The sequence below is a fragment of the Amycolatopsis sp. NPDC057786 genome (genome assembly GCF_042797905.1).
Lineage (GTDB): Bacteria > Actinomycetota > Actinomycetes > Mycobacteriales > Pseudonocardiaceae > Amycolatopsis.
Genome location: NZ_JBHVKW010000026.1, coordinates 1 through 54510, shown reverse-complemented (window position 1 = coordinate 54510; position 54510 = coordinate 1). Strand labels below are relative to the sequence as shown.

59 protein-coding genes and 1 pseudogene (1 of these 60 only partly in view) are annotated in these 54510 nt (G+C 69.5%); 26 read left to right on the top strand and 34 right to left on the bottom strand.

The genetic code is table 11. From position 1 onward, the window contains the following. Positions 1–475, top strand: the end of a protein-coding gene (locus ACFVM3_RS16680) for a helix-turn-helix domain-containing protein (RefSeq protein ID WP_378439562.1). It extends 758 nt beyond the left edge of the window; 475 of the gene's 1233 nt are visible here — the last part of the coding sequence; its start codon lies off the left edge, out of view; the stop codon is at positions 473–475. Here ACFVM3_RS16680 and ACFVM3_RS16675 read toward each other — a convergent pair. After that, the gene (locus ACFVM3_RS16675; protein ID WP_378439560.1) at positions 425–1276 is read right to left on the bottom strand and encodes a helix-turn-helix transcriptional regulator; all 852 of its coding nucleotides are present in this window, start codon (positions 1274–1276) and stop codon (positions 425–427) included. The two genes, ACFVM3_RS16680 and ACFVM3_RS16675, sit on opposite strands and share 51 nt — an antisense overlap. A gap of 85 nt (positions 1277–1361) precedes the next feature. On the opposite strand from ACFVM3_RS16675, the gene ACFVM3_RS16670 reads away from it, so the two are divergent. Next, positions 1362–2141 carry an SDR family NAD(P)-dependent oxidoreductase gene (locus ACFVM3_RS16670; protein WP_378439558.1) on the top strand — a complete coding sequence of 260 codons (780 nt, stop codon included), beginning with the start codon at positions 1362–1364 and terminating at the stop codon, positions 2139–2141. A 98-nt stretch (positions 2142–2239) separates the two neighbouring features. Next, the gene (locus tag ACFVM3_RS16665; protein ID WP_378439556.1) at positions 2240–3886 is read left to right on the top strand and encodes a hypothetical protein; all 1647 of its coding nucleotides are present in this window, start codon (positions 2240–2242) and stop codon (positions 3884–3886) included. 9 nt (positions 3887–3895) lie between these two features. On the opposite strand, the gene ACFVM3_RS16660 is transcribed toward ACFVM3_RS16665, so the two are convergent. Continuing rightward, positions 3896–4501, bottom strand: coding sequence for a GNAT family N-acetyltransferase (locus ACFVM3_RS16660; RefSeq protein ID WP_378439554.1), 606 nt, complete (start codon positions 4499–4501; stop codon positions 3896–3898). A 287-nt stretch (positions 4502–4788) separates the two neighbouring features. Then, a complete protein-coding gene (locus ACFVM3_RS16655; RefSeq protein ID WP_378439553.1) occupies positions 4789–5694 on the bottom strand; it encodes an NADP-dependent oxidoreductase in 906 nt (301 codons plus the stop codon). Positions 5695–5788: 94 nt separating this feature from the next. Between ACFVM3_RS16655 and ACFVM3_RS16650 the strand changes: the two genes are divergently transcribed. Continuing rightward, on the top strand, positions 5789–6751 hold the full coding sequence (locus ACFVM3_RS16650) for an AraC family transcriptional regulator (RefSeq protein WP_378439550.1): 963 nt from the start codon (positions 5789–5791) through the stop codon (positions 6749–6751). Here the strand turns inward: ACFVM3_RS16650 and ACFVM3_RS16645 are convergent. Then, a complete protein-coding gene (locus tag ACFVM3_RS16645) occupies positions 6697–7275 on the bottom strand; it encodes a TetR/AcrR family transcriptional regulator (protein WP_378439548.1) in 579 nt (192 codons plus the stop codon). The genes ACFVM3_RS16650 and ACFVM3_RS16645 overlap by 55 nt on opposite strands. A gap of 83 nt (positions 7276–7358) precedes the next feature. Here ACFVM3_RS16645 and ACFVM3_RS16640 point away from each other — a divergent pair, with 83 nt between their 5' ends. After that, positions 7359–8240, top strand: a complete 882-nt coding sequence (locus tag ACFVM3_RS16640) for an SDR family oxidoreductase (protein WP_378439546.1) — start codon at positions 7359–7361, stop codon at positions 8238–8240. On the opposite strand, the gene ACFVM3_RS16635 is transcribed toward ACFVM3_RS16640, so the two are convergent. Together ACFVM3_RS16635 and ACFVM3_RS16630 are read right to left on the bottom strand one after the other, a co-directional pair. Beyond that, positions 8237–8926 (bottom strand): methyltransferase domain-containing protein, encoded by a 690-nt coding sequence (locus ACFVM3_RS16635; RefSeq protein WP_378439545.1) that lies wholly within the window; start codon positions 8924–8926, stop codon positions 8237–8239. The two genes, ACFVM3_RS16640 and ACFVM3_RS16635, sit on opposite strands and share 4 nt — an antisense overlap. 11 nt (positions 8927–8937) lie before the next feature. Continuing rightward, the gene (locus ACFVM3_RS16630; RefSeq protein ID WP_378439543.1) at positions 8938–9504 is read right to left on the bottom strand and encodes a CGNR zinc finger domain-containing protein; all 567 of its coding nucleotides are present in this window, start codon (positions 9502–9504) and stop codon (positions 8938–8940) included. 81 nt (positions 9505–9585) lie between these two features. Here ACFVM3_RS16630 and ACFVM3_RS16625 point away from each other — a divergent pair, with 81 nt between their 5' ends. Then, on the top strand, positions 9586–10731 hold the full coding sequence (locus ACFVM3_RS16625) for an epoxide hydrolase family protein (RefSeq protein WP_378439541.1): 1146 nt from the start codon (positions 9586–9588) through the stop codon (positions 10729–10731). Here the strand turns inward: ACFVM3_RS16625 and ACFVM3_RS16620 are convergent. Genes ACFVM3_RS16620 through ACFVM3_RS16610 form a run of 3 tightly spaced genes read right to left on the bottom strand, consistent with a single transcriptional unit; the run spans position 10679 to position 12578 of the window. After that, the gene (locus ACFVM3_RS16620; RefSeq protein ID WP_378439539.1) at positions 10679–11020 is read right to left on the bottom strand and encodes a hypothetical protein; all 342 of its coding nucleotides are present in this window, start codon (positions 11018–11020) and stop codon (positions 10679–10681) included. The genes ACFVM3_RS16625 and ACFVM3_RS16620 overlap by 53 nt on opposite strands. Next, on the bottom strand, positions 11017–11760 hold the full coding sequence (locus tag ACFVM3_RS16615) for a dienelactone hydrolase family protein (protein WP_378439604.1): 744 nt from the start codon (positions 11758–11760) through the stop codon (positions 11017–11019). The genes ACFVM3_RS16620 and ACFVM3_RS16615 overlap by 4 nt, the downstream gene beginning before the upstream one ends. Positions 11761–11810: 50 nt before the next feature. Further along, complete coding sequence (locus ACFVM3_RS16610) at positions 11811–12578, bottom strand: MBL fold metallo-hydrolase (protein ID WP_378439537.1); 768 nt, start codon at positions 12576–12578, stop codon at positions 11811–11813. 97 nt (positions 12579–12675) lie between these two features. On the opposite strand from ACFVM3_RS16610, the gene ACFVM3_RS16605 reads away from it, so the two are divergent. Beyond that, positions 12676–13266: a CGNR zinc finger domain-containing protein gene (locus ACFVM3_RS16605; protein ID WP_378439535.1), complete on the top strand. Its 591-nt coding sequence runs from the start codon at positions 12676–12678 to the stop codon at positions 13264–13266. Here ACFVM3_RS16605 and ACFVM3_RS16600 read toward each other — a convergent pair. Beyond that, positions 13257–14390, bottom strand: coding sequence for an FAD-dependent oxidoreductase (locus tag ACFVM3_RS16600; protein ID WP_378439533.1), 1134 nt, complete (start codon positions 14388–14390; stop codon positions 13257–13259). The genes ACFVM3_RS16605 and ACFVM3_RS16600 overlap by 10 nt on opposite strands. Beyond that, positions 14387–15061 carry a TetR/AcrR family transcriptional regulator gene (locus tag ACFVM3_RS16595; RefSeq protein WP_378439531.1) on the bottom strand — a complete coding sequence of 225 codons (675 nt, stop codon included), beginning with the start codon at positions 15059–15061 and terminating at the stop codon, positions 14387–14389. The genes ACFVM3_RS16600 and ACFVM3_RS16595 overlap by 4 nt, the downstream gene beginning before the upstream one ends. A 185-nt stretch (positions 15062–15246) precedes the next feature. On the opposite strand from ACFVM3_RS16595, the gene rox reads away from it, so the two are divergent. Continuing rightward, positions 15247–16674 carry a rifampin monooxygenase gene (gene rox, locus ACFVM3_RS16590; RefSeq protein ID WP_378439529.1) on the top strand — a complete coding sequence of 476 codons (1428 nt, stop codon included), beginning with the start codon at positions 15247–15249 and terminating at the stop codon, positions 16672–16674. A gap of 19 nt (positions 16675–16693) precedes the next feature. Then, positions 16694–17125: a VOC family protein gene (locus tag ACFVM3_RS16585; RefSeq protein WP_378439602.1), complete on the top strand. Its 432-nt coding sequence runs from the start codon at positions 16694–16696 to the stop codon at positions 17123–17125. A gap of 26 nt (positions 17126–17151) precedes the next feature. Here ACFVM3_RS16585 and ACFVM3_RS16580 read toward each other — a convergent pair whose 3' ends face one another. Further along, on the bottom strand, positions 17152–17598 hold the full coding sequence (locus ACFVM3_RS16580; protein ID WP_378439527.1) for an Lrp/AsnC family transcriptional regulator: 447 nt from the start codon (positions 17596–17598) through the stop codon (positions 17152–17154). Positions 17599–17690: 92 nt separating this feature from the next. Here ACFVM3_RS16580 and ACFVM3_RS16575 point away from each other — a divergent pair. The 3 genes and pseudogenes from ACFVM3_RS16575 to ACFVM3_RS16565 all read left to right on the top strand — a co-directional run bounded on the left by ACFVM3_RS16575 (position 17691) and on the right by ACFVM3_RS16565 (position 20375). Beyond that, positions 17691–18559, top strand: a pseudogene (locus tag ACFVM3_RS16575) (TIGR03619 family F420-dependent LLM class oxidoreductase). Next, positions 18556–18984 carry a nucleoside deaminase gene (locus tag ACFVM3_RS16570; RefSeq protein ID WP_378439525.1) on the top strand — a complete coding sequence of 143 codons (429 nt, stop codon included), beginning with the start codon at positions 18556–18558 and terminating at the stop codon, positions 18982–18984. The pseudogene ACFVM3_RS16575 and the gene ACFVM3_RS16570 overlap by 4 nt, the downstream one beginning before the upstream one ends. A gap of 266 nt (positions 18985–19250) precedes the next feature. Beyond that, entirely contained in the window at positions 19251–20375 is a 1125-nt protein-coding gene (locus ACFVM3_RS16565; protein ID WP_378439524.1) for a tyrosine-type recombinase/integrase, read from the top strand. On the opposite strand, the gene ACFVM3_RS16560 is transcribed toward ACFVM3_RS16565, so the two are convergent. Further along, positions 20366–20554: a hypothetical protein gene (locus ACFVM3_RS16560; RefSeq protein WP_378439522.1), complete on the bottom strand. Its 189-nt coding sequence runs from the start codon at positions 20552–20554 to the stop codon at positions 20366–20368. The genes ACFVM3_RS16565 and ACFVM3_RS16560 overlap by 10 nt on opposite strands. 25 nt (positions 20555–20579) lie before the next feature. Here ACFVM3_RS16560 and ACFVM3_RS16555 point away from each other — a divergent pair, with 25 nt between their 5' ends. Beyond that, positions 20580–21092: a CGNR zinc finger domain-containing protein gene (locus ACFVM3_RS16555; RefSeq protein WP_378439521.1), complete on the top strand. Its 513-nt coding sequence runs from the start codon at positions 20580–20582 to the stop codon at positions 21090–21092. Here the strand turns inward: ACFVM3_RS16555 and ACFVM3_RS16550 are convergent. Continuing rightward, the gene (locus tag ACFVM3_RS16550) at positions 21089–22234 is read right to left on the bottom strand and encodes a hypothetical protein (RefSeq protein WP_378439519.1); all 1146 of its coding nucleotides are present in this window, start codon (positions 22232–22234) and stop codon (positions 21089–21091) included. The genes ACFVM3_RS16555 and ACFVM3_RS16550 overlap by 4 nt on opposite strands. Positions 22235–22460: 226 nt before the next feature. On the opposite strand from ACFVM3_RS16550, the gene ACFVM3_RS16545 reads away from it, so the two are divergent. Both ACFVM3_RS16545 and ACFVM3_RS16540 read left to right on the top strand, forming a co-directional pair. After that, on the top strand, positions 22461–23216 hold the full coding sequence (locus ACFVM3_RS16545; protein WP_378439517.1) for an SDR family oxidoreductase: 756 nt from the start codon (positions 22461–22463) through the stop codon (positions 23214–23216). Between the two features lie 51 nt (positions 23217–23267). Continuing rightward, entirely contained in the window at positions 23268–24143 is an 876-nt protein-coding gene (locus ACFVM3_RS16540; protein ID WP_378439515.1) for a LysR family transcriptional regulator, read from the top strand. On the opposite strand, the gene ACFVM3_RS16535 is transcribed toward ACFVM3_RS16540, so the two are convergent. Beyond that, the gene (locus ACFVM3_RS16535) at positions 24140–24598 is read right to left on the bottom strand and encodes a MarR family winged helix-turn-helix transcriptional regulator (protein ID WP_378439513.1); all 459 of its coding nucleotides are present in this window, start codon (positions 24596–24598) and stop codon (positions 24140–24142) included. The genes ACFVM3_RS16540 and ACFVM3_RS16535 overlap by 4 nt on opposite strands. A 92-nt stretch (positions 24599–24690) precedes the next feature. Between ACFVM3_RS16535 and ACFVM3_RS16530 the strand changes: the two genes are divergently transcribed. Then, the gene (locus tag ACFVM3_RS16530) at positions 24691–25800 is read left to right on the top strand and encodes an epoxide hydrolase family protein (protein WP_378439511.1); all 1110 of its coding nucleotides are present in this window, start codon (positions 24691–24693) and stop codon (positions 25798–25800) included. Between the two features lie 224 nt (positions 25801–26024). Here the strand turns inward: ACFVM3_RS16530 and ACFVM3_RS16525 are convergent, their stop codons facing one another. After that, a complete protein-coding gene (locus ACFVM3_RS16525; protein WP_378439509.1) occupies positions 26025–26750 on the bottom strand; it encodes a TetR family transcriptional regulator in 726 nt (241 codons plus the stop codon). Positions 26751–26852: 102 nt separating this feature from the next. Between ACFVM3_RS16525 and ACFVM3_RS16520 the strand changes: the two genes are divergently transcribed. Next, positions 26853–27308: a glycogen operon protein GlgX gene (locus tag ACFVM3_RS16520; RefSeq protein ID WP_378439507.1), complete on the top strand. Its 456-nt coding sequence runs from the start codon at positions 26853–26855 to the stop codon at positions 27306–27308. A 10-nt stretch (positions 27309–27318) separates the two neighbouring features. On the opposite strand, the gene ACFVM3_RS16515 is transcribed toward ACFVM3_RS16520, so the two are convergent. From ACFVM3_RS16515 to ACFVM3_RS16490, 6 genes are all read right to left on the bottom strand, one after another. Further along, the gene (locus ACFVM3_RS16515) at positions 27319–28041 is read right to left on the bottom strand and encodes a VanZ family protein (RefSeq protein WP_378439505.1); all 723 of its coding nucleotides are present in this window, start codon (positions 28039–28041) and stop codon (positions 27319–27321) included. 124 nt (positions 28042–28165) lie between these two features. Further along, entirely contained in the window at positions 28166–28771 is a 606-nt protein-coding gene (locus ACFVM3_RS16510; protein ID WP_378439503.1) for a TetR/AcrR family transcriptional regulator, read from the bottom strand. A 28-nt stretch (positions 28772–28799) separates the two neighbouring features. Further along, on the bottom strand, positions 28800–29843 hold the full coding sequence (locus ACFVM3_RS16505; RefSeq protein ID WP_378439502.1) for a hypothetical protein: 1044 nt from the start codon (positions 29841–29843) through the stop codon (positions 28800–28802). Continuing rightward, on the bottom strand, positions 29840–31318 hold the full coding sequence (locus tag ACFVM3_RS16500) for an FAD-dependent oxidoreductase (protein WP_378439500.1): 1479 nt from the start codon (positions 31316–31318) through the stop codon (positions 29840–29842). The genes ACFVM3_RS16505 and ACFVM3_RS16500 overlap by 4 nt, the downstream gene beginning before the upstream one ends. Before the next feature lie 175 nt (positions 31319–31493). Further along, a complete protein-coding gene (locus ACFVM3_RS16495) occupies positions 31494–35846 on the bottom strand; it encodes an HAD-IC family P-type ATPase (protein ID WP_378439499.1) in 4353 nt (1450 codons plus the stop codon). 105 nt (positions 35847–35951) lie between these two features. Next, on the bottom strand, positions 35952–36914 hold the full coding sequence (locus ACFVM3_RS16490) for a YncE family protein (protein WP_378439497.1): 963 nt from the start codon (positions 36912–36914) through the stop codon (positions 35952–35954). A 172-nt stretch (positions 36915–37086) separates the two neighbouring features. Between ACFVM3_RS16490 and ACFVM3_RS16485 the strand changes: the two genes are divergently transcribed. Further along, the gene (locus ACFVM3_RS16485; protein WP_378439495.1) at positions 37087–38271 is read left to right on the top strand and encodes a cytochrome P450; all 1185 of its coding nucleotides are present in this window, start codon (positions 37087–37089) and stop codon (positions 38269–38271) included. Between the two features lie 63 nt (positions 38272–38334). Further along, a complete protein-coding gene (locus ACFVM3_RS16480; protein WP_378439493.1) occupies positions 38335–39093 on the top strand; it encodes an SGNH/GDSL hydrolase family protein in 759 nt (252 codons plus the stop codon). Here ACFVM3_RS16480 and ACFVM3_RS16475 read toward each other — a convergent pair. The 5 genes from ACFVM3_RS16475 to ACFVM3_RS16455 form a co-directional block, all read right to left on the bottom strand. Next, positions 39084–39656, bottom strand: a complete 573-nt coding sequence (locus ACFVM3_RS16475; RefSeq protein ID WP_378439491.1) for a TetR/AcrR family transcriptional regulator — start codon at positions 39654–39656, stop codon at positions 39084–39086. The genes ACFVM3_RS16480 and ACFVM3_RS16475 overlap by 10 nt on opposite strands. A gap of 63 nt (positions 39657–39719) precedes the next feature. Next, a complete protein-coding gene (locus ACFVM3_RS16470) occupies positions 39720–40136 on the bottom strand; it encodes an SRPBCC domain-containing protein (RefSeq protein ID WP_378439489.1) in 417 nt (138 codons plus the stop codon). Positions 40137–40156: 20 nt separating this feature from the next. Next, a complete protein-coding gene (locus ACFVM3_RS16465; RefSeq protein WP_007034535.1) occupies positions 40157–40474 on the bottom strand; it encodes a metalloregulator ArsR/SmtB family transcription factor in 318 nt (105 codons plus the stop codon). Next, a complete protein-coding gene (locus tag ACFVM3_RS16460; protein ID WP_378439486.1) occupies positions 40474–40860 on the bottom strand; it encodes a VOC family protein in 387 nt (128 codons plus the stop codon). The genes ACFVM3_RS16465 and ACFVM3_RS16460 overlap by 1 nt, the downstream gene beginning before the upstream one ends. A 32-nt stretch (positions 40861–40892) precedes the next feature. After that, the gene (locus ACFVM3_RS16455) at positions 40893–41897 is read right to left on the bottom strand and encodes a hypothetical protein (protein ID WP_378439484.1); all 1005 of its coding nucleotides are present in this window, start codon (positions 41895–41897) and stop codon (positions 40893–40895) included. A gap of 120 nt (positions 41898–42017) precedes the next feature. Here ACFVM3_RS16455 and ACFVM3_RS16450 point away from each other — a divergent pair, with 120 nt between their 5' ends. The 3 genes from ACFVM3_RS16450 to ACFVM3_RS16440 are packed head-to-tail and all read left to right on the top strand — an operon-like array spanning position 42018 to position 44412. Beyond that, a complete protein-coding gene (locus ACFVM3_RS16450; RefSeq protein ID WP_378439482.1) occupies positions 42018–42602 on the top strand; it encodes an NADPH-dependent FMN reductase in 585 nt (194 codons plus the stop codon). Further along, a complete protein-coding gene (locus ACFVM3_RS16445) occupies positions 42599–44041 on the top strand; it encodes a DHA2 family efflux MFS transporter permease subunit (protein ID WP_378439480.1) in 1443 nt (480 codons plus the stop codon). The genes ACFVM3_RS16450 and ACFVM3_RS16445 overlap by 4 nt, the downstream gene beginning before the upstream one ends. Continuing rightward, on the top strand, positions 44038–44412 hold the full coding sequence (locus ACFVM3_RS16440; RefSeq protein ID WP_378439478.1) for a MerR family transcriptional regulator: 375 nt from the start codon (positions 44038–44040) through the stop codon (positions 44410–44412). The genes ACFVM3_RS16445 and ACFVM3_RS16440 overlap by 4 nt, the downstream gene beginning before the upstream one ends. On the opposite strand, the gene ACFVM3_RS16435 is transcribed toward ACFVM3_RS16440, so the two are convergent. From ACFVM3_RS16435 to ACFVM3_RS16405, 7 genes are all read right to left on the bottom strand, one after another. Continuing rightward, positions 44402–44884 carry a pyridoxamine 5'-phosphate oxidase family protein gene (locus ACFVM3_RS16435; protein WP_378439477.1) on the bottom strand — a complete coding sequence of 161 codons (483 nt, stop codon included), beginning with the start codon at positions 44882–44884 and terminating at the stop codon, positions 44402–44404. The genes ACFVM3_RS16440 and ACFVM3_RS16435 overlap by 11 nt on opposite strands. 119 nt (positions 44885–45003) lie before the next feature. Further along, positions 45004–46344 carry an SPFH domain-containing protein gene (locus tag ACFVM3_RS16430; RefSeq protein ID WP_378439600.1) on the bottom strand — a complete coding sequence of 447 codons (1341 nt, stop codon included), beginning with the start codon at positions 46342–46344 and terminating at the stop codon, positions 45004–45006. A gap of 58 nt (positions 46345–46402) precedes the next feature. Then, positions 46403–46834, bottom strand: a complete 432-nt coding sequence (locus ACFVM3_RS16425) for an NfeD family protein (RefSeq protein ID WP_378439475.1) — start codon at positions 46832–46834, stop codon at positions 46403–46405. 95 nt (positions 46835–46929) lie between these two features. After that, positions 46930–47745 (bottom strand): DUF3097 domain-containing protein, encoded by an 816-nt coding sequence (locus ACFVM3_RS16420; RefSeq protein ID WP_378439473.1) that lies wholly within the window; start codon positions 47743–47745, stop codon positions 46930–46932. Between the two features lie 50 nt (positions 47746–47795). Continuing rightward, on the bottom strand, positions 47796–48689 hold the full coding sequence (locus tag ACFVM3_RS16415; RefSeq protein ID WP_378439471.1) for an aminoglycoside phosphotransferase family protein: 894 nt from the start codon (positions 48687–48689) through the stop codon (positions 47796–47798). Further along, entirely contained in the window at positions 48674–49456 is a 783-nt protein-coding gene (locus ACFVM3_RS16410; protein ID WP_378439469.1) for an SCO1664 family protein, read from the bottom strand. The genes ACFVM3_RS16415 and ACFVM3_RS16410 overlap by 16 nt, the downstream gene beginning before the upstream one ends. A 4-nt stretch (positions 49457–49460) precedes the next feature. Beyond that, complete coding sequence (locus ACFVM3_RS16405; protein ID WP_378439468.1) at positions 49461–50036, bottom strand: DUF3090 domain-containing protein; 576 nt, start codon at positions 50034–50036, stop codon at positions 49461–49463. Positions 50037–50157: 121 nt separating this feature from the next. Here ACFVM3_RS16405 and ACFVM3_RS16400 point away from each other — a divergent pair, with 121 nt between their 5' ends. From ACFVM3_RS16400 to ACFVM3_RS16385, 4 genes are read left to right on the top strand one after another with little or no spacing between them, the layout of a single operon-like run. Beyond that, entirely contained in the window at positions 50158–52098 is a 1941-nt protein-coding gene (locus tag ACFVM3_RS16400) for a S9 family peptidase (RefSeq protein WP_378439466.1), read from the top strand. After that, positions 52095–52982, top strand: coding sequence for an LD-carboxypeptidase (locus ACFVM3_RS16395; RefSeq protein WP_378439464.1), 888 nt, complete (start codon positions 52095–52097; stop codon positions 52980–52982). The genes ACFVM3_RS16400 and ACFVM3_RS16395 overlap by 4 nt, the downstream gene beginning before the upstream one ends. A gap of 48 nt (positions 52983–53030) precedes the next feature. After that, the gene (locus tag ACFVM3_RS16390; RefSeq protein ID WP_378439462.1) at positions 53031–53657 is read left to right on the top strand and encodes a class I SAM-dependent methyltransferase; all 627 of its coding nucleotides are present in this window, start codon (positions 53031–53033) and stop codon (positions 53655–53657) included. A gap of 13 nt (positions 53658–53670) precedes the next feature. Next, positions 53671–54087 carry a TIGR03668 family PPOX class F420-dependent oxidoreductase gene (locus tag ACFVM3_RS16385; protein ID WP_378439460.1) on the top strand — a complete coding sequence of 139 codons (417 nt, stop codon included), beginning with the start codon at positions 53671–53673 and terminating at the stop codon, positions 54085–54087. The last annotated feature ends 423 nt before the right edge of the window (positions 54088–54510 follow it).

Below are 54510 nucleotides of genomic sequence, written 5' to 3'. Positions count from 1 at the left end.
GGTCGTGCCGCTTCGCTCGGCCGCGCTCAGCGCCCGCCGCGCGAGCGCGCTGTGGTGGCTGACCCGCACCGGCGCGCTCGGCGACAGCCCACTGGTCCACACCGTCGACCACCGCATCGACCTGCTGGTGACCGCCGATTCCGAACTCGCCGCCGAGTTCGCGAAAGACGTCCTCGCGCCGCTGGCCGGTCTGCCCGAACCGGCGAGGCGACGGCTCACCACGACCCTCGCGGCGTGGCTCGCCCGGCCGGACCAGCCGCAGGCGATCGGCGTCGAACTGCACGTCCACGTCCAGACCGTCCGGTACCGGATCCGGCAGTTGCGGACGCTCTTCGGCGGCACGATCGACGATCCGGCCGGGCGTTTCGCGCTGGCGATCGCGCTGAGAATCGATCCGCTGGTATCGAGGGAACCTACAAAACGCTCAGAGCGGGGCGTCCATCCGCTGCGTCCCGACGACGGACAGCAGGCGTAACGCGTTCTCCGACGGCGTTCCGGGATCGGCGGTGTAGATCACGACCTGCTGATCCCGGTCGCTGATGTCGAGGACGTCGCAGTTCACGCTGACCGGGCCGACCACCGGATGCCGGAACGTCCTGCACAGGGCGGGCGCCGCGCACACGTCGTGCGCGGCCCACAGCCGGGCGAATTCTTCGCTGCCGTCGAGGAGTTCCCGGATCAGCCCGGTGACCTCGGGGTCGTCGGGATAGCGGCCCGCGGTGGCCCGGAGGTTGCGGACCGCGCTCGCCGAGAAATCGTCCACATCGGACACACCGTAGAGCCGCCGCCCGTCCGGCCGCGGTCCGAGGAAGGCACGGCGCACCAAGTTGCGATCCCGTGGTGGCAGGGCAGAGAAGTCCTCCATCAACGCGGCGGCGAGATCGTTCCAGGCGAGCACCTCGTAGGTCGCCGACAGCACGATCGCCGCCGCCTGCGGAAGCCGGTGCAACAGCGCGAGAAGGCTCGGCCGGACCTCCCGGGACGGGCCCGGCGGTGGTCCCGGCGGCGCGCCGGCGAGGTGGTGCAGGTGATCACGTTCCACGTCCGACAACCGAAGGGCCCTGGTCAGCCCGGCCAGCACCTCGCGAGAGGGCCGCGGGCCACGGGCCTGCTCCAGCCGGGTGTAGTACTCGGTCGAGATGAACGCCAGCTGCGCCACTTCCTCACGCCGCAGCCCGGGGGTGCGGCGGCGGTGCCCGGCAGGGAGGCCGACGTCCGCGGGAGTGATCCGCTCGCGTCTGGTGCGCAGGAAGTCCGCGAGTTGTCGTCTGTCCACCACTCCAGTGTGGACGATGCCGGACCGTCAGCCAGGTACCGCCGGTGCCTGGATACGCGCCGACGGCGGAGGAACTCTCGGTGCCATGACCAACACAACGACTGTTCCTGGCCTGCTCGACGGCAAGGTCGCCTTCGTCACCGGCGCCGGCCGCGGTATCGGCGCCGCCGCCGCGCGGCTGTTCGCCAGGGAAGGCGCCCGCGTCGTGCTCGCCGCCCGCACCGAGTCCCAGCTGAAGGCCGTGGCCGAGGAGATCCGCGCGGAAGGCGGCGTCGCGGACCACGTGGTGTGCGACCTCGGCGACGCGTCGAGCATCCGCGCGGCCGTCGGCCGTGCCGTGGAACTGCACGGCAGGCTCGACGTCGCGTTCAACAACGGGGCGACGAACGTGCCGCCCGGCCCGATGGACCAGGTGACCGAGGCCGATTTCGACCGTATCTACGCGGTGAACCTCAAGGGCCCGTGGCTGGCGATGGTCGCCGAGATCGAGGCGATCCGCGCCACGGCGAAGACCGGGGCCATCGTCAACAACACCAGCGTCGGCAGCCTGATGGCCAACCCGGAACTCCCCGCGTACGGGGCGATGAAACGCGGCGTCAACAGCCTCACCGCCTCGGCGGCCACCACCTACGGCCCGGAGGGGATCCGCATCAACGCCGTCGCCCCCGGCACGACGCTGACCGAGATGTTCGAGGAGTGGGTCGAGAGCTCGCCGGGCATCCTCGACCGGCTCAACGCGCGCACGCCGCTGGGCCGGGTGGCCGAACCCGAGGAGATCGCCCAGGCCGCCGCCTGGCTGCTGAGCGACCGCGCCTCCTACGTGACCGGGACGGTGCTGCGGGTGGACGGCGGCATGCTGTCCTGACCCGGGCGGGGTGGGTGATGCGCGGGAACCGGTGTCCGCCTGTCGGCGTCTGAACGCGCACGACCCACCCTGACCAGGGGTTGCCTGAGGAGATGCCGATGCCGTTCCTGGATCCCGAACCGCTCTACGCCAAGCTCACCTCGGGCGACGCGGCAGGCATCGCCGAGGTCGGCGCCACCATCGCCGACACCAAGGCGTCGTTGCAGACCGTCGCGGACGGGATCTCCGACGGCGCGCTGCGGGCGGCACGGTCATGGCGTGGCACGGCGGCGGCCGAATTCGTCGGCAAGGCGAAAGCGTCCTCGCGGGCGGTCGCCGAGGTGTACGGCCGGCTCCAGACCGCGGAGGCGGCCGTCGAGGGCGCCGCGAAGGCGTACGCCTCCCTGCGGACGTCGGCCGACGCCGCCATCAAACCCTGGCGCGAACTCGGCCTGAGCGACCTTCTCGAAGCACCGGAAATCGCGATGAAGACCGTCCGTGCGCTGACCGTGGCCCAGCAGACCTACGAAAGCAGGCTCACGGCGCTGGCGGCCACGACCGACGTCGGCGGTGAGGGCTGGGACAGCGAGGGCAACGCCGACATCAGCGGCGTCGACCCAGGTGAGCCGTGGACCTCTCAGGGCTTGGCCTACGACGGCGAGAACCTGCTGGTGGGGTCGTACCACGACGGCAACGGCGACGGGAAAGGCGACAGCCCGATCGGGCCCGGACTGACACCGAGCAGGCTGACCTACGTCGACTACGAAACCGGCGTGGAAACGGGGAACGTCTATCTCAACGGCCACGGCGACGTCGGCGCGCCCACCCACACCGGTGGCGTCGCGACGGACGGCGAGCACGTCTGGGTGTCCTCCAACGGGTACGTGTACGTCTACGACAAGGCCGAACTGGACGCCGCGCAGGACAGCGGCAAACCGGTCGACGCCGTCGACGTGGTCCCGACGCCCGCACACAGCTATGTCACCTACGCCCAGGGCAAGCTCTTCGTGGGCGACTACGGGAACAACCGGCTCTACGAGATTCCCGTCGGCCCGGACGGCTCGCCTCAGCCGGACGAGGCCGGAGATCCGATCGAGACGCCGAACAACGTCCAGGGCGTCGTGGTACGCGACGACGAGTTCATCTTCTCCTCGTCCGATGGGCACAGCGGCAAGTTCTACCGGCAGGACCGGACGCCGGAGTGGTACGACTTCAACGATCCCGAGGAGATCGAGCTGAGGGGCGGCGAGCCCGGCAACGAGGACGGCTACGACTCGCACGGGGTCGAGGAAGCCGTCGAAATCGACGGGGAGATCGTGCTGGCGCACGAATCCGGTGCCTACGGCTACCAGAAGAACCCGGGTTCGAAGTGGGACGAGCCCGAGCTGACCAGGATCTCCTTGGAGGAGCTGGGGCTCGACCCGGACGGCGCGCTCTCCCCCGGCGACGCCGGATACGAAACCGATCCAGATTCACTGGTCGGCGCCGCGGGCGTCCTGGACGGGGCGACGTCGACGTTGAGCGCCGCGGCAGGCGAGATGTCGCGGCTGCAACTGGTCCCGCACCTGCTCGGCGACGTCCCTGCCGCCGCCACCTTCAGCGAAACGGTGACGAAGCACATCAGCGCCGCCGGGGATCGGCTGACGGCGGGTGTGGACGCGGTCGGTGGCATCGCCGACAGCCTGGTCACGGGCGCGGACACCTACCGGCGCATCGAAGACGGGATCCGCGAAGGGCTGGACAAGCTCGGCGAAGCCCTCTTCTAGCCCGGATCCTCAGCGCGGATCCCTGCGCATGCACCACACGCGGGGACCGTTGCCGGGAAGCGGGACCTCGGCTGTGACCTCGAAGCCGAGGCGCTGGTAGAACCGCAGGTTCGCCTCCCCGCACGTATCCAGGAACGCGGGATGACCCGTGCGCTCGGCCTCCTGGATACCGGGAATCAGCACCGCGCTCCCGAGGCCTTGCCCTTGGGCGTCGGGAGCGGTTCCCACGGTTTCCAGGAACCATCCCGGCGCCTTGGATCGGTGCGGGGCGATGGCCGACTCCGCGGCCTCGGCCGCGGCAGCCCGGTCACCGCGGAGGTCGCTCAGCATCGGCCCCAGTTCGGCGAACGCCGGCGAGTGGTCCTGGCCGGGAACGCTCCACACCGCCACGGCTCGGCCTCCGTCGGCGACCCAGACGCGGCCGTACACCATGCCGATCCGGGTCAGGCACAGCTCCTGAGTCCGCCTGATCCGGTCCTCGTGTCCGTCCGCGGCGATCACGTGCCTGGTGAAGGGGTAGTCGGCGAAGGCGCGGGCGAGGGTGTCGACAGCGGTGGGGACATCGGCGTCGGTGATGGGGCGTACGGAAGCGGTGTTCTGGAGCGGCGTGGTCACCAGGCGATCTTGACCACGAGGCCGCTCCCTTGGCAACGCATTTGACCGGCGGCACGAGCGCCGAGAATCTGTCCGTTTTGCCCGTTAACGCAATACGCGTAACTGGTTTCGCGCCTCATGTGCGCGAAACCAGCACAAGATCGGTACCCCGTGATAATGCCCCTTATGACTGAGTGCACCTGGAGGAGCGCGAAATACGCCGCCTCGGAGACAGCAGAAGCCCGGCGTGAAGACGCCAGGACGTCCCGACGAGGCGCCCAGCGGCGATCTGAGAGCGTTTTGCCTGGTCAGGACACCGGCAGAATGATGACCTTGCCGCGGATGCCACCCGCTTCGCTTCTGCCATGCAGGGAGGCGAGCGCGCTGAGGGCATGTCGTTCGGCGACATCGACGGTAATCGCGCCACTGTCGACCAAGGCCACCAGTTCGGCGAGCTGGGCGGGGTCGTTACGGGCGACGACACGTGTGGCGTTCGGCGCCTTGATCTCGTTGGTGGCCGAAACGATGCGACCACCGGGCCGGACGAGCGACGCCAGCGCCGCGCTCCGCGACTCGTCGAGACCCACGAGGTTCAGGACGACATCGACCTGACCGTCGAGCGCGTCCCCGAGCGACGTGGCGGTGTAGTCGACGATCAGATCCGCGCCGTTCCTCAGGACCGCTCGCCTGCTGCGCGGACCGGCGGTGGCGATCACCTGTGCGCCGTCACGTTTCGCGAGTTGGACGACGAAGCCGCCGATCCCGCCGCCCGCGCCGTTGACCAGAAGCCGTTCGCCCGGGACGAGGTGTGCTCGTTCGACCGCCTGCCACGCCGTCAGCCCGGCGAGCGGCAGGGCGGCGGAGTCAGCGAGAGGGATGGCGGCGGGCGCGGTGACCACGGTCCCGGCGCCGGCCACGGCGAACTCCGCGGCCGCGCCGTCGATCCAGCCGATGACCTGGTCGCCGACCGCGTGCGTGCGCACGCCCTCACCGAGTTCGACGATCGTGCCCGCGACATCCCAGCCGAGCGTGAGCGGCAGACTCACCGGCACCACTTCGCGGAGCGCGCCGGAGCGCAAGGCCACTTCGGTGGGATTGAAGGAGGTCGCGGCGACCTCGATCAGCACCTCTCCCGACGCGGGGACGGGCCGCGCGATCTCCTCGATCCGAATGACGGTCGCGTCTCCGTACAGATGAATCCGTGCTGCTTTCATGTTCTCGACCGTAGGGACGCCGGGAGAGACGAACCATGTGTCAAACCCGCCTCTTTCCTTCGCGATCGTCTTCGGACGCGTAGAGTCACCCGGCGTGGACGTGCTGAGCGACGTGCTGTCGGTGTTACGCGCCGGCCGCCCGAGGTCGGCTCTCGTGACGTGGCAAGGCTCCTGGGCACAGCGGTTCTCACCGGTGCCCGGCGCCGTCGGCTTTCGCGTGGTGGTGCGGGGCGGTTGCGTTCTCGTCCCGGACGGCGGCGAGCCGGTGCGGCTTGTCGCGGGTGACGTCGTGCTCCTGCCGCACGGACGAGGGCACGTGCTGGCCGACAGCCCTGCCACACCGCCGACCGCACGGCCTTGCGATCCCGCCGCCGAGGACCATCCGCTCGCGCTCGCCGACGCCTCGCAACACTCCACCGTCACCCTGTGCGGTGCCTACGAACTCGCGCCTGAGGGTCGGCACCCGTTACTGCAGGACCTGCCCGAGGTCGTCCATCTCGATACCCACGCCGGCGGTCTTGCCGAGCTGAGGACCGTGGTGGACCTGCTCGGCGCCGAATCGGCGCGGCCGCGGCTCGGCACGGACGCCGCCATTCCCGCGCTCCTGGACATGCTGCTGCTCTACGCCCTGCGCGCCTGGTTCGACGGCGCCCCGACCAAGCCCGGCACCGGTTGGGCGATGGCGTTGCGGGATCCCGGCGTCGCGGCCGCGCTGCACGCCATCCACCGGAACCCGGCGCACCCCTGGACGGTCGCGTCGCTCGCCACGCTCGCGGGCCTGTCCCGGGCCCCGTTCGCCAAGAGGTTCACCGAACTGGTCGGCAGGCCGCCGATGCGGTACCTGACCTGGTGGCGTATGACCACGGCGGCCCGGCTGCTGCGCGAGTCCGACGCGCCGCTCGGTTCCATCGCCGAGACTGTCGGCTATCGGTCGGAATTCGCGCTCGCCGTGGCGTTCAAACGCCAGTACGAGACCCCGCCCGGCAGGTACCGGCGGTCGGCTCAGCCCAGGGACGCGCTGGCGGAGCGCAGTTCTTCGAGGGCCTTGAGCAGGTAGGTGGCGAAGTCGTCTTCGGGGGCGCGGTCGCCTTCGGACCATTCGGCGTATCCCCGTTTGAAGGCGAGGACACCGATCTCGCTGGCGAGGGCGGCGGTCGGATCCGGCACGCCGCGGGCGACCAGGGCGGCGGTCATGGCGGCGGCGAGGCTGACGCTCTTGAGAGCGTCTCGTTCCTGAAGTTCGGCGCTCGCGGCGACCGCGGCCTTGAGCCGCGGGGCGATCTCGCGACTCATCGGGCCCATCGCCGTCGACGCGCGGACGAGACCCGCGGCGACCGCCTCGAGCGGACTGGCTTCGGCGGGCGCCTCGGCGATCCCTTCGGTCAGCAGCCGGCTCAGCGTTTCCTGGCCGGCGACCAGCAGTTCGCGTTTGTCGGGGAAGTGCCGGAAGAAGGTGCTCTTGGTGACCCCGGCCCGTTCGGCGATCTGCACGACCGTCGTGGCGTCGTAGCCCTGCTCGGTGAACAGGTCGACGGCCGCCACGACGAGGCGTTCGCGCGCGTCCGGCTCCCATCGACCCATGGGGGCATTCTATGTGACGGGACTCTTGTCCCATCACTCTGGTACGGTGATGGGACAAGAGTCCCGCCACTTACGGAGAACCCATGCGCGTCTTCATCACCGGCGGCACCGGCCTGATCGGATCCGCCGTGGTCGCCGAACTCCTCGGCAACGGCCACACCGTCCTCGCACTCGCCCGCTCCGAGGCCTCGGCTCAGGCCGCTTCGGCTGCCGGCGCCGAGCCGATCCGGGGTGGCCTGGCCGATCTGGACGTCCTGCGGACCGCCGCCGCCCAGGCCGACGGAGTGATCCATTTGGCCTTCGCCAACGACTTCAGCAGCCCCGAAGCGCTGGCGAACGCGGTCGCCGAAGAGAGCACCGCCCTCGCCGCTCTCGGTGAGGCGCTCGTCGGCACCGGCCGTCCGTTCGTGACCTGTTCGGGCACGCCCGCCACGCCGGGCCGCGTCTCCACCGAGAGTGACCCGACTCCGACGGACGGGCCGGTCGGCGGTCGCGGCCGCGCGGTCACCGGGGTTCTGGACCTGGCCTCACGGGGAGTCCGGAGTTCGGCCGTCCGCCTGCCGCGGACGGTGCACAACGAGGGCACTGGCGGGTTCGCCGGTGTGCTGACCGGGATCGCGCGCCAAAGCGGAGTGTCCGGTTACCCGGGCGACGGCACCCAGCGCTGGCCTGCCGTGCACGCCCTCGACGCCGCGGTCCTGTTCAGGCTCGCGCTGGAGAACGCCGAAGCCGGCACCGCCTGGCACGCCGTCGCCGACGAGGGCGACCCGGTGCGCGACATCGCCGCGGTCATCGGCGGGCGGCTGGGGTTACCTGTCGAGTCCGTGCCGGTGGAGACCTACGGGCCTCTCGGCGTCATCTTCGCGGCCGACCAGCCTTCATCCAGTGCCCACACCCGCCAAGTGCTGGGCTGGACACCGCAGCACCCGGGCCTGCCGAAGGACTTGGAGAACCTCCAGCCCTAGGCCTCGAGGACGAAGAACAGGAAGCTCAAGAAGGCGGTTTTGCCCGCGAGTTCCTCGGGGAAGCGCTCGTGCGCGCCCGGTGCCGGAGGGGGCTCGCTGATGACGGCGGTCCGGAAACCTGCCACGGTGAACGCGTCGGTCATCGCGTGCAGGGGCCGATGCCAGTACGTCAGCACGGCTTTCTGGCCGTTGAAGGAGTACTCGTCGGACCACTTGGCGACCTTGAAGTAGTCCGAGCCGGGATGGACCAGTTTGAAGAGGAGCGGGTGGTTGACGGCGATGATCAGCCTGCCGCCGGGTTTCAGTACGCGCCGGATCTCGGCCAGCGGCGCGGTCCAGTCTTCGAGGTAGTGCAGGACGAGGGCCGCGACGACGTCATCGAACGCGCCGTCGGGAAAGGGCAGCGGGGCGCCGATGTCGGCGACCTGGAGGGCCGCGTCGTCTCCGAGTCGTTTCCGGGCCAGCTCCAGCATCTTGGCGCTGGCGTCGAAACCGGTCACGATGGCGCCCCGCTCCCGCAGCGACTCCAACAAGGGGCCCGCGCCGCAGCCGGCGTCGAGGATCCGCCTGCCGGTCACGTCCCCGGCGAGGTTCAGGATCGCGGGCCGCGTGTAGTAGGCGTTGAGCAGGCTGTCCTCGGTTTCGGCGGCGTATGCCTCGGCGAAACCGTCGTAATCGTTCTCCATCGCGGCGCCTTTCACCTGGCTGTTTCGGTGTTCTTGCGGTGGTTGGCGTTGAACCGCGCTTTCTTCTGGCGATTCCCGCACGTGTTCATGTCGCACCATCGGCGGGTGCGGCTTTGGCTGGCGTCGAAGAAGGCGGCCCGGCAAGTCGGTGACGCGCACAAGGCGAATTTCCCGTCCCGTTCGCCCGCGATGAGGCTGATCGTGTCGGCGGCGATCACGCCGAGGGCGTCCTCCACGCCGGAAACCCGCCATCGCCGCTCACCATCGGGTGTCAGGACAGCGGCGGCCCGGCCCCGGGCACTGCACTCGTTGATGACCTGGACGGCGGACACGGGGAGCGTGTCCTGGAGCGCGGTCGCGGTCGCGGCGGCGTGGATCGCTTCCCTCAGCTCGCGCGCGAGGTCGAGCTGGGCCGTGGTGCAGGAGTCCACGTCGAGGCCGTTCACGGCCAGCCAGTCCACGAGCCGCTGCGGTGTGGGTATGCGCTCGACGGCGTCGCCATGACGTTCCGTCAGAGTCGCCGTGAAGCTGGTCGCCAGCACGCTACCGAGGCGGAAGTCGGGAAACCCAGGAGGCATGGAACCACCTTAGCCGGTTGCCAGGTGTCGGGCGGAACTGTTAGAACCGTCTTAGCCGGTTCCGCGATGGCAGGAGGTCTCATGACCAACGAGGTGCAAGCATTCGAAAGCCGCGCGACGGAGGCCGACCTCGAGGAGTTGCGTGCGCGCTTGGCCGCGGCGCGGCTGCCCGAGGCTGAGACGGTCCCCAGATGGGACCAGGGCGTTCCTCTCGCCGACCTCGTCGAGGTCGTGGACTACTGGCGTACGGGGTACGACTGGAGATCGTTCGAGGAGCGCCTCGACCGCATCGGCCAGTTCCGCACGGTCATCGACGGCCTGGGGATCCACTTCCTGCACCGCCGCTCCGCGCGTGCGGATGCCACTCCCCTGATCTTGACCCACGGCTGGCCGGGCAGCGTCGCCGAGTTCATCGACGTGATCGAAGAGCTCGCGGATCCGAAGGAGGCCGACGCGCCGGCGTTCCACGTCGTGGCCCCGTCGTTGCCGGGATTCGGCTACAGCGACAGGCCCGCCACCACCGGATGGGGTACCGAAAAGATCGCGTCCGCGTGGGTGGAGCTGATGGGAAGGCTCGGCTACGGCGAGTTCGTGGCCCACGGCGGTGACTGGGGAGGCAATATCACCACGGTGCTCGGCGGCAGGTTCCCGGCGCACGTACTCGGCATCCACACGACGTTCGCGCAGGGCCCGCCGGGGTTGTCCCTGGACGGGCTGACGGCGGCCGAGCGGGAGTGGGCCGAGCAGACCCGTGATTTCTGGGGTCGTCGCGCGGCGTACGCGAAACAGCAGGCGACCCGGCCGCAGACCATCGGTTACTCCCTCGTCGACTCACCGGTCGGGCTGCTCGCCTGGATCCTCGACAAGTTCGCCGAATGGTCGGACACCGAGGACAGTCCGTTCGAAACGATCTCCAGAGACCGCGTTCTCGACGACGTGACCCTGTACTGGCTGACGCGGACCGGCGCGTCGGCGGCCCGCATCTACTACGAAAGCCACGACTCGCTGGACCCCGGACTCCGGGTCGACGTCCCGTCGGCGATCACCATGTATCCCCGTGACATCGAGAAGTGCCCGCGTCCTTGGGCGCAGGAGCGGTACCGGCGGATCGTCCGCTGGAGGTCTCCCGAATCCGGGGGTCACTTCCCGTCGCTGGAGGTTCCCGGATATTTCGTCAAGGACCTGCGCGAAGGCCTGGCGGCGGTACTGGCCGCAGGGGGTCGTTGACGTCTCGGGGAACGAAGCGCTCGCCGTCGAAGACCATTTCGAGCGGCGGACGTCGCGTGGCGGGCTGCCAGCCGGCGCGAAAGGCGTCACGGATGGCGCGGCGAACCTGCGTCTGCGTGGGCAGGAAGGCGTGGTGGTAGGGGTCGAGAACGAGGATCTGTCCGTCGGTGCCGTCTTCCTTCACGCGGATCACGCGCGTTGTCGTCTCCCAGTCGGTATCGAGGTGCCAGAGGAATGACTGGCCGTTCCGCAGCGAGACCCGACGGGTGTCCTTCTCGGGCCAGGTCATCCCAGCGTGCTGTCGAGGAGGGCGAGCAGTCGTTCCCAGTGGCGCCGCGAACCGGCCTCGTCGAAGGCGTCGGTGTCGGACATGGTGAAGCCGTGGACGGTTCCGGGGTAGATCTCACAGCTGTAGCCGACGCCGGCGGCGTCGAACGCGTCGCTGATCTCGGTGATCGCCTCGGGTGTCATGTCGTTCTCGGCGAGTCCGAGGTGGACTTTCGCGGCGAGGCCAGGGATCCGCCGGTGCGGACTGTCGGGCTGGTCGGTGACAAGGGCTCCGGGGTGGAACCCGGCGACGGCGGCGACGCGATCGGGGTGGGCCGTCGCGGTGCGCATCGCGAGGACGGCGCCCATGCAGTAGCCGATCGTGGCGACCGGTCCAGCGCGGACCTCGCGCCGGGAGGTGAGGAAGTCGAGGTACGCGGCGGCGTCGCCCAGTGCGCGTTCGGTGGTGTGCGCTTCGATGAGCGGCATGATCTGACCGAAGAGCGCGGGACGGTCTTCGGCGGTGATGTGCTCGGGCAGGTCGAACACCGGTGCCGGGCGGTGCCGGTGGAAGACGTTCGGGACGAGTACGTAGTAGCCGTGTCCGGCCAGTTCGCGGGCCATGTCCCACAGGACCGGGCGTGGCCCGAACGCGTCCGGGTACATGAGGACACCCGGACGCGTTCCGCCGTCGTCGGGGAAGGCGGCGAAGGCGTCGGCCTGTCCGTCCGGGGTGGGAATGGTCAGCGTGGTGGCGGGAATGGCGGTGCTCCTCGTCTCGTCGGTGTGATTCCGAACGTAGACGATCAAGCTCAGCCCAGCCGCAGCCGATCGGACAGTCCGGCCGCGGTGAACGCGGCCACCAGGTCGTCGCGGCCTTCGGTGAAGTGCTCCCAGCTGTCGATGTGCACGGGCACGACCGCGCGGGCGCCGAGAATCCGCGTCGCCTCCGCGGCCAGCGCGCTGTCGAGGACGAGCAGGGCTCCGTCGAAGACCGGCTTCAGCCGCGGAGCCCCGGCGAAGAGCACGGCGGTGTCGACCGGGCCGAACCGGTCGGCGACCTGCCGGACGGCGTCGAGCGAGGCGTTGTCGCCACTGACGTAGACCGTCGGCAGGCCCTGGCCGGTGAGCACGAATCCGACGACGTCGCCGGTGATCTTCTGCGAGCCTTCCGGACCGTGGAGCGCGGGCGCGCCGGTCACGGTCACGGTTCCCCCGCCGGGCCGGTCGAGCTCCACCGTTTCCCAGGTCGCCAGCCCTTTCGCGGTGCCGCCCAGCCTGCCCGCGCCACTGGGCGTAGTGAGCGTCAAAGGCACGTCCGCCAGCAGTTTCCGGCCGGAGTGGTCGAGGTTGTCGGGGTGCTCGTCGTGCGAGAGCAGGACGGCGTCGATGTGGCCGAGGTCCGCGGGGTTCAGCGAGGCCGGCGCGGTCTTGGTGAGGCCGGGTTTCCCGTCGGGACGCCCGTAGCGGCCGGGTTCGTCGAAGGTCGGGTCGGTCAGGAAGCGCAGGCCGCCGTAGTCGATCACCGCGGTCGGGCCGCCGGAGACCTGGACTGAGAGCTGTTCGCCGAGCTGATGCATCGTCCACCTCACGGATAGATATTTATGCTTCCGTGAGAACACTAGCCAGTTCTCACGGAAGGATGCAACCAATTCCGTGAGGACCTACGATGAGACCGTGGACGACACCGCTGCCCTTCCCCCGGCCCCGGGCTCCGAGCAGTACGTCGCGCTGGCGCTCGCCAACACCACGATCGCGTTGCCCGGCGGCCAGGTCACCGATGTGCTCGGCACCCCGGCCGCCGCGGCGAAGTGGCTGGCCGACCAGGGGCTCGCCCCGGTCGACTCCGGTCTGCAGGAGATGTGCGCGGGCCTCGTCCGGTCGTTGCGTGAGCAGGTGCGGGTGCTGCTCGCGTCGAGGTCGTGCTCGGATCCGGCTCCGCAGAGCGCTCTCAACGCCGTCAACGAAGCGCTGAGCAAGGCGCCCACCGCGGAACTCCTGCGCTGGGACCCGGCCCGCGGGCTGTACCGCACCGCGTCGCATCCGATCACCCAGATCGTCGAGCACGCCTTGGCGACGCTCGCCGCCAACGCCGCGGACCTGCTGACCGGGCCGGACGCGGAGCGGATCGCCGCCTGCGGGTCTCCGCCGTGCACGCGGTTCTTCCTGCGCAACGGGCGGCGCCAGTGGTGTTCGGTGCGGTGCGGCGACCGGGCTCGTGCCGCCCGCGCCTATGCCAGGCGCTCCCAACCGGCCGGTCAGCGGTAAGAAGCGAACTGGTCCAGCAACGGTTTCGGGGAGTCTTCGGCGAAACAGAGGTCGAGGCTTTCGGCGGATTCGGCCGCCGACGCCTCGCTGCGCGGGAACAGTGCCGCTTCGTACGTGCCGAGAGCGGCTTCGACGTCGCCGGGATTCGCGGCGAGGGCGAGTCCGAGTTCCGCACCGTCGAGCATCGCGAGGTTGGCGCCTTCTCCGGCGAACGGCGACATCAGGTGGGCGGCGTCCCCGAGCAGGGTGACACCGGGGACACGGTCCCAGCGGTGACCGATGGGCAGCGCGTGGATCGGTCGCGGGATCAGCTCGCCGTCGGCGTCGGTGATCAGCGCCTGCAGTCCCGCGTCCCACCCGTCGAACTGGTTCAGGACGGCCTCTTTCGCGGCGGCGATGTCCCTGAAGTCGAGGGTGGAGATCCAGTTTTCGGCGGCCTTCAGCGCGATGTAGACGTGGAGGCTCCCGGAGGTGTCGTGATGCGCCAGAAACCCTTTGCCCGCACCGAGTGCGAAGAACATGCCGCCGCCGACGAGTGCCGCGCTCGCCGGATGGCGACGCTCGGCGTCGTTCAGGTGCGCTTCGACGAAGGAGACGCCCTCGTAGGCCGGTTCGGCGGCGGACACCAGAGGCCGGACTTTCGACCATGCGCCGTCGGCGCCAACCAGCAGGCCCGTGGTGAACGCCGTCCCGTCGGCCAGGACGACTTCGTGCCTGCCGCCGCCGAGCGGACGGGTGCCGGTGACCTTGGCGCCCCAGCGCACGGTGCCTTCGGGCAGGGAACCGAGTAGCAGATCGCGCAGGTCGCCCCGAGCCACTTCGGGGCGTCCGCCGTCACCTTCGTCGGTCTCCTCGTGATGCACGACCGCGTGCCGGTCGAGGATGCGCACTGCCTCGCCGCCGGGGTGCACGATGGCACGGAATCCGTCGTGGAGGCCGGCGGCCCGCAGTGCGGCCTGCCCGGAGTCCACGTGGATATCGAGCATTCCGCCCTGCGTGCGCGCGGACGGCGAGGCGTCGAGGTCGAAGACCGCCGCCTCGATGCCGTTGACGTGGAGGACTCGGGCCAAGGTGAGCCCGCCGAGTCCGGCGCCGATGATCGCGATGGGGTGGTGTGTGATCATGCCTGGTTCCTTTCGGCGGGGAGCCCGGTGTGGGTGATTCCGGTGATCAGCACCCGAAGTCCCCACGACATCCTCTGCTCGGGCGCCCCGGTGAGCAGGTCTGCCGCGTGGGCGGCGATCTGGGGATGGGTCGCCTCGTCGGCGTCGCGCACGGCGCGGCCCAGCGCGTCCCACTCCTCCGGCGACTGCTCGTCGGCGTGCTCGGCCGCGGTCGCCGTCGCGTGCTGCAGGAGGATGTCGATTCCCCACGCGCGCCGTTCGGGCGCGACGCCACCCTCGGTGAGAAGGGCGAGCAGGTTTTCGCACAGCGCGAGGTAGTTCTCGCCGCTCGGGCGGGCCACCAGCGCGGAGAGGGCGAGCCCGGGATATTCGAGCAGTGTCGCGGTGTAGGCCATGAGTAGCCGCTCGAGCCGCTCACGCCAGTCACCGCCGGACGGCGGCGAGGGGATCGTGCCGAGGAGTTCGTCCAGGATCGCCGCGTGCAGCTCGGCGGTGTTGCGGACGTAGACGTAGAGCGACGCCGCGCCGGTGTCGAGTTCCTGCGCCAGACGGCGCATCGTGACCTTCCGCAGGCCTTCCTCGCGCAGGATCGCGACGGCGACGGCGACGATGCCGTCACGGGTCAGCGCGGGTTTGGCCGGTCGTTCCCGGCGGCTCTTCTCGGGTGCCATACGACCACCATACCGAACATGTTCGTTACGAACATGTTCGGTATGCCTGGAAACGACAATGGCAGAGAGATCCGCTCTCCCTGCCACTTCCAACGTATAGCGCACCAGGGGGCTTGCGGCAAGACCCCGGCCATGCCGCAGAATCCCCCGCCGTAGCGGCATGAGCTCGACAAACAGGGGGACTCTTGATCGACGTGATCATCGCCGGCGGTGGACCGACCGGCATGATGCTGGGCGCCGAACTGCGGCTACACGGCGTCCGTGTAGCCGTCTTGGAGAAGGATCGGGAGCCGACCAAGGTCGTCCGCTCCCTGGGCCTGCACGCGCGCAGTATCGAGGTGATGGACCAGCGTGGTCTGCTGGAGCGGTTCCTCGAGAACGGAACGAAGTACCCGGTCGGCGGCTCGTTCGCGGGCATCGTCAAACCGGCGCCGCCGCTGGACAGCGCGCACGCCTACATCCTCGGCATCCCGCAAACCGTCACCGACCGGCTGCTGACCGAGCACGCCGCCGAAGCGGGGGTCGAGATCCGCCGCGGCCGCGAACTGGTCGGCCTGAGCCAGGACGAGGACGGGGTGGACGTCGAACTGGCCGACGGCACGAGGTTGCGCTCGCGGTACCTCGTCGGCTGCGACGGCGGGCGCAGCACGGTGCGCAAGCTCCTCGGGATCGGCTTTCCCGGGGAACCGGCCACCGCCGAGACTCTGCTGGGCGAGATGGAACTGACCGAGGACTGGGAAACGGTGCTCGCGGTGATGACCGAGGTCCGCAAGACCCAGCTGCGGTTCGGCCTCTCCCCCCTCGGCGATGGCGTTTACCGGGTCGCCGTCCCCGCCGAGGGCCTGGCCGAGGACCCGCGCGTCCCGCCGACCTTCGACGAGGTCAAACGACAGCTCAAAGCCGTCGCCGGCAGTGATTTCGGCGTGCACTCGCCGCGCTGGCTCTCCCGCTTCGGCGACGCCACCCGCCTGGCCGAGCGTTACCGGGCCGGACGCGTGTTCCTGGCGGGCGACGCGGCGCATGTCCATCCACCGGTCGGCGGACAAGGGCTCAACCTCGGCGTCCAGGACGCCTTCAACCTCGGCTGGAAACTCGCGGCCGCGGTCGGCGGCTGGGCGCCGGAGGACCTGCTGGACACCTATCACGCCGAACGACATCCGGTGGCCGCCGCGGTGCTGGACAACACCCGTGCGCAGATGCAGCTGATGTCGCTCGATCCGGGGTCCCAGGCACTCCGGCGGCTGCTGGCGGAACTGATGGAGTTCGAGGACGTGAGCCGGTTCCTCACCGAAAAGATCACCGCGACCGCGATCCGCTACGACTTCGGCGAAGGGCACGAACTTCTCGGCCGCCGAATGCGGGACCTGGAACTCGGGCAGGGACATCTCTACGGGCTGACCCACGGCGGCCGGGGTCTGCTGCTCGACCGAACCGGCGCGCTGTCGGTCCGGGGTTGGTCGGACCGGGTCGATCACGTCGTCGACGCCAGCGAAGAACTGGACGTACCGGCCGTCCTGCTGCGGCCGGACGGTCACGTCGCGTGGGCGGGCGAAGACCAGCACGAACTCCTCGGCGCCGTGCGCCGGTGGTTCGGAGAGGGCGAAGTCCTCTAGCGCGCCGAGGACGGCGGTTATTGGCCGAGGGCGTTCCGAATCCACTGCCACGACAGGAGTTGACGACCATGGCCGGACGGGTGGTGCACTTCGAGAGATTCCGTTCGAGGACGGCGAACGCGCACGCGGCTTCTACCAGGAGGTCTTCGGCTGGAAGGCCGAGGCGATGCCGGGAATGGACTACACGATCGTCGCTTCGGGGCCGACCGCCGAGACCGGCATGCCAGCGGAGCCGGGATTCATCAACGGCGGGATGCTGGCCAAGGAGCTCAGCCCCGCGTCGGGCCCGGTGGTCGTGCTCGACGTCGACGACATCGACGACACGCTCGCGGTCATCGGGCAGCAGGGCGGCGCGACCCTCGTCGGCCGGACCGCGGTCGGCGACATGGGTTTCGCCGCCTACTTCAAGGACCCGGAAGGCAACGTCATGGGACTCTGGGAGACCGCGTGATCCCGCAGGGCCCGTGGCCGGTGTGGTCACGGACCCTGCGGACCCCGGTACGGCAAGGTCTGGTTGTAGACGATATTCGTGTTCGTGCTGCCGAAGAGCGCTAGCTCGTTGACGATCTCCTCCAGCCGCCCCATCGACGGGGCCGCGATCTTCAGCGAATAGCAGTCGTCACCGGTCGTCCGCAGGCATTCGAGGATCTCGGTCCGCTCGGCCAGGAGCTTGTGCAACGGGGCGTGTTTGCTGCCCGGGTACTTCAACCGCACCACCGCGAGCACCACATACCCGGCCTTCTCCAGATCGACCTCGGCGCGATAACCGGTGATCACCCCGGCCGACTCCAGCCGCTTGACCCGTTCCGTCGCCGCCGACGCGCTCAAGCTCACCCGCTTCCCCAGCTCGGTGAACGGCACGCGCCCGTCCTTCTGCAGCTCGACCAGGATCGCCCAGTCCGTCGCATCGAGAATCTCGGCCATCCGGCCAGAATACCGGCAGATCCACGGCGCAAACGGCCATACGCCGGGAAAGATCCCTTCCCGGGATTCCGCCCCGCCGATAGCCTTGACCTGTGCGAATAGGTGTCAACGTCCCGAATTTCGGACCGGGGACCGACCCCGGGATCCTCCGCGGTTGGGCCACCACGGTCGAAGGCCTCGGCTACGACCTGCTCATGGTGTCCGACCACGTCGTCATCACTCCCGACGTCGCCGAGCAGTACCCGGCTCCGTTCTACGAACCGTTCACGACGCTGTCGTGGCTCGCCGGCGTGACGGACCGGATCCGGCTGGGCACCACCGTGCTCATCGTCCCGTACCGGCATCCACTGCTCATCGCCCGCATGGCCGCGAACCTGAACCAGCTCAGCGGCGGACGGCTGGTGCTCGGCGTCGCCTCCGGCTGGGCCCGTCAGGAGTTCGAAGCGCTCGACGTCCCGTTCGAGCACCGGGGACGGCTGACCGACGGCCACCTCGACGCCGTCCGGAAAGCGTGGGCCGACGACGCCGACTACCGCGCCGGCGACATCCCGATCTGGGTCGGTGGCAACAGCGACGCCGGGATCCGCCGCGCCGTCCGGATCGGCGACGCCTGGCACCCGCTGCGGGCCACCCTCCCCTGGCTCACCGAAGCGCTCACCAGGGTCAAGACCATCGCCGACGCCCACGAGCGGCCGGCCCCCGCGTTCGCCCCGCGGATCCTGCTCAACGTCACCGAACGGCCCGTCACCCGACCCGATCGCCCCGCCGGGGAAGGCACGATCGAGCAGATCGTCGACGACCTCGACCGCCTCCGGCACCTCGGCGCCGAAACGGTCGTGCTCGACCCCTTCTCCGGCGACCCCGACGAGACCCTCCGCCCCGAAGTCGCCTGGCAGGCACTGGCGACCGTCGCCGCACACTGGAACTGGGCCGCTACCGAACCGAAGAGGACCGACGATGACCGAAGAAGACGAGAAATTCCTCCGCCGCGCCATCGAACTGGCCGCGAACTCCCGCAGGGACGGCGACCCGCCCTTCGGCTCGCTGCTCGTCGGCCCCGACGGCACGGTGCTGGCCGAAGACCACAACACCACGGTGTCGCAATCCGACATCAGCCTGCACCCGGAACTGAAACTCGCCGTGTGGGCCGCCCGCGAGCTCGAACCCGCCGTCGCCGCGGAGACCACCATGTACACCAGCTGCCAGCCGTGCGGGATGTGCCAGGGCGCCATCGAACGCTCCGGCCTCGGGCGGGTCGTGTTCGGCCTCTCCGGCGAACAGGTCACCGCGCTCAAGCCGCCCACCACCGCACCGCCCGTCCGGCTGGAGGGTCCGGCGTTGTACGACGAGGCCCGCGTTCCGGTGGAGGGTTACTACACCTCGTGAGTGGTGAGGACGGTTAGACCCCTCCTTTACTCGACCGGCTAGGCGCCGATGTTCCTTTGTCCGCGCCTAGGTACAGGAAGGCCCCCTTCCTGTACCTAGGCGCAAGGATGGGGGCCTTCATGTACTGGGGAAGGTGTGAAGGTCGAGTTTGTTCGGCTGAGCCGAGGGAAGGGGCCTTCACGGACACAGGCCAGGGGGATCAGCCGTAGCTAGAATCCACCCTTGCCGCTCACGAGGGGCACGGGAACGTCGCTAGGATGATCACGATGTCCGCCGAACTCGTGCCCACCGCGCCGGAACCGCCGTCCCGGCTCCCGGAGACCAGGCCCGAGAACCGGCGGCAGATCCTCGCCGAAGCCGTCGCGCTGCTGCCCGCGCTTCCCCCGGCCGACCCGCTCGACCGGTACGCGATCCGGCACGTCACCACCCTCTGGCTCGAGACCGACAAGACCGATCACACCCGCCGCGCCTACTACGCCGACCTGTCGGCCTGGCTCGGCTGGTGCGCCCGCACCGGCCTCGACCCGCTCATGGCACGCCGCGCCGACGTCGACGCCTGGAAGAACACCCTCACCGTCACCGGAAAGGACGGCCTGCCCCGGCCGGCCGCCGACTCCACCGTCGCGCGCACCCTCGCCGGCATCTCCAGCTGGTACCGGTATCTACAGTCGAACGACATCGCCGACCGCAACCCGGTCTCCGCGGTCAACCGGCCCAAGACCGGCAAAACCCCACCGCTGCCCGCACTCGGCGGCGAGTCGACGGCGAAACTGCTCAACCACATGGAGAAACGGGCCCGCGCGAACGACACCGAACCGTCCTGGCGCGACGCCGCGGTCGTCGCGATCCTGTTCTACACCGGCCTGCGCGTCTCCGGCCTCACCACGGCCACCGTGCAGGACCTCGACATCGACTCCGGGCACACGATCCTGCGCTACACCGCCAAGGGCGGCCACCGCGACTTCGTCCCGCTCGTCCCCGCCGCCCAGCATCCGCTGCGCCGCTACCTCGACCTGCGCGCCGCGCGCATCGGCGTCCGCCCCGACGAGCTGACCGGTCCGCTGCTCGCGACCATGCCCCACCGCTACGACCGCACCAAATCCGGCGGGAAACCGCTGGCGCAACGGGACGTCTGGTTCCTGCTGCGGGCACAGGCCCGCGCCGCCGGACTCGCGGAAGCGAACACCATCTCCCCGCACACCGCGCGGCGCACCACGGGAACCCTGCTGCTGGCCAACGACGTCCCGGTCCAGAAGGTCCAGGATCTGCTGGGACACGCCGACATCCGCACCACCCGCGACCGCTACGACGCGCATCGCCACAAGCTGGAGACCTCCCCCGTGCACGCGCTCGCGCAACTGCTCGCCGACGCGCGCCACCGTCAGAACTGAGCCTGCCCCAGCTGGGACTTCGTCGCCCCGATCACCACACCGTCGACGCGCGCGAGCCAGCTCCCGCACAGACACCGGACGTACTCGAGCCTCCCCTGGGAGACCCGCTGGGACGTCGTCGCGCTTCCGGGCAGTTCGGCCAGCGGCCACCCACACCGCGGGCACTTGTTCGCTTCCATGCCCCGATCGTGCTGTAATGAGTCAATGCACTTCAACCCTTACGGCGGAGCGGCGGCCCAGATCGCCGCCGACCTGGTCAACCTCGGCGACGCCGCCGACCCGGCAACGCTGACCGCGATCTTCCGCGACCGCATGACCGTCGCCGCCGTGAAAGAACACGAATCGACCGAGATCATCGCCTGGACCAAAAGACTCCGGGACGTCTTCGAAGCCGACCCCGCCACCCGCGTCGACCTGGTCAACGCGCTGCTCCACGATTCCGCGTCCAAGCCCTACATCTCCACCCACGACGGCAAGGCACCCCACCTGCACTACGTCGACGCACACGCCGGCACCGCGTCCCGAGTCCGGGCCTACACCGCGGGCGGACTCGCACACCTCGTCTGCGACACCCCGGACCGCTTCGGCGTCTGCTCACGCGAAGGCTGCGAAACGGTCTACGTCGACGTCTCCCGCAACGGCCGCCGCCGGTTCTGCTCCACCCGCTGCGCGACCAGGGTCCACGTCGCCGACCACCGAAACCGGCAAGCGAGCTAAATCGCGTACCGCCACGCCGTCAGAGCGTGCGCCGAGAACCACGCACCCAGCACCACCCACGCCACCGCGGCCGCCACCGCCGTGACCGTCCGCCGCTTCGACAACCCGATCGCGATCGGCACCAGCACCGGGAAAGCGGGCAGGATGAACCGGATCTTCGCATCCGGCAACCCCCGCGTGCCGATCGCCAGCAACAGCACCCCGGCCCCATACAGTGTCAACGGCCACGGCACCCGGATGAACGCCGCCACCACCACCAGCGCCACCGCGCCCAGCAGCAACAACACCGTCAGCGTGCTGAACACCGACTCGTCCCCGGTCAACCGCGCCAGCACCGAATCCGCCGTCTCCGCACCGAAGTCGAACTCGGTGTTCCAGCCCCGCAACTCGATGTCCTGCCAGCCGGTCCAGCTACCCGTCCGGTACGCGACGAACCCCAGATACCCGGCGACCCCCAGCGGAGCCACCACCGCACCCGCCAACGCCCACCACCGCTTCTCGGTACGCCGGAAGACCGCGATCAACGCCGCCACCACGACCACCGCGACCAGCACCACCGCCGTCGACCTCGACAACCCGGCCGCGAAAGCGCACAGACCCGCCAACATCCAGCGCCGCTCCAGCACCCCCACCAGCGACCACACCGCGAACGCGCAGAACACCGCTTCCGTGTAAGCCATCGAGAACACGATCGCCATCGGCGCCCCGGCCCACAACGCCACCAGCAACAACCCGGTCCGGTCACCCCGCTCCGGCGAAACCGCCCGCCCGATCCGGATCAACCCGCACGCCAGCACCAGACCGGCCAGCACCGAAACCGTCAACGCCGCCGTCACCACATCCGGCCCGAGCCACATCACCGCGGCGACGAGCTTCGGATACAACGGGAAGAAAGCCATCGGCGCGTCCGAATACGGCTGCCGCGCCGCGTCCAGCGTCCCCGGCAGATCCGCGTACCCGTGCACCGCCAGCCGCAGATACCACTGCCCGTCCCACGCCGTCAGCCGATCGGTCAACGTGGCACCACGCCGGGCGGCCAGCAGATCGAGCAGCTGGACACTCGCGGTCCGGATCACCAGATACAGCAGGATCGCCCTCGGATAAGGCGACCACGCCAGCCTGTCGAGCGCTCTCTCGAACACACGCGCCGGACGCCCCTGCCGGGGCGCTTTCTCAGGAGTGGCGGGCTGATCAAGGTCGTCGACTTCTCGGAGCACGCTCAGAGTGTCCACAATGCGGAGTCAGCTCGCCGTTCGATCCCGGAGATTCCCGGCCTCCGCCCAGGTGGGGAAGGCCACAAACCAGGCTTGTGACCCCACCTCGATCTTGTGTTTCCCAGCCACCGCCCCGGCTCCTACGTTCGAAGTCATGAGCGAACAGAACCTCAACGACACCGTCGCGATCATCGCCGGCGGCGCGAAGAACCTCGGCGGACTCCTCTCCACCACCCTCGGCGAAGCCGGCGCCAAAATCGTCGTCCACTACCACGGCGACGCCTCCGCGGCCGACGCCGACAAGACCGTCGAAGCCGTCCGCGGCGCGGGCTCCGAAGCCATCGCCGTCCAAGGCGACCTCACCGCGGTCGCCGACGTCCGCCGGCTCTTCGACACCGCCATCGACACCTTCGGCCGCGCCGACATCGCGATCAACACCACCGGGATGGTCCTGCGCAAGCCGATCCTCGAAACCACCGAAGAGGACTACGACCGCATGTTCGCGGTCAACGCCAAAGCCGCCTACTTCTTCATCCAGGAAGCCGGCCGACGCCTCTCCGACAACGGCAAGATCATCAGCCTCGGCACGTCCCTGCTCGCGGCCTTCACCGACGGCTACTCCACCTACGCCGGCGGCAAAGCCCCACTCGAACACTTCACCAGGGCCGCCGCCAAGGAATTCGCCGACCGCGGCATCTCGGTCAACGTCGTCGCCCCCGGCCCGATGGACACCCCGTTCTTCTACCCGCAGGAAACCCCCGAACGGGTCGAATTCCACAAGTCACAGGCCATGGGCGGCCGGCTCACGAAGATCGAGGACATCGTGCCGATCATCCGGTTCCTGGCCACCGACGGCGCCTGGTTCACCGGACAGACGATGTTCCCCAACGGCGGCTACACCACCCGCTGACCCCTACGCTGACCAAGACGCCATAGACCGGACACGAAGGGGAACCCCGGGGTGGGCCTGGACCTGCACAAACTGAACCACCTCATCGCCGTCGCCGAAGAAGGCAGCTTCACCCGCGCGGCGGCCCGGCTGCACCTGAGCCAGCAGGCGCTGTCGACCTCGGTGCGCACGCTCGAGCGGGAAGTCGGCGTCCCCCTGCTCGAGCGGAGCGCCACCGGCGTCACCGTGCTCCCCGCCGGACAGGCACTGATCGCCGACGCCCACCTCCTGCACGGCATCGCCGATTCCGCCGTCCGGCGCGCCAGGCGCATCGGCCGCAGCGAACCCGAACGGCTCCGCGTCGGCCACACCCCCGCCGTCACCGGCGACGAGGTCACCGCCCTCCTGCGCAGACACCAGGCCGACCCCGACCTGATCATCGACGTCAACCAGCGCTACCCCGACGAACTCGTCGCACAACTGCTCGGCGGACACCTGGACCTCGGCCTCGGCCGCGCGCTGACCCTCGCGCACGGCCTCGTCGGAACCACCCTGATCCGGCAGCCGCTCAACGTCGCGGTCGCCACCGGACACCGGCTCGCCGAACGCGAACACCTCGCCTTGAGCGACCTCGACGGCGAGAAGATCATCGTCTGGGGGCACCCTGGCCGGTCCGGCTACACCGATCTGCTCGTCAACCTCTGCCGCGACGCGGGGTTCGAACCCCAGATCCGCCGCAACCCCATCCAGGGAACGCCGCCGGTCACCGCCGTCCTCGACACCGAAGGCGTCGCGTTCGTGACCGCGCCACCCGGACCGGCGGCGGGCGGCGCCGTCCACGTCCGGGAACTCCGGCCCGCCGTGCACGTCCCCCTGCAAGCCCTTTGGCCGCAGCACGGCACTTCCGACGCACGCCAGGCGTTTCTCGCGTCCGCCCAAGGCTTCTAGGCGCCGAGGCGGTCGTGGTGGTCCAGCAGCTTCGACAGCAACTCGGTGAACCGCTTCCGCTCCTCGGCCGAAAGCGGAGCCAGCAGCTCGTCCTGCCGTTCGGCCAGCTGTTTCTCCAGCCGTCGTAGCTGCCGCTTGCCCGCGGTGGTCAGTGAGATGACGTTGCGCCGCCGATCGGCCGGATCCGGCGCACGTTCGACCAGCTCACGTTCGGCGAGCTCGTTGATCGCCGCGACCATCTCGCTCACGTGGATGCCGCTCCTACGGCCCAGCACAGCCTGGCTGGCAGGCCCGAACTCGTCCAGCGTCGCCAGCACGCGGTAGTGGTAGCCGCGGGAGTCGACGGCGGAGAACCCGCCGGCCACCAGGCGATGCGCGTGGTTGGCGGTCTGCGTGAGCAACCAGCTGGGCAGCGTCCGCCAGCGGCCGCTCGGCTCCTCCGAGGGATTCTCCATGTGACGAGTCTAACGAATCGTTGGGCGCCCGAACGATTCCGGTATCGTTGGGTCACCAAACGTTTAGTCACCCAACGATTCGAGGAGCAGGCGTGACGATCAAGCCCTTCCACATCGACATCCCCCAGGCCGACCTCGACGACCTCGCCGACCGGCTGACCCGCACCCGCTGGCCCAACGAGGTCGCCGACGCCGGCCTGGACTACGGCTTCCCGCTCGCCCGCCTCAAGGAACTCGCCGAGTACTGGCGAACCGGATACGACTGGCGCGCCCACGAGGCCGAACTCAACAAGCTTCCGCACTTCACCACTGAGATCGACGGCCAGAACATCCACTTCGTACACGTCCGGTCGGCGAACCCGGACGCGCTCGCACTGGTCCTCACCCACGGCTGGCCCGGTTCGTTCCTGGAATTCCTCGACCTGATCGAGCCGCTCTCACCCGACTTCCACCTGGTGATCCCCTCGATTCCCGGCTACGGCTTCTCCGGCCCGACCCACGAACGAGGCTGGAGCGCCGACCGGATCGCCCGGGCGTGGGCCGAGCTGATGCGCCGCCTCGGATACGAGCGCTACGGCGCACAAGGCGGCGACTTCGGCTCAGGGATTTCGACGGCACTCGGCGCCGCGGCACCGGAGCACGTTGTCGGGGTGCACGTGAACTACCTGCCGACCCGGCCGGACCCGGGCGCCGGCCTCGAACTGTCCGAAGAGGACGAAGCCCGCCTGGAGAAGATCAAGCGGCTCATGGCGAATCGCCCGCCGTATCAGGCACTGCAGATGGCCACCCCACAGACCATCGGCTACGCGTTGACGGACTCTCCGGTCGGCCAGCTCGCTTGGATCGCCGAGCGCTTCGCCCAGTGGACAGACCCGCGCACACCGGTCAGCGACGACCGGATGCTCACCGACATCTCGCTGTACTGGCTGACCGCGACCGCGGCCTCGTCCGCGCGTCTCCACCACGACGCCGGGAGGGGGCACACTCCCTGCCGTGCACCGCTCGGCGTCGCGGTACTTCCACGGGACATCACGCAGTCGGTGCGACCACTGGCCGAACGGCTGTATGACGTCAGGCATTGGACGGAGTTCGAACGCGGCGGCCACTTCGCCGCGATGGAGGTTCCGGACCTGCTCGCCGCGGACATCCGGGAGTTCTTCCTCGACCTCGTCAAAGAATTGCCGCAGCCTGCTCGCCTCTGAGCTGGTTTTTCATAAGGAGTAACTGGATCTTTCTATTCTGCCCAGCCGTATAGGTCGTTATACACTTGAGGATTCGGCGTATCGCTGGGAGGTCGAGGTACCTCCCAGCCGGCCGCAGTCCGAGCACTGCGCCCCACTCCCCGCTGCCCCACCTCCTCGGCGGCGCAGCACTCCCCTCCCCTGCGACGAGCCGCCTCCGTGGCACTGAGTGCCAGCGCGCTCCCCTACTGCTCATTCAAGGCGGCGTTGACCTTGGCGATGACGGTCTGCAGTGGCGTCGAGGTGGTCATCACCGCCACCATGGTCGTTTCGGCCGCGGCGTCCTGGACCTTGAACGCGTCGATCACGAGCGCGAAGGCCTCCGCCGCGCTGGCGGCGATGTCGTCCTGCCCGCCACTGCGCAGCCAGCGCCGGAGCACGTGGTTGTTGGCGGCCGCGATCGCCGCGGCCGCCACGGCAGCGCGCAGGCTCGCCGTCTCGTCACCCTGTTCGGTGAACCGTGCCCGCAGATAGCGGGCGAGGACGCGCTGGTAGCGGTCTACGGTCGCGACTTCCTTGTCCCGCAACGAAGGCACCGTCCGCGTCAGGGTGAACCGTTTGAGCGAGACGTCGAGTTCCGCGGCGTAGGAGTCGAGGACCAGCCCGACGGCGGCACACGCCACCTCGACCGGATCGCGATCCGGATCCGCGGCGGCGAACGTCTCCTCCATCTCCGCCACGATCTCGTCGTGGTTGGCGAAGAGCACGTCGTCCTTGGCGTCGAAGTACCGGAAGAACGTCCGGCGGCCCACCCCCGCCGCGGCCGCGATCTCGTCCACCGTGGTGGCCTCGTAGCCCTTGGCCACGAACAGGTCCACGGCCGCCGCGGCGAGCGCGCGACGCAGACGGCGCCTCCCCTCGGGGGTCGCGCCTGCTCTGGTCACCGGCGCTCGGCGCGGCGAATCGGTCATAGCGGGACGGTAGCAGCCACTTGCTAGTGGCACTGAGTGCCGTTACGCTGGGCGGAGTCCCCGGGACACCCTGTCCCCTCCCCCGCTCGGAAGGCGCCGACGATGTCGCTGGACCACCAAGTACTCCCGGTCGAGTCGCGTTCGATCCGTCCCCGGGGCGACGCCTTCTACGGTAGGCTCTTCGGCTGGTCACTCAAATGGCGAGGTCCGCAGCCGTTCCTGGTCCTCGAAGGCGGGATCTGCGCGGTGACCCTGCCCAAGATCAACGGCGCCCAGGTCCTGTCCCGGCTCGCGGAGACGGGATGCGAAGGCCCCGCCATGGCGGTACTGACTCAGCAGGGTCCGCGGGTGGCCATTCTCGCGGAGACCGACGGGCTGATCCCGTCTCGGGATTCCCTGCCGCAGCACGTCGAAGTACTCGCCTGGGGCACGCTGCTCCCCCTTCCTGCCGACTCCGGCCGAGCCGAGGCCCACGCGGAATGGCTCTCGGCGCCGGATCCCCGGCAGCGCTGGCTTCCCAGCCTGGACGCCGTCCTCGCGGCCGTCCGGCCGAGGTAGCGCTCGCGGCTCATGCCGCCACCGACGCCTGCGCGGAAACGAGCAGCGCTCCACCGTCCGATTCGGACAGGGTGATCTCGAGGGTCGCCCCTTCCGCCAGGGGCGGCAGGTCGCTCAGGGTCACGCGGCCGATCAGGCGTTGCCCGCGGCGGGCGGTCACCGCACCGGAACGCCGGACTTCGATTCCCGAGCGGTGCCACACGCGGACGCTGCCCGTCGCCCGGCCTCGCCACCGGCTTCCGCACCAGGCCGCGAGCGCGGCGCCCGCCGTGTTGCACAAGACGTCGTCCAGCGAGCCCACCCGTCCGGCGCCCTGCCAGACCTGAAGGCATTCGATCGACACGGACACCGCGAACGCCGCCAGGACGATCCGTGGCACCGGCTTCGCCCAGTCGAAGCGCACCGGTGCCAGCAGCGCGAGCGGTGCCAGCAGGAGAACGTTGCCCGCCAACTGGAACAAGGCGAGGTCCGGGCGATCGTCGAAGACGGGCAGGACATCGCCCAGCAGGTGGAGACTCACCGGCGAACCGCGGTCCGTCATCGGCGCCGGTACGAACACGATTGCCAGTATCGCGAAAAGCGAGGCCAGCAAAGCGAAATCCAACGCGACCGCGGACCGGCGACGCCGGTTTCCCCGATGGCGCGCGACGAATTCGGCGACGACGGCGCCGGCCGCGGCGGCGAGCAGCGACCACGGTGCGACGTCGGAGAACGCCTGCCACCACCATCCCATGCACTCCCCTTTCGCCGATGATCGTCTTCGGCGAGGGTGGCAGGATCGTGAAGACCAGACAAGAACGCTGGCTATTGTCGGTGAATAACTACCATCCGCGTTGATACTTCACGGAGTCCGATTGTCACGGCCGTGCGGTCAGCGCTGGACCGATCCACCGGCGGACCATGGCACGCAACTGTTCGTCGGTGTGCGCCGGCGTCGAGGGGTACTGCAGGAACGACAGGAACAACCGCATCAGCATTTCGGCGAGGCCCTCGAAGTCCTCGTCGGTCGTGACCCCCACCGCGGCCCAGTCGACCGGCACATTCCGGAGGATCCGCGCGCCGAGCGCGAACGACTGCGAAGAAGTGACCGCCACGGTGAAGACATCGGCCTCGCCCGCTTTCAGGAGCAGCCCCAGATACGGCTCGTCGGGGACCGCGCGGACGCCGAACACCACGGATTCCACGGCGACCTCGGCGGGGTCGGCGAACGTGGCCAGATGCCGTTCCATCCGCCCGGCGAACTCCTCGACCCGGTCCAGCGCGACGGCGCTGAGAATGTCGGCGAGGCTCGGGAAGTAGCGGTAGACGGTCTGCCGGGTGACGCCCGCTTCCGCGGCGACGTCGGAGAGGCTGGTCTTGGCGAGACCGACCCGGTCGATGCAGGCGGTCGCCGCCTCGACGATCCGGCGGCGTGCCTCGCGCTCGGTTCCGGGCGGATTGCCCCGCCATCCGTGGTGCCCCATACGCCTCATCTTCCCCGAACGGAGAATCTCAGACGGTGGCAGGGGCCGCGCGGCGCACGCGGTACAGCGCGGTGAGCATCAGGCCCGCAGCCACGAAGCATGCCAGTACGTACAGGCCGCTCCCCAGCGTGATGCCGTTCTCGATAACGGCGCCGAGCCAGAACACGGCCATCGCACCCAGGTAGACGGCTGGGTAGAACCGAGCGAAAGGCGTCAAAGGTTCTGCGGCGCCCCGATACCGGACGAAAATCCAGATTCCCGCGACCCACAGCAGCGCCAGCTCGACGGCGAGAATCCACGCCTGCGCGGTCACATCGCCGACGAAAAGGCTCGACGGGAGCCCGGCGATCACCATGCTCAGTGGGGTGAGGACACCGGCCACCACGATGCGCGCCACGAGCGACCACCCGCGCCTCGAACCACCGGCGAGCCGCACCACCAGATAGGTCATGGCACCCATCGACACCGAGGCGAAGAGCAGCATGCTGGTCATCGGCACGGAATCCAGCGCCGGGTGGTTGACGATCCGGTTGTTCCCGTTCCAGGCCCACCACTTCAGCTGAGGACCGAGGTGGTCGAAGACCTCGTAGAACACCTGGCAGGCGAAGGCGACCGCCACCGATCCGGCCAGTGCGCCCCGCGCACGGAAGATCCCGAGAGACCGGACGAGTTCGTAGGCGAGCTGGCTGATCATCGGATAGAACGCCACGATGTAGAGCGGCAGCCGGTCCCACATGAACTGCACGGTGAACCGGTTGTGGGCGAAGATGAATCCGTACTGCCGCTCGAGGCCGAACCATTCCGGGAAGTACAGGGGCGGTTCGATGACGAAGAGGTAGACCAGCGAAGCGCACCACAGCGCCAGATTGGCCGAGTCGCCCTGGCGGTGGCGGCGGATGGCGTGCACCAGCGCGAACACCGCTCCACCGACGACGAGCAGTTCCAGCAGCGGCATCGTCCAGTGCCCCACTGTCCACGGTGGACGGACCGAAAGCCAGGCGGACACGTCGTGACAGTCGAAGCCGAGACCCAGGGTGACGGCTTCCGCGTCCGCTCCGCATACGGCGCTCATCGGGTGACCGCCGGTTCGGCGGCGCCACCTCCGGGTGAATAGTCCGTGACCGGTGGCTCGGCACGGGCGTCGAAGTCGAACGGGATCCGGTGCCGCCCGAGCGCCGCGCGGATGCGGTAGCGCACGAGCCCCGCGATCACCCTCGGGTTCGTCATCATGTCGCGCAGCGACTCGTCGAGGTTGAACACCTTCGCGAAATGCTCGTCGACCACGTCGTCTTCGCGGGCGGCGCCGACGATGAGCCGGAACGCCGGACCGGACACGGCTTCGAGCAGCCGTCGCCGCCACTCGGGCGCCTTTTCGGTGCCGACCGCGCAGGCGTAGCCCTGATCCCTCGCCATCGCCAGGCTCCACGGCACGTTGAGCAGCTTCCGCTGGGCGGCGAGGAATCGTGCGGAGAACCCGGTGCCGAGACGCTCGGCGCGGGAAAGGTGCTCGCGCAACAGCAGCGCCGAACCGGCGGCGGAACTGATGCCCTGCGCGTAGAACGGGTTGAACGCGCAGATCGAGTCGCCGACGAACGCCAGCCGTTCCGGCGGGGTGCGGAGCCGGTCGTAGCGCCGCCATTTGTTACCGGTCGACCGGGTGAGGTGGACCTCGGAGGTCGGGGTGGAGCGGTCCATCGCGGCCGCGAACAGCGGCGCCCGCACCCGGCGGGCCGACTCGACGAACGCCTCGGTGGTGCGCGGCATCTCGAGGCCCCACGAGCCCATGCACGCGATGACCCGGTTGCCCTCGATCGGGAAGAAGTTCACCAGGAACTCGTGCTCGTCCGGATGCGGGCCCTTGTCGGGGGTCGGCATGATCACCAGATGGCGCCACCACCAGGACGGTGGGCGCTCTTCGGGGGACGGCAGGTCGTACCAGCGTGAGGTGTAGGTGACCTTGGCGTCGAGGGTCCGCACTTCGGGTTCCGGCCAGCCTGCCGCCACCAGCCACGCGCCGACCGACGAGCCGCGGCCCATCGCGTCCACCACGAAGTCGGCGTCGAGGTGTTCCTCGCCGTCACGCGTGGAGAAGCCGACGCCCGTGACCGCGCCGTCCCTGGTCGTCAGCCCGCTGACCGCGACGCCCTCACGGATCACGACGTTGGACAGCCCGCGGACCTTGTCCCGGAGCACGCGCTCGATGAGGATCCGGGAGCTGTAGATCATCGTCATCGCGCTGCGTTTCCGCGCCGACCAGCCCTTCCCATCGAGGTAGGCGGCGTCCATGGACGGCATGAGATGCAGTCCGCCGGCGGCGATGAGGTCGTCCTCGAAACCCGGGAACAGCTCCCCTATCGCACGACGGCCGGAGTTCAGGAGGAAATGCGGATGTTTGCTCTGCGGTACCCCGCGCCGGTGTTCGGCCTCGGCCGGGAGCTCGTCGCGTTCGAGCACCAGCACGCGGTCGAAGTACGGGGCGAGCGCGCCCGCGGTGCAGAGTCCGGCGGCGCTGCCACCGAGGACGACGGCGGTCTTGCCGAGTCGCATACGACCAACTCCCAGCGTCATTCATACACTTTGACAACGCCTGTATGAATGTATGAACGACGCCGAAGCCTGTCAAGATGCCGAGAGCTGTGCCGGAAGCCGTAACTCGCGTGATCAGAGCCGTAACTCGCTGATACGGCCCCAGACACGCGAGTTACGGCTTCAATCACGCGAGTTACGACGAAGGCTCGAACCCCCGAGGTCCGAGGAGCAGGGCGCCGACGGTCGCCGTACCGGCGCTGCCGAGTGCGATCCCCCAGCCGACCGGCCCGAGCGGCGTGCAGCCGAAGAACCGGCTGACCCCGGGGGTCTGGACCAGGATCGCCAGCAGGGCGGCGGAGCCCAGGCCCGCGGCGAGGACGGTGCCGTCCCGGCCGCCGACGGCCAGCGTCTGCCCGAGCTGGGTGCCGATCAGGGACACGAGCGCGATCGTGCTCGCGCGCCGTCGCCTGCCGGTCAGCCTCGCGAGGGTCCACGCGGTGGACGCTCCCAAGGTCGTGGTGACCGCGCGCGTGGTGATGTCGCGCCGGAGGGCGCTCCCGAGCGACGCGCTGGGCCCCTCGCGCAGCAACTCCGGCACGGACTCGCCATCCGGCCTGCTCAACGCGATCGCCAGGGCGGGCGCCAGGTCGGTGAGGAGGTTCATCAGCAGCAACTGGCGGGCGGTGAGCGGCGAGCGCCCGGTGACGACCGAGCCGAGCACGGTGAAGGCGATCTCGCCCAGGTTCCCGCCGAGCAGGATGCCGAGCGCTTCGCGGACCGACGCCCACATCGCCCGTCCTTCCACCAGCGCGGCGACGATCGTCTCCAGCCGGTCGTCGGTCACCACGAGGTCCGCGGCCGCCCTCGCCGCGGCCGTGCCCCGCTGACCGAGCGCGATCCCGACGTCCGCCAGCCGGATGGCCGGGGCGTCGTTGGCACCGTCGCCGGTCATCGCCACGACCCGGCCGCCGCGCTGGTACGCCTGGATGATCCGGACCTTCTGCGCCGGGCTGCACCGCGCGATCACGTCGACGTCGGCGAGTTCCCGATCGAGCTCTTCGTCGGCGAGTTCCTCGATCCTCGCGCCGGTGAGCACCTTGGTGTCGCCGTTGCGGCCGGTGATCTCCTCCGAAACGGCCTCACCGGTGGCCGGATGATCGCCGGTGATCATCACGGTGCGCACTCCGGCCTCGCGCAGCCGATCGGCCGCCGGCGCGGCACTGTCCCGCACCGGATCCGCCAAGGCGACGAAGCCGAGCAACCGGAGATCGGCGACGTCGTCCTCGGAAAGGTCCTTTGTGGACACCGTGCGCTCGGCGACGGCGAGGACGCGGTGGCCGGCGGCGGCCAGGCGGCCGGCCCGCTTCTCCAGCCTGTTCCGGACGCTCGCACTCATCGGCCGATCGCCGTGCCGGGTGCACAGCGGTAGGACGGTCTCCGGTGCGCCCTTGACGCACACCACGTGCCGTTCGCCGAGTTTCCCGTTGGTCGCGTGGAATCCCCGCGACGGCTCGAACGGGACGGCGCCCGTCTTCTCCCAGCCGCCGGCGTCCACGCCCGCGGTGATGCCGCCTTCGAGCACGGCTTGATCCGTGTGATGCGGCAGTTCCTCGGGGTTCTCCGCCCGAGGCGTCGCGCGGACGGCCGCGGCCAGCACCGCCCGGTGAGTCTTCCGCAGCCGGCTCACCGAGGCTGTGGTCCTGCCGTCGTCGATCCGGTCGACGCTGAGCTTGCCTTCGGTGAGTGTGCCGGTCTTGTCGAAACAGAGGACGTCGACCCGCCCGAGCGCTTCGATGGTGCGCGGATTACGGACGAGCGCGCCGTGTTCGGCGAGCCTGCGGGCGGCCGCCAGCTGGGCCGCGTTCACCAGGAACGGCAGGCCTTCCGGCACCGACGCGACCGCGAGGTTCACCGCCGCCCCGACACTTTGCCGCAGCGGCACGCCACGAATGAGGCCGGCGCCCGCGACGGCGGCCGCCGAGCCGACCGCGACCGGCAAGGCCTGTTTGGTCAGCGACGCGAGCCGTGCTTCGACGCCGGTCTCGGGGGCGGCGCCTCGTGCGGCGGCCATCCCGCGTCCGACCTCGGTCTCGTCCCCGGTCGCCACGACGACGGCGGACACCTTGCCCGCGGCGACCGTGGTGCCCTCGTACAGCATCGACGCCCGCTCGGCGAGTTCCGCGGCCACGACCGGCGCCGGGGTCTTCGGCACCGGCAAAGACTCCCCTGTCAGCGAGGACTCGTCCAGCTCCGCACCGGTCGCTTCCAGCACCCGGCAGTCCGCGGGGACGACGTCGCCGGACCGCAGCGACACGACATCACCCCGCACCAGCGCGTCGGCGACGATCTGCCGCTCGGCGCCATCGCGTACGACGGTGGTCACCGTCGCGGACCGTTCGAAGAGCCCGGCGAGCGCACGGTCGGTGTGCACCTGCTGCACGCTGCCGATCAACGCGGACACCCCGACGATCCCGGCGACCAGCGCGGCGTCGACCGGAGAGCCCACCGCGGCCGAAACCGCCGCGCCACCGGCCAGTACCGGGGTCAGCGGGTTGGCGAGCTCGGCCATGAACGCCTTCGCGATGCTCGTCCCGGCGTTGCCTTCGCCGCCCGGACGATCGGCGGGCGCCCGCCGCCGGGCCTCGCGCTCGCCCAGACCGCGCGGGCCCGAACCGAGCCGGTCGAGCACGAGGTCCACCGGCATCAAGTGCCACGGCGGCGCGACTCGGCCCGAGGAAGGGGCCATCCGCTCGCCGGTGAGTGTGCGGGCGCGCCAGATCCCGTCACCGAAAGCCATGAGCGCCCCGGCGTTCACCGCGCGCAGGCCGCTCGCGGCAGGCCTGCGGCGGGCGCTGAGCGCGGTCACGCCACCGATTCCGCTCGCCGCGGTCGCGAGCATCGTCGAGTCCCGGACTACCGCCTTGGCGGCGGTGATCGCCTCGACGAGCAGGACGGCCGTGCCGATGTCGCGGCCGATCAGCACATGGGCGCCCCACGGCGGCGGGGTCCCGTCCTCGTGCACGCCGACCCCGCAGTCGGACGCCCCCAGCGCCCGGCGATCATCGGAGACCAGCATGACCACACGCCCGCACGCCTGGAGTTCGCGGACGGCGTCGAGCACGACCTCACCGTCGGTCTGGACCACCCGCACTCCGGCGGCCTCGGCGGCCGATGCCAACGCGTCCACGTCGGGTGAGCGCTCCTGCGCGACGGCGAGCAGTCCCGCCGGCTTCCCGTCACGGACCAGCCCGAGCACCAGGTGGGCGCCCTGCTCCAGCATCCGCTGCCGTCCGGGGAATCCTTCGCCACCGTCCAGGTCCTCGACCGGGCCGAGCGTCCACTTGCCGTCCCGCCGGACCACCTCGGGTTTCTCCGGATCGAACAGGGCGAAAGCGGCAGCCGTCAGGTCCACCGGGTCGCCCCCGGGCAAGGGGACCAGATCGCTGAGGACGTTCGCCCCCGCGCCGAGCGCCGTGGTGTCGATGACGACCGTGTCGAGCAGGTCGAGCCCGCGCAGCACGGACCGGTCCATCACCAGCGCGCCGCGCCTGGCGAGGACCTGGCCCAGCTGGGCGGAGAAGGCGGCGGCGCCGTTGGACGGGGCCTTGGGCAACGCAGAGATCCCGACCGCGGTGGCGCGCCTCGGCCCGACGAACGGCAGGGTCGCCGCGGCGGCCGCGGCCCCGGCGGCGATGGACCGGCGTGCGTGACGATCAGCGGCACTTTCCGGCAGCGGCCACGGTCGTTCGGTCACCACCGAGTCCGCGCCGGCGTGCTCGCGCTGCCCGACCAGCCTTGGCTCAGCCTCGCACCAGGCCCGCTGGTGCGCTTTGGCCTCCCGCCATTGGGTGCCGCGGACCATGATGTCCAGGACCGTCCCCTCGCTGCGGGCGGCGAGTCCGTGGACCAGCGCCGCACCGATGGAAGTGGCCGAATCCGCCCTTTCCCGCCCGCGCAGCTTCCGGTCCGCCAAGGCACGCAGCCGTGGGTGCAGGTCGACGAGTGACGCCAGCGCCGCGACCTCCGTCGGCAACGGAGCCCACGGCATGATCTTCGAAGCCACCGACAGCATCAGTCCCGCGGCGTCCGCGGCGAGTGTGGACGGCAGCCGGGTCGCCGTGGTGCCGTCCGCCGGATGGTGCAGTTCGTCCTCCTCGACCCGCTCGGCTTCGGAAGCTGGCTCCGCCTCTGCTCGTTCGACCGCGCGGATCAGTTCCAGGCGCCGGGGTCCGGGATCCCCGACCGCGACGACGACTCGCGATGTCGGCGCGTTCACCTGCGCCCATCGCACGCCGGGGATTTCCGTCAACGCTCGTTCCACCCGCCGGGCGACGCGGGCGCCGTCCCGCCCTTTCACGCCGTGCGTCTCGATGTAGAACCTGCCGGGACACGACCAGACCGCCCGCCGCGGTCCGCGTCCGGGGATTCCCTCCAGCGGCAGAAATGCCAGCCCGGCCAGCCCACGGGCGACCCGCCCCAGCGTCCGTGACGGTTTGGGGAAGGCGACACCCAGCACGTCCACGGTCTCCAGGTCCGTCCGCCGCATGCGGCATCCTCCTCGCGCTCGGTGCCTTGTGGATCTCAGCGAGTACCCGCGTGCCGGAAGGTCGAATCCCCTTTCTGCCTCAAGAGGTGGCGGAGTCGATCAACTTCAGCTCCGCAGGTCGATGTACGCGACGGCCGCCTGCCCGGCGAGCACCACGTAAGCGTGTGTGCCGTCCGGGGTGACCGCGACGCCGTACGGGTAGGCGCCCGCGGGCAGCTTGCGGGTCAGCGTGTTCGTGCTCGTGTCGAACTCGGCCAGCGTGCCCTGCGTCGTGTCGCTCGCCCGGCTGCCCGCGTAGACCCGGCTTCCGTCCGGACTGATCGCGAGCAGATAGCCGTTCTGCAGACCCGGTACGCGCGTGACGACTTCGCGGGCGACCAGGTCGACCACCACCAGCGAGGTGCCGCCGTTCTGATAAGCGCGCGTTCCGTCCGGGGAAAGCGCGACGTCGCCGCTCGAACCGGTCTTGACGGCGTCGACGACGGTGTTGGTGGCGGTGTCGATCGCGGTGAGCTCGCCGGACTCCGTCGCCGCCCAGACCTTCTCGCCGTCCGGCGAAGTGGCGAGGGCGTAGGCCGTGGTTTCGAGTTTGACGGCGGCGACCTCGGTGTCCGTGGCGGTGTCGATGACGTGGACGGCTTCCCTCCCGGCCACGTACACGCGGGTTCCGTCCCGTGAAATGGCGAGCGACGTCGGATAGTCGCCACCGAACACGGAGCCGACCATCGTCTCCGACGCCGTGTCGATCACCGAGACGGCGTTCGAGTACGCGTTGGCGACGTAGGCCTTGGCCCCATCGGGGGTGAACGCGACTTCGAACGGGCCTCGCTGCACCGCGATCGTGTTGGTGGCCTTGTTGGTCACGGTGTCGACGACGGTCACGGTCCCGTCCGCCGGGCTGGTGACAAAGGCTTTCCGGCCGTCCGGGCTGATCGCGACGGCCTCCGGATACTTGCCGGTCGCGACCAGGACGGCCGGATCAGCCGCGTTCGCGACACCACCGAACGCACCGAGCAGGACAGCGGTGACACCCACGACGGCGGCACGCCGCGTCAAAGTACGAGACATGCTCGAAAGAACTCCTTGTGCAGGCACGGCGAAGCCATGCCACCCCAGTTGACGACAAGAACCTATCGGGTGCTGTGGGCGGTGCGACAGGGGTTGTGCACGCCTGCGCTGCGAACTCGAGATCTCTATGATCGGAAGTCGGCAGTGAATCGACAGGGGGGATCGAGCCGCCGTGCCCGACGACGACCTCGTTCAGTTCGACGCCCGGTTCCTCGATGACCCGGACGCCGCCTACACCGTCCTTCGTTCCGAAAAACCTGTGCACCGCGCGATCACGCCCGACGGCTCCCCGGTATGGCTCGTGACGCGGTACGACGACGTCCGAGCCGCGCTCGCGGACCCGCGCCTGTCACTCGACAAGCGAAACGCGGGCACCGGCTACCGAGGTTTCGACCTGCCGCCGGAACTGGACGCGAACCTGCTCAACATGGACGCGCCCGATCACTCCCGCCTGCGGCCGATCCTCCGACGCGGATTCACCCGTGCCCGTGTCGAGGGCCTGCGACCCCGCATCCGCGAGATCGCCGACGGCCTGCTCGCCGCCCTCCCGGACACCGGCGAGGTGGACTTGATCGAGGCGTTCGCCGCGCCGCTGCCGATCACCGTGATCTGTGAACTGCTCGGGATTCCTCCCGCGGGCCGCCCCGACTTCCGCTCCTGGACCGATCGGATGCTGGCCCCCACCAGCGCCGACGACGTCGGCCTCGCGGTGAAGTCCCTGTGGCGGTACCTGCTGGAGCTGGCCGCGGCGAAACGCGCGGACCCCGGTGAGGACCTCATCAGCGCGTTGATCGACGAACGTGACGTCGAGGGCCGGATGTCCGAAGCGGAGCTGATCAGCGCGCTGTTCCTCGTCCTCGGAGCCGGCTACGAGAACGTGGTGCACCAGATCGGCAACGGCCTCGCCGCGCTTCTGGCGCGGCCGCAGCTTCTCGCGCGGCTGCGCGAGGAACGCGCGCTCCTGCCATCCACTGTGGACGAATTGGTGCGGTTCTGCTCTCCGTCGCAGCTGGCCATCCGCCGCTTCGCCACCGTCGACGTCACCATCGGCGGGATCACCGTCCCCGCCGGCGACACGGTGATGCTGTCGTTGGCCTCCGCCGACCGCGACCCCGGCCGCTTCGCCGACCCGGACGTCCTCGATCCGCGCCGGGAGGACAACCCGCACCTCGGATTCGGGCACGGACCGCACTACTGCCTCGGCGCGCCACTGGCACGGATCGAGATCGAGGTCGGCCTCGCCGCGCTGTTCGATCGGTACTCCGAGCTGGCCTTGGCGGTCCCCCACGACCGCCTCCGATGGCGGCCGTCGTTCCGCAACAGGGGCCTGCTCGCCCTTCCCGTCAGCGTCGCGTAGGCCCCACCCCCGTGTCACAGGGGGCTGCCGGACCCAGCGCACAGGTCTGGGTAGCATCCTTGTATGAGCAAGCGCTTAGTCAGTCTCGGAGACTCCTTCACCGAGGGTGTCGGCGACGAAGACCCGTCGTCGCCCAACGGCGTCCGGGGCTGGGCAGACCGCGTCGCGAGCACCCTCGCGGCGAACCACCAGGACTTCCGTTACGCGAATCTCGCGATCCGCGGCAAACTTCTCGGGCAGGTCCTCGCGGAGCAGCTCGACCCGGCGCTCGCGCTGAACCCGGATCTCGTGACGCTGTACGCCGGCGGCAACGACCTGATGCGGCCGAAGGTCGACATCGACGCCCTCATCGGCGACTACGACGCCGCGGTCGGCAAGGTGGTCGCCACGGGCGCGCGGGTCATCCTCTTCACCGGTGTCGACGGGGTCGAGGACGCGTTGTTCCGCAGGATCCGCGGTCGGGTCGCGATCTACAACGAGCACGTCCGCGGCATCGCGGCGCGGCACGGGGCACTGCTGGTGGACATGTGGGCGATGCGGCAGCTGCGGGACAGGCGGCTGTGGGCTCCCGACCGCTTGCACCTGAACGCGTTGGGGCACAACGAGATCGCCATCGCCGTCCTCGACGCTCTCGGCGAACCGCACAAGCTGACGCCCGCCGAACTCGGACCGCGACCGCTGCTGAGCCCACAGGCGCGGCGCACCGAGAACCTCCAGTGGGGCAAGGAGCACGCTGTCCCGTGGATCAAACGCAGGCTGCGCGGGGAGTCTTCGGGCGACGCGCTCGCGCCGAAGCGACCGACGATGGAGCCCTACGCCTGACGCGGCCGAAGCCCGTCGAAGAGGACGCAGATCGTCCGGGCCCGGAACTCGGGCCCGGCATGCTCCGCCGCTTTCGCCGTTCCGATGATCACCGCGATCAGTTCGTCGACGCCGATGTCCTTGCGGACGTCGCCGGTGTCCTGTGCCCTGCCGAGCAGGACGCCGAGTGCGTCCTTGAGCCGCACGCCGATGACCGACGCGGCCGACGGGACGGTGACCCCGGCCGCCGACAGCGCTTCGAAATAGGCGTTCTTGGCACCCGCCATCTCGATCCAGCCGGTCAGGAATCCGAAGAACGTGGCGCCAGGGTCGGGTGACTCGACGGCGACCGTGGCCTCCGCTTCATCGACGAAGCGGTGAAGACGCGCGAAGAGCACTGCCTCCAGAAGCGCTTCTTTTGTCGGAAAGTGCCGGAACACGGTGCCGACCCCGACGCCTGCTTCGCGGGCGACTTCTTCGGTCGGCGCGCTGGTGCCTTTGGCCGTGAAGACGCGCTCCGCGGCCTCCAACACCCGCGTGCGGTTACGGCGGGCATCGGCTCGGAGCGGTTTCTCGTCCGTCACAGCGGGGATCCTAGACCCGTTGTCGAGGGGTGCGGAGCGATACCGACCGATACACGTCGGCTTTTACTCGTCCTGCATCTCGTCCAATACGCGCGCCAGCGCCTTCGGGACTCCGGTGCGCCAGCCACCACCCATGATCCGGCGTGACATCCGCGAGAACTCGTCGTCGGGGTCGAAGCCCTCGTGGCTGAGGAACAGCCGAGTCCCACGGCCTTCGGGTTCCAGCCGCCATGTCACCGTCCACTCGGGACCCCAGCTGATGCTGAGCAACCGCTCCGGCTCCGCGGCCAGCACCTCGCAGGCGACCGGGCCGCCCGCGAAACCGGCGGCGGGCACCGGGTCGGCGAGCAGTTCGAACCGGTGTCCCACAACGGGTTTGATGTCGTTCGGCATGCGAAGCCAGCGTTCGAGCAGCCGCGGTTCGGTCAGCGCGCGCCACACCTTGCGCGGCGGATGCGCCAGGAACTGGTCGACGTGCACGGCCGTCGGATCCTCGTCGTTCAGAAGTCCTCCTCGTCCAGCAGTTCGCGCAGGTTGCCCAGTTTGCCGCGCCAGTACCGCTCGTACGGCGAAAGCCAGTCGGATACCTCTTGCAGCGGAGCGGCCTCAAGAGAGTAGACGCGATTCCGGCCCTGCCTCTCTTCACGGACGAGCCCGGCTTCACGCAGCACCCGAAGATGTTCCGACAGGCTCGGCCGCCGCATGTCGAACCGTTCGGCGATCTCACCCGCCGCTCGTGGGCCGTCGAGGAGGATGCCGAGAACCTCACGGCGGGCCGGGTTGGCGAGCGCGGCGAAAACGTCGTCGTTGACCGGCACTAGCGCGGCCAGTTCCCGTAACCCGAGGGTTCGAGCAGTCCCATCGCGTTGCCGTCGGGGTCTTTCAGGGAGGTCACGCGACCCCATGGCATTTCTTCCGCGTCGCCGACATCGACACCTCGAGTACGGAGCTCCGCGATGTCGGCATCGACGTCCGTGGTGCTGAGCTGGAAGTGCACGCGTGTGTCAGGGTCCAAATCGGCGACGGCGCGGTCCACGAGGACGATACCGGTGTCCGCGCCCTTCGGGCCGGCCATGACGAACGGACCGTGCGGGCCACTGACGTCGACCAGCAGGTCGAAGCCCAGCTTGCCGACGTAGAAGTCTCGCGCCTTCGCCTGATCGGAGACCGGCACGGTGAGGAACTGGATGCGGTCGATGTTCATACCGAGAACATACGTAGGAGATTTCCTACATGTCAACTCGCGCCATCGTCGACGACAAGGAACATCTGGGCGCCAAGGGCATTCACAGGCGCCTGTGAATCGCCGAACACCGCCGGTCGCCGGACGATTCCGGCCGCTTCCAAGGCATCCATGAGATCCCAGATCAGCTCGTGGGCGGCCACGACCACGCCTGCCGTCGGCATATCCCGCTGCAGCCCCGAGACGACCTTCGCCGCGATCCGGTGACCAATCGCGTGGATGGGATCGGCTTCCCGCCGCCTGATGAGCGGAATCGTCGGCCATGCGCCGTCGCCGACGACCGTCCATGCATGCCCTTCGTCCGCCACGAGAGTCGCGCGCGGAAGATCGCCGCGACCGGCCGCGCGCAAAGCCGGACGCAGCGCCGGAGACTCGGTCAGCCGATTCAAGGCCTCGACGGTCGGGTCCGTCCAGACCATCGTCAACCCGGCCCCTGCCTCCTTGACTTCATTCGTACCAATGGCCCCCTCACGCGGCGGGTAAACCGCCCAAAAGGCACCATTCCAATAAGGACGTTCGGCACTCAGCTCTCCGGAAGGAAGCAAGCCGTCCGACCGGAGAAGGTCCCAGACGAGACCATCGATCACGTATCCGAAGAGCACTCCGTAGGCACAGTGAACCAGTCCCCGACCGGCCAGAACGCCGGTGAAAGCGGAGACGTCGGCGGCGATTTCCGGCGCGACCACGTCAGCGAGGGCGGCCATCCGGGCGCGCAATGCGGCCGTCTCGCGGGAACCGAGCACGGGAAACGTGGTCACCAGCCGATCATCTTCGACCGCGAGGAGGTGGTACGCCCGCAGCAGTGCGATCTGGCTGTCCAGCGGGTCGATTCCCTGGTGCCGCAGTTCCGTACGACTGACGCCCAGGCGCGCACGATAGAGAAGCCGGCCGTTGTCGTCCATCTTCACGACGTGATGCGGAGTGCTCCGCGCGCCGAGGCAAAAGCAGTGCAGCCCCCATTTCGCCAGGTCATCCGGGTCATCATCGAGGCGGTCCATGACCGCAAGACATACCACACCGGCAGCCGTACAACCTCTACCTAAATAGAGGTCCAGGGTTCGTGATCAGGGACGCAACGGCTTGAGTTCGCCTATGGACGAACTTTTAGCGTCTTCGTCATGAGCAAAGAAACCACCGCCCAGTCCCCCGTTCGCCTCGCCGTGATCATCGGCAGTGTCCGCCACGAACGCTTCGCCGACGCCATCACCGGCTGGCTGCTGACCGAACTCGCCGCGATCGACGGCCTGGAGGTCGACCCGATCGACCTCGCCGACGTCGATCTCCCACTGCAGGGAACGCGCCCCGGCGGCACCCGAACGGTGATCAGCGACAGGCTGAGCGCGGCCGACGCCTACCTCGTCGTCACCCCGGAGTACAACCACAGTTTCCCGGCCGCTCTGAAGAACGCGATCGACTGGCACTTCACGGAATGGGCGTACAAGCCCGTCGGGTTCGTCGGCTACGGCGCGGGTTCGGGCGGCATCCGCGCGATCGAGCAGCTGCGGCTGATCTTCCCCGAACTGCGGGCGACCACGATCCGCGACGCGGTCCTGCTGAACGCGCCGTGGACCCGGCTCGGACCGAACGGCTACGAGGGCACCGAAGGCGAACGCGGCGCGCTGGCCGCGACGATGACCGAACTGACCTGGTGGGCCCGCACCCTGCGCGCCGGACGCGTCGCGGATCAGGTGAGTGCGGCATGAACCGCCTGACCGCACAAGAACTGCGTATCGCGGCGGTGATCGCGCTCGGCGGCTTGATGGCCGTTCTCGACACCACGATCGTCGCCGTCGCGCTGCCGCGGTTCATGACGACCTTCTCCGCGTCGCTCACCATGATCCAGTGGATCGTGACCGCCTACGCCCTCGGCATGGTCGCGGCGATGCCGCTCGCCGCGACCTTCGCGCAGCGGTGGGGAGCACGCCGGGTGTATCTGGCCGCGCTGCTCGTGTTCGCGGTGTCGTCCGCGGCCGCCGGAGCCGCCGGCGATCTGGGCTGGCTGATCGCCGCACGAGCGGTGCAGGGTCTCGCCGGCGGCCTGATCAATCCCTTGGGCATGACCATCGGCTTCGGCACGGTGGCTCCGGAACGCCGCAGCCGGATGACCGCGATCACCGGTCTTCCCTTGCTGATCGGGCCGATCCTCGGCCCGATGCTCGGCGGAATCCTGCTGGACAGCCTGTCGTGGCGAGCACTGTTCTTCATCACCGTTCCCCCCGCTCTGCTCGCCGTCGTGGGCGTGCTGCGCTGGGTGCCCGCCGACATCCCGTCGGCGGACCGCGCTCCGATCGATTTCGCCGGTGGCCTGCTGCTCGTCCCCGGCGTGGTGGCGGTGGCGTACGGCTTCAGCGAAGAAACGCTCGGCATGGACGCCCGGTCGGCCATCGTCGCCGCAGGGCTGGTGCTGATGGCCGTGTTCATGCGGAGGTCGTGGGGGCATCACGCGCCGCTGCTGAACGTCCGGCTCCTGCGTGACCGGACCTTCGGCCGCAACACGGCCGTCCTCGTCCTGTACGCCGCGCCCTACTTCGGTTCGATGCTGCTGATGCCCGCCTACATTCAGGTGATGCGCGGCGACTCGGCCCTGACCAGCGCGCTGATGATGGTCCCCGGAGCGATCGGGATGGGCATCACCATCCAGTTCGCCGCCCGCGTCCTGGAACGCTTCGGTCCGAGGATCGTCGTCGGAACGGGACTGAGCCTGGCGATCGTCTCGACCGCTCTGACGGCGCTCGTCCTCACGCCGGACACTTCGTACCTAGCGCTGGGGTTGTTGGGCGTGCTCCAGGGAGCGGGCACCGGAGCGATCATGATGCCCACCATCGTGAGCGCCGGCCGCGAGCTGCGGGGGCCGGATCTCGCATCCGGTTCGGCGATCCTCCCCTTGGCCAGCACCATCGCGAGCGCGGTCGGCACCGCGGTGGTGAGCGCGGTGTTCACCGGGCTGATCGCGTCCGCCACCGCCGGGCAGGGTCTCGCCGCGCTGCGCGATCCAGGTTCGGCGCTCACCGGGGAGGTCGTCGACGCGTATCGTCTGACTCTCGTCGGAGTCCTCGCGATCATGGTGCTCGCCCTGGTGGTCAGGCTGCGGACACGGCCCGCCCCGGCGACGGAACCCACCACGGTACGGAGCGCAGCATGACGACGTCGACACTGTCCCCACTCGATGCCCACCTGACCGTCAGCGAGGTCGCGAGCAAAGCCGGGGTCTCGGCGAACGCCGTCCGGTACTACGAGCGCTACCGCGTCATCACCGCGGAGCGGACCGCGGGCAACGCACGCCGGTTCACGATCGACGCCATCTGCCGGATCCGGCTCGCGGTCGCCGCCCAGCGGGTCGGGCTCAGCCTCGCGGAAAGCGCCGAGATCCTGGCCGAGATCCCGCCGATGTCACCCGATCTCGAACAGTGGTCACGGGCGGGGCAACGGCTCATCGACGCCGGGCAGGCTCGTATCGCCGAGCTCACCTCGGTGGTCGACGAGTACCGGACGCTCGAGTTCCTCAGGAGTTGAACGGTATTTCCGCCGCGCTCGACCAGCGGAAGACAGGACGGTTCTCGAGACCGGGGTAGGCCACGGCCATACCCCGGTCAGGGGACATGGACCACAGGCGCGCGCCGGGCGCCGCCGCATGATCCGCCCAGTCCGTCGACCAGGCTGGAATGTAGCGCTCGTAGATACGTCGGATCCGGGACACATCTTTGACTTCCAGTCTCGCGGGACCGTTCGTGCGGACCTGACGGACACCGTCGGGTGGGTCGAAGGTCGCGATCATGACAGCGACCTCGCGATTGTCGCGGGCCGCGGCCAAGAACGGCGACGGCTGACCGTCGGACACCGGGGGGTGAAACCACAACCGGCCCTCCTCGGCCACGAACCACATCATCGCCAATGCCGGATTACCGCGGCCGGTGGTGGTGGCGACGCTGGCAGGCAGGCGCGGTTCGTCGAGGAAGTCTTGTACCGCAAGAATCGATCGGTCCATGAAAGTCACCCTGCAACCTCGACCGCGGTGAAGGTCCAGCGTTCACGCGAAGTACATGAAGGCCCCCTTCCTTGCGTCTAGCGCAAGGAAGGGGGCCTTCATGTACTTCGAAGAGAGACTCAGCGCTGCGGCGGCGGACCACCCTGCGGACCGCCGAACGGCCCCTGCTGCGGGAACGGGCCACTGCCCGGCCCCTGCGACGGCGGCCCCTGGTACGGGCCACCCTGCGGACCGGCGGGCGGCTGCGCCTGCGGCAACCGGGTGGGCGGCGGGGCCTGCGGCGGCTCCGGAGCGGCCTCCGGCTCGGGAGCGGCCTTGGGGACCTGACGCGGAGCGGGCGGCTCCTGTCGCGGCGTCGCGACACCCAGCGCCGGAACCTCCTTGCGCGCCACGGCTTCCGCGGCCGCGACGGCCTCGGCGACCTTCGGGTCGCTGGAGGTGTCGAACCAGCCCTGGACCTCTTCGTCCTCCAGGTCCGGCTTCTCGACCGGCTCTTCCTTCGGCGGCTCGTAGCGGAACACGCCGTCGTCGCCGGGTGCGCCGAGCGCGCGGGCGAAGCCCTCCAGGGCCTTGCCGTAGTCGCTCGGGATCATCCAGACCTTGTTCGCGTCGCCCTGCGCCAGCTGCGGCAGAGTCTGCAGGTACTGGTACGCCAGGACCTCGGGCGTGGGACGCCCGGCCTTGATCGCCGCGAAGACCTTTTCGATGGCCTTCGCCTGACCCTGCGCCTGCAGGTACCGGGCGGCACGTTCACCTTGCGCGCGCAGGATCCGCGACTGCCGCTCGGCCTCCGCGCCCAGGATCGCGGCCTGCTTGGCACCTTCGGCCGCGAGGATCTGGCTCTGCTTCTGGCCTTCCGCGGTCTTGATCGCCGATTCGCGCTGACCTTCGGCGGTCAGGATCATCGCGCGCTTCTCACGGTCGGCGCGCATCTGCTTCTCCATCGAGTCCTGGATGGAGGGCGGCGGGTCGATCGCCTTCAGCTCGACCCTGGCGACGCGGATGCCCCAGCGGCCGGTGGCCTCGTCGAGCACGCCGCGCAGCTGGCTGTTGATCGAGTCACGCGAGGTCAGCGTCTGTTCCAGGCTCATGCCACCGACGACGTTACGCAGCGTCGTGGTGGTCAGCTGCTCGACACCGACGATGTAGTTCGAGATCTCGTAGACCGCGGCACGCGAGTCCGTGACCTGGAAGTACACGACCGTGTCGATGGACACCGTCAGGTTGTCCTCGGTGATCACGGGCTGGGGCGGGAACGAGACTACCTGCTCGCGGAGGTCGATCCGCGCCCGGACCTTGTCCAGGAAGGGCACCAGAAACGTCAGGCCGGGAGAAGCCACCGTCCGGAACCGGCCCAGTCGTTCGATCACAGCGGACTGCGCCTGCGGCACCACCATGATCGCCTTGACCACCACGACGACCACGAACAACGCGAGCAGTCCGACGACGATGAACACCACTGTCTCTGACAACTACCTTCCCCTTACGTAGAAACCTGTTGCGGTGCGGCCGTCCGGCTCACAGCTCGGCCGAGACGACCGCCGTGGCGCCCGAGATCTCGACGACCGTCACCGATGTCCCCGGGGCGATCGGTTCCCCGTCGGTCATGCACCGTGCCGACCAGACGTCGCCTGCCAGCTTCACCTGGCCAGTATCGCCGTCCACTGTGGACACTACTATCGCCCGCGCGCCGATCAGCGCTTCGGTGTTGGTCTTGATGTCCGGCCCCGCGAGGAACCGGCGTTTGAGGGTCGGCCGGACGAGGACGAGCATCCCGACCGAGGCGACGGCGAACACCGCGACGTCGATGAACGGGTTCCCGGTCAAGGCGGCCGAACCCGCCCCGAACAGAGCTCCGACACCGACCATGAGCAGGAACAGATCACCCGAGAGCAGCTCGGCGATGATCAAGAGGATGCCGGCGATCAGCCAGATGAGCGCGCCTGTCATGCGTTCATGCTCCCAGATCGCGCCGACTCATACCGGGGAAGCGAATCCGACGTGACCGACGCGTGACCTTGAGTGACCTCACGCAAACCAGACATTCAGGACTCTTCGCCCGGGTCCGAGACGAAGTCGATGAGCCGTTCCACCGCTCCGATCAGCGGTGTTTCCAGATCCCGGTAGCTGCCGACCGCCGCCAGGATCCGCTGCCAGCCCTCCCACGGCTCGCCCCAGCCCAGCACGTCGCAGACGCCCTGTTTCCACTCCGTGCCGCGCGGGATCTTCGGCCAGGCGCGGATGCCGACGACCGACGGCTTCACGGCCTCCCAGATGTCGATGTACGGATGCCCGGTGATCAGCACGTTCTCGTCGCGGATCGCGTCGACGATCCGCGACTCCTTGCTGCCCGCTACCAGATGGTCGACCAGCACCCCGAGACGGCGGCCGGGGCCGGTCCCGAACTCGTCGATGCGGTCGGACAGCACATCCACCCCATCGAGTGGTTCGACCACTACGCCTTCGACCCGCAGGTCGTGACCCCAGACCCGTTCGACGAGTTCGGCGTCGTGCTTGCCCTCCACCCAGATGCGTGAATCGCGGGCGACCCGCGCCTTGAGCCCTTGGACCTGGACCGACCCGGACGCGGAGATCCTCCGTGCCGGGGTTTGCGGGGCCGCCTTCGACGGCACCAGCGTGACCGGTTTGCCTTCGAGCAGGAAACCCGCGGGATTCAGCGGGAACACACGGTGCTTTCCGTGCCGGTCTTCGAGGACGACATTGCCGTACTCGATCTTCACCACGGCACCGCAGTAGCCACTGGCCGGGTCTTCGACCACGAGCCCCGGCTCCGCGGGCACCTCGGGGATCTTCCGCTTGCGCGGGCCGGACAGCACGTCGTCGTACGAATGGGAGCGCACGGCCGACGACGCTATCGGGGCACGGGGGCTCCGTCTTCCCGCCACGCCGGTCAGGAGGCCATGAGCAGCATCGCGTCGACGAACGGAGTCCGCTCGCCCCGCTCCAGCGGGCGCATCACGAACAGCGGCGCGAGCGCGGCACACCACGCGCGCACTCGTCCGGCATCGAAACCCGGCAGATGCGGCGCGATCGCGTCGAGGCCGTCTTCGAGCGTTCCGCCGTCACGCATCGGCAACGTGACCCAGTCGGCCAGATCGAAGGACGGGTCGCCGACACTCGGCCGCGGGTCGATCGCGACCGCTCCCCGTCCGGGCCCACCGTCGAGGACATTGCCCGGATGCAGGTCCCCGTGCACGATCGCGTGCCCTCCTCCGCCGGCCGCGAGTTCGAGCGCCCGCAGCCGCGCGCGATCGAGAGTCTCCAGCGAGAGCGTGGCCTCGGCCACCGAGCCGCGCAGCCCGCGCTCGGCGAGCCGGTACATGAACACGACACGGTCTTCCAGCGGCGGGAAATCCGACGGCGGGGTCACCGAGTGGATCTGGGCCATCAGGTCACCGACCTCGGCCCACGGGACGTTCGCCCCCGCCTCCAGCAGCTCCGTGCCAGGGTCGATGCCCTCCAGCAGGATCGCCCCCGCGGTGAGTTCCGCATCGAGCACCTGAACGACCCGCGAGCAGCCGTCCCACGCCCGCAACGCGGCGGCTTCCGATTCGGCGATCGTGTGATCCGGGGTCAGCTTGAGGACCTTCTTGGCGCCATCGTCCCCGACACAAATGAGAGTCCGCCCGGTGTTGCCCGGTTTCGCATCGACGACCGTCAGCCCCCACCGCGCCGACAGCCGCGCCACGAGCGCGGGCAGTTCGTCACACCACGTCGCGACGCCCGCTCCGAATCGCCTGATCAGCCGCGCACGCGCCTCGTCGTCGATCAGAACAGTGGCCACGGGATGGCCCGCCAGTCGTCACCGGGCTCGGGGAAGACACCCTCCGCCAGAAGCAGGTCGGTACGTTCGGCCAGCGCGCGGATCTCGAAACCGGTGAGGTGCTCGCCGAGCGCGTCCCCGAGTTCCCCGTCCAGCCGCTCGCGAAGCCCGCGAAGCTTGCCGACCTCGGCATCGGTCAGCCGCTCGCCGATCCAGCCCCAGAGCACCGTCCGCAGCTTCGGATCGGTGTGCAGGCAGATCCCGTGATCCACACCGTAGATCCGGCCGTCGGCACCGGCGAGCACGTGGCCGCCCTTGCGGTCGGTGTTGTTGACCACGATGTCGAGCACGGCCAGCTCCCGCATGCCCTGCCGGTCCGCGTGCGCGAGTACCGCCGGTTCGCCGTCGCGATCGTGCGCGTGGAGGACGACACGCCAGTCTTCCGGCAGGTTCTCCGGTGACCGGACGTCGACGAGTTCCTCGTCGGTGGTCTCGATCCACAGCTGCACCATGCCGGGCCCGAACGGCCCGTCGCGCAGGACCGTCGGCGGGATCGCGCCCAGTCCGGAGGCGTCGGCGACCATGGCCGTCGCGACCTCACGGCCCGCGAGCGTCCCGTCCGGGAAGTCCCACAGCGGCCGCTCACCGGAAACCGGCTTGTACACGACGTTCCCGGTGACGCCGTCGAGTTCGATCGTGCAGAAGAGCGTGACGTTGGAGGCGTCGACGAGCCTGCCTTCGACGTCCATCTTGCCGCGCGTCACCAGCTCCCGCGAAGACTCCTCCACCTCGTCAGTCCTCGAGGACGTCGACGTCGCGCCGGTACCCGTTCTGGCGCGGGCAGATGTGGCCCGCCGGGTCGAGCGGTTCCGCGCACAGCGGGCACGGCTTGCGACCGGCGTTGACCACCCGGTCCGCTCGTTCCGCGAACGCGCGCGCCGCGCCGGGACTCAGGAAGACGCGCACGGCGTCCGGCCCCTCTTCGGTGTCGTCCAGAACGACCGTTTCGTCCACCTCGCCCTCCGTCATCGCGAGCAGCTCGATGACGACGGCCTTGCTCTCGGCGTCCCAGCCGAGTCCCATCGTGCCGACGCGGAACTCCTCCTCCACCGGAACGGTCAGGGGGTCGACGTCGAGGAGCTCTTCGGGCGCGTCGTCCGGTACGTCCGCTCCGAACCGGCTGGCGACCTCTTCCAGCAGCGAGCTGAGCCTCTCGGCCAAGACCACCACCTGCTGTTTTTCGATCGTCACACTGATCGTGCGGACGTCCTCGGACGCCTGGAGGTAGAACGTGCGGTCGCCGGGCTCACCGACGGTTCCTGCGACGAACCGGTCGGGCTGGCGGAAGACGTGGATTACGCGAGACATGGCACCTTTGACCCTAGGCCACGGCCCCATGATCGGCATCCGCCGCCCCAAGGTTAAGCCCAGGGCGAAACCGCCGCGCCCCGGGCCGTCACGGGCAAAGGGCCGAACCTAGTCTTCAACCGTGGTTGAGATCGCCCCTTACGGCACCTGGACGTCTCCCCTGTCGGCCGCCGCTGTCGCGGCCTCGGGAGTCAGCGCGCAATGGCTCGATACCGTGGGAAACGAGGTCTGGTGGGCCGAAGCGAGAACCGGTGAAGGCGGCCGCGTGACCCTCGTGCGGTCCCGCGCCGACGGCACGGTCGAAGACGTCCTTCCCGCTTCCTGGAGCGTGCGGAACCGGGTCCACGAATACGGCGGCCGTCCCTGGCTCGTCCTCGGCGACGTCCTGGTCTTCACCCACTGGGCCGATCAGCGCGTCTACCGCCGCGACCTGACCACCGGCGAGACGACACCGTTGACCCCGGAACCGGCGGCCCGGCACCAGATCCGTTACAGCGACCTCCGGCCCGGCCTCGACGGCGAAGTGTGGCTGGTCCGCGAGCGCAGCACCGGCCCCCGGCGCGTCGACATCGCCAGGGATCTCCTCGCCGTTCCCCTCGACGGCGGCCCCGAACGGGTTCTGGCGGCGAGCCATCACTTCCTCACCGCGCCGCAGCTTTCGCCCGACGGCACGCGCGCGGCGTGGATCGGCTGGAACCACCCCGCGATGCCTTGGGACGGCACCGAACTGTGCGTCGCCGAACTCGACGAGGACGGCACGTTCGGGCCACACCAGGTGCTCGCCGGTGCGGCCGACATCTCCGTCTGCCAGGTCGAATGGGAGTCGGCGGACAGCCTGCTGGCGTTGCTCGACCCGGACGGCTGGTGGAACCTGCACCGCGTCGGGCTCGACGGTGGCATCACGAACCTCGCCCCGGCCGAACAGGAGATCGGCGGCGCGCAGTGGAAGCTCGGCACGCGCTGGTTCACCCCGCTCGGCGACGGCAGGTACGCCGTCATCGCGTCGGGCAGGCTCGCCGTCCTCGACGAAGCGACGCGGGAAGTGACCCCGGTGCAGGCCGCCGCCGAACTGACCGCGTGGTCCACCAACGGTTTCGCCGTCCACGAAGGCGCCATCGTCGGCGTCGCGGCGGGGCCGAAGCGCGAAGGTGCGGTCGTGAAAGTCGGTCTCGACGGCGGCCCGGTGACCGAACTCGCTTCGGCACCCGAACCGCCGTCTCCCGCCTACCTCTCGATGCCCGTCGAACGGATCTTCAAGACCGACGAGGGTGACCGGATCCCGGCCTTCGTCTACTTGCCTGCGAACGCCGACTTCGCCGCGCCGGAAGGGGAACTGCCGCCGCTGCTCGTGTACCCGCACGGCGGGCCGACCGGCCGGGACAGTGCGGTGCTCGACTACGAGATCGCCTACTTCACCAGCCGCGGGATCGCCGTCGTCACGGTGAACTACGGCGGCTCGACCGGCTACGGACGCGCTTATCGCGAGCGGCTGCGCGAACAGTGGGGTGTCGTCGACGTCGCCGACTGTGTCACCGTCGCCGAAGCGCTCGCCGCCGAAGGCACGGTCGACGGCGACAGGCTGGCCATCCGCGGCGGCAGCGCGGGCGGATACACCTCCGCCGCCTCGCTGACCACCACCACGACCTACCGCGCGGGCACCGTCATGTACCCGATCCTCGACCTCACCCAGTGGACCGGCGACGGCGGCGAGACGCACGACTTCGAGTCCCGCTACCTCGACGGGCTGGTCGGTCCCCTGCCGGAGGCCGCACAGCGCTACCGGGACCGGTCGCCGATCAACAACGCGGGCACCCTCGCCGGCCCTTTGCTGTTCCTGCAGGGGCTGGAGGACGAGATCTGCCCGCCAGAGCAGGCGGACCGGTTCGTGGCCGGGCTCGAAGGGCGGGGCATCGAGCACGCCTACCTCAGGTTCGAGGGCGAGCAGCACGGTTTCCGGAAGGCGGAGACGATCGTGGCCGCGCTCGAGGCGGAGTTGTCGTTCTACGGTCAGATCCTCGGTTTCGAGACGCCCGGCGTGCCGAAGCTCCGGCTGAGCCGGTGAGGCCACCGAAGACGCGGCCGGGTGACACGATCGCCTTGGTCGCCCCGGCGGGGCCGGTCCCGCCGGACCTCGTCGAGAAGGCGCTGCCGGTGCTCCGCGGCTGGGGCGTCGACGTCCACGTCGGCGAATGCGTCCGCGCGACCTCCGCCGGTTATCTGTCCGCGTCCGACGAGGCGCGGGCTGCCGAATTCACCCGCGCCTGGCTGGACCCTGGAGTCACCTGCGTCCTCGCCGCCCGCGGCGGCTACGGCTCGCAGCGGATGCTCGACCTGCTCGACTGGACGGCGCTGAAGGCGGCCGGGCCCAAGACCTTCGCCGGGTCGAGCGACGTCACGGCGCTGCACCGGGCGGTGAACGTCCACTTGGGACTGGAGACGCTGTTCTCCCCCATGCCCGCGACCACCCTGTTCGACGCGGTGGCCGCCGAACACCTCCGGCTGTCGTTGTTCGAGCCGGAGAGCGTGCGGCTGATCGCCTCACCGACGGCGTCGCCACTGGTGCCGGGCACCGCGACCGGGACGCTCATCGGCGGCAACCTCGCCCTCCTGACGTCAGGCCTCGGCACACCAGAGCAGGGAACCGGGCGTGACGCGCTCGTGCTGCTGGAGGACGTCACCGAGAGCCCCTACCGGATCGACCGGATGCTGACCCAGCTCCTGCGTTCCGGCTGGCTCGACGGCGTTCGAGGGTTCGTGCTGGGCTCGTGGAAGTCCTGCGGTGATCCGGAGACGATCCGAGCCCTGATGCTCGACCGCCTCGGCCCGCTCGGCGTGCCGGTCGCCTGGGACTTCGGTGTCGGGCACGTCCCGGCGTCGCCGACCATCCCTCTCGGCGGGCCGGCCACCCTCGACGCCGACGCGGGCACGCTCCTGACTTTGCCATAACGGCAACGGAACTTGCGGAACCCGCCGAGACGGGGGCATCTTGCGGTCATGGATTCCACACGGCAGTTCTGGGAAGACTTCTACCGGGACAAGGATCAGGTCTGGAGCGGGAGGGCGAACCCGATCCTGGTGAACGAGGTCGCCGCGCTCACGCCGGGAACGGCACTCGATCTCGGCTGCGGCGAGGGCGGCGACGCCATCTGGCTCACCCAGCAGGGCTGGCGGGTCACCGCCGTCGACATCTCGGACGTCGCACTCCAGCGCGCCGCCGCACACGCGGCCGAGGCCGGAGTCGATGGCATCGCCTGGGAGCGCCACGACCTGGCGAAGTCGTTCCCGGAAGGGCGGTTCGACCTCGTCTCCGCACAGTTCTTCCACTCCCCCGTCGCGGAGGACGGCGAGCGGGACAAGGCACTCCGCCGCGCCGCGGAAGCCGTCGCGCCGGGCGGCACGCTCGTGGTCGCGGGCCACGCGGGCTGGCCGACATGGATGGAAGAGCCGCCGCACAAGGACGTCCACTTCCCGACCACCGCCGAGGTGCTCGAATCGCTCGCATTGGCCGACGGCGAATGGACCGTGGAACGACAGGAGCTGATCACCCGCGACTTCCCGGGACCGGACGGCCAGCAGGGAACGCGTTCGGACAACGTGCTCCGCGTGCGCCGCTCGGGATAGGTACCGTCACGGCATGCGGATGACGCCTGCCAAAGCCCGGTCACGGTTCGAAGGCGAGCGGATAGCGAGGCTGGCGACGACGGGTTCGGACGGCGTGCCCCACGTGGTGCCGGTGACGTTCGTGCTCGAAGGCGACTCGGTGGCGTTCGCGATCGACCACAAACCCAAGAGCACGACGGCGTTGCGGCGGCTGAAGAACATCGCGGAGAACCCGGCGGTCAGTTTTCTGGTCGACCACTACGACGAGGACTGGTCCGGACTGTGGTGGGCCCGGGCCGACGGTGTCGCCCGGGTGCTGACCGATCCCGGCGAGCAGGCGCTGCCAGCGCGGCTGCTGCGGGAGAAGTATCCGCAGTACGAGGCGCAGCCTCCCCCGCACGCTGTGGTGACCACGCTCGTTCACTCGTGGAGCGGGTGGCGGGCTTCCTGAGCTTTTCGGCCTTGTTGCCGTTTTACGGCAACAAGGCCGTCGCCATGCCGTATAGGTCGTTATACACTTTGGTGAGCGAGACCGGCGATCCGTGGACCAGCCACGCTCGCTTAGTGGGGTTCTGCCGGTGCGCGGATGGCGATCACGTGTGTCGTCCGGTCGATCACGTGACGTCGCCGGTGCCGGACCTCCTGAGTACATGAAGGACCCCTTCCTGTACCTAGGCGCAAGGATGGGGTCCTTCATGTACTGGGGAAAGGTCGAGTTTCCTCGGCTGAGCCGAGGGGAGGGGCCTTCACGCGCAACCCTTGTGACTGCTGATGCACATGGGGCGCGTGACGATCACCGAAGTCCGTGAAGGCCAAGCCCCAGCATCCACGCCCAGGTACATGAAGGCCCCCTTCCTTGCGCTAGACGCAAGGA

Coding starts and splice junctions, on each gene's coding strand:
- ACFVM3_RS16670 (WP_378439558.1), top strand. CDS start 1,362: ATGACCAACACAACGACTGTTCCTGGCCTGCTCGACGGCAAGGTCGCC.
- ACFVM3_RS16665 (WP_378439556.1), top strand. CDS start 2,240: ATGCCGTTCCTGGATCCCGAACCGCTCTACGCCAAGCTCACCTCGGGC.
- ACFVM3_RS16655 (WP_378439553.1), bottom strand. CDS start 5,694: ATGAAAGCAGCACGGATTCATCTGTACGGAGACGCGACCGTCATTCGG.
- ACFVM3_RS16645 (WP_378439548.1), bottom strand. CDS start 7,275: ATGGGTCGATGGGAGCCGGACGCGCGCGAACGCCTCGTCGTGGCGGCC.
- ACFVM3_RS16640 (WP_378439546.1), top strand. CDS start 7,359: ATGCGCGTCTTCATCACCGGCGGCACCGGCCTGATCGGATCCGCCGTG.
- ACFVM3_RS16635 (WP_378439545.1), bottom strand. CDS start 8,926: ATGGAGAACGATTACGACGGTTTCGCCGAGGCATACGCCGCCGAAACC.
- ACFVM3_RS16630 (WP_378439543.1), bottom strand. CDS start 9,504: ATGCCTCCTGGGTTTCCCGACTTCCGCCTCGGTAGCGTGCTGGCGACC.
- ACFVM3_RS16625 (WP_378439541.1), top strand. CDS start 9,586: ATGACCAACGAGGTGCAAGCATTCGAAAGCCGCGCGACGGAGGCCGAC.
- ACFVM3_RS16620 (WP_378439539.1), bottom strand. CDS start 11,020: ATGACCTGGCCCGAGAAGGACACCCGTCGGGTCTCGCTGCGGAACGGC.
- ACFVM3_RS16610 (WP_378439537.1), bottom strand. CDS start 12,578: ATGCATCAGCTCGGCGAACAGCTCTCAGTCCAGGTCTCCGGCGGCCCG.
- ACFVM3_RS16600 (WP_378439533.1), bottom strand. CDS start 14,390: ATGATCACACACCACCCCATCGCGATCATCGGCGCCGGACTCGGCGGG.
- ACFVM3_RS16595 (WP_378439531.1), bottom strand. CDS start 15,061: ATGGCACCCGAGAAGAGCCGCCGGGAACGACCGGCCAAACCCGCGCTG.
- ACFVM3_RS16580 (WP_378439527.1), bottom strand. CDS start 17,598: ATGGCCGAGATTCTCGATGCGACGGACTGGGCGATCCTGGTCGAGCTG.
- ACFVM3_RS16570 (WP_378439525.1), top strand. CDS start 18,556: ATGACCGAAGAAGACGAGAAATTCCTCCGCCGCGCCATCGAACTGGCC.
- ACFVM3_RS16565 (WP_378439524.1), top strand. CDS start 19,251: ATGTCCGCCGAACTCGTGCCCACCGCGCCGGAACCGCCGTCCCGGCTC.
- ACFVM3_RS16560 (WP_378439522.1), bottom strand. CDS start 20,554: ATGGAAGCGAACAAGTGCCCGCGGTGTGGGTGGCCGCTGGCCGAACTG.
- ACFVM3_RS16555 (WP_378439521.1), top strand. CDS start 20,580: ATGCACTTCAACCCTTACGGCGGAGCGGCGGCCCAGATCGCCGCCGAC.
- ACFVM3_RS16545 (WP_378439517.1), top strand. CDS start 22,461: ATGAGCGAACAGAACCTCAACGACACCGTCGCGATCATCGCCGGCGGC.
- ACFVM3_RS16535 (WP_378439513.1), bottom strand. CDS start 24,598: ATGGAGAATCCCTCGGAGGAGCCGAGCGGCCGCTGGCGGACGCTGCCC.
- ACFVM3_RS16525 (WP_378439509.1), bottom strand. CDS start 26,750: ATGACCGATTCGCCGCGCCGAGCGCCGGTGACCAGAGCAGGCGCGACC.
- ACFVM3_RS16520 (WP_378439507.1), top strand. CDS start 26,853: ATGTCGCTGGACCACCAAGTACTCCCGGTCGAGTCGCGTTCGATCCGT.
- ACFVM3_RS16515 (WP_378439505.1), bottom strand. CDS start 28,041: ATGGGATGGTGGTGGCAGGCGTTCTCCGACGTCGCACCGTGGTCGCTG.
- ACFVM3_RS16510 (WP_378439503.1), bottom strand. CDS start 28,771: ATGGGGCACCACGGATGGCGGGGCAATCCGCCCGGAACCGAGCGCGAG.
- ACFVM3_RS16505 (WP_378439502.1), bottom strand. CDS start 29,843: ATGAGCGCCGTATGCGGAGCGGACGCGGAAGCCGTCACCCTGGGTCTC.
- ACFVM3_RS16500 (WP_378439500.1), bottom strand. CDS start 31,318: ATGCGACTCGGCAAGACCGCCGTCGTCCTCGGTGGCAGCGCCGCCGGA.
- ACFVM3_RS16495 (WP_378439499.1), bottom strand. CDS start 35,846: ATGCGGCGGACGGACCTGGAGACCGTGGACGTGCTGGGTGTCGCCTTC.
- ACFVM3_RS16490 (WP_378439497.1), bottom strand. CDS start 36,914: ATGTCTCGTACTTTGACGCGGCGTGCCGCCGTCGTGGGTGTCACCGCT.
- ACFVM3_RS16480 (WP_378439493.1), top strand. CDS start 38,335: ATGAGCAAGCGCTTAGTCAGTCTCGGAGACTCCTTCACCGAGGGTGTC.
- ACFVM3_RS16460 (WP_378439486.1), bottom strand. CDS start 40,860: ATGAACATCGACCGCATCCAGTTCCTCACCGTGCCGGTCTCCGATCAG.
- ACFVM3_RS16455 (WP_378439484.1), bottom strand. CDS start 41,897: ATGGACCGCCTCGATGATGACCCGGATGACCTGGCGAAATGGGGGCTG.
- ACFVM3_RS16450 (WP_378439482.1), top strand. CDS start 42,018: ATGAGCAAAGAAACCACCGCCCAGTCCCCCGTTCGCCTCGCCGTGATC.
- ACFVM3_RS16445 (WP_378439480.1), top strand. CDS start 42,599: ATGAACCGCCTGACCGCACAAGAACTGCGTATCGCGGCGGTGATCGCG.
- ACFVM3_RS16440 (WP_378439478.1), top strand. CDS start 44,038: ATGACGACGTCGACACTGTCCCCACTCGATGCCCACCTGACCGTCAGC.
- ACFVM3_RS16435 (WP_378439477.1), bottom strand. CDS start 44,884: ATGGACCGATCGATTCTTGCGGTACAAGACTTCCTCGACGAACCGCGC.
- ACFVM3_RS16425 (WP_378439475.1), bottom strand. CDS start 46,834: ATGACAGGCGCGCTCATCTGGCTGATCGCCGGCATCCTCTTGATCATC.
- ACFVM3_RS16405 (WP_378439468.1), bottom strand. CDS start 50,036: ATGTCTCGCGTAATCCACGTCTTCCGCCAGCCCGACCGGTTCGTCGCA.
- ACFVM3_RS16390 (WP_378439462.1), top strand. CDS start 53,031: ATGGATTCCACACGGCAGTTCTGGGAAGACTTCTACCGGGACAAGGAT.
- ACFVM3_RS16385 (WP_378439460.1), top strand. CDS start 53,671: ATGCGGATGACGCCTGCCAAAGCCCGGTCACGGTTCGAAGGCGAGCGG.